Genomic DNA, 41,569 nt, shown 5'->3' with positions numbered 1-41,569 from the left:
AATCCGTTCGAGCCCCGCGAAACAATACACGATGATTCACCGTGACTATTTCTTGGGTTTCCCCCAGGACGGCCGCTCCGAGCCCTCGACTTCAGGTCCCGTTCGCTCGCCCGTCTCCCTGGCGGCTTGGAAAACATTACAGCCCCGTGTCCACAACGCCAAATCGGCCCGCCGCGACGTGGGTCACAGCGGGCCGATCATAAAGAAATCGCAGGTCAGAGCACTATTTGACGATCTCCACACCGGCGAACGTGCGCTTACCCTTTCGGAGGACGAGGAAGCGGCCGTGCAACAGTGCCGTTTCCGGAACCACCGCCTCACCGTCGGTGATCCGCTCGTTGTTCAGGTAGGCGCCGCCCTCGGAGATCGTGCGGCGTGACTCGTTGGCGCTGGCCACGAGACCCGCCTCCTTCAGCAGGGAACCCACGGTCGGCAGCTCACCGCGTACCGTCAAAAGACCCGCCTCGCCCAAAGCGGCGCGCAAGGTGTCCGCGGAGAGCTCCGCCAGGGATCCTCGCCCGAAGAGCGCCTGGCTGGCCGCGATGGCCTGACGCGCCTCCTCCGGCCCGTGCACGAGCGCGGTGATCTCCTCGGCCAGGGCCTTCTGTGCCAACCTCGCCTGCGGGCGCTCCGCCGTCGCCTTCTCCAACTCCTCGAGCTCCTCACGGCTCTTGAAGCTGAAGTAACGCAGGTATTGGTTGACGTCGCGGTCGTCGGCGTTGACCCAGAACTGGTAGAAGCTGTACGGCGTGGTCATGGCCGGGTCGAGCCACACCGCGCCGCCGGCGGTCTTGCCGAACTTGGTGCCGTCGGCCTTGAGCACCAGCGGGGTGACGAAGGCGTGCACCGGCCCGGCACCCCGGCGGCGCACGAAGTCGACGCCGGCGGTGATGTTGCCCCACTGGTCGGAGCCGCCGAACTGCAGCTTGCATCCGTTGCGCACGTGCAGCTGGTAGAAGTCGTTGGCCTGGAGCAGCTGGTAGCTGAACTCGGTGAAGCTGATGCCGCTCTCCAGGCGGTTGCGCACCACGTCCCGGGCCAGCATCTTGTTGACCGGGAAGTGCTTGCCGACGTCGCGGAGGAACTCGATGACGGAGAGCGGGCCGGTCCAGTCCAGGTTGTTGACCATGGTGGCGGCGCTGTCGCCCTCGTAGCTCATGAAGGGCGAGAGCTGCTCACGGATCCGCCCGACCCAGCCCTCGACGATCTCCGGCGGGTTGAGGCTGCGCTCGCTGGACTCGCGCGGGTCGCCGATCTGGCCGGTGGCGCCGCCGACGAGCAGCAGCGGCCTGTGTCCGGCCTGCTGGAAACGGCGAGCGGTCAGGACCTGCATGAGGTGACCGACGTGCAGCGAAGCGGCGGTCGGGTCGAAGCCCACATAGAACGTGATCGAGTCGCCGTCGAGTGCTTTGCGCAGCTCGTCGGGGTCGGTCGAGTCCTGGATGAGTCCGCGCCACTGCAGGTCGTCTACGAAAGTCACCCTCGGATTCTCCCGCACTCTCCCGTGCGGGTGACAGCGGGTTTCGGGGATGCTGGTCCGATGGCTCATCTGGGTGACACCGCTCCACCGTTCGAGATCTCGAAGAAGAAGGCCGAGGCCCGTCTGGAGGCGGCACAGCAGCGGCTGTTACGGCTGCGCCTGCTGCTCGGCGGCCAGCTCGGCGAGAAGCGGATCGGCCCGCCGCTGGCCGTGGTCTTCGAGGGGTGGGACGCCTCCGGCAAGGGTGGCGCCATCAAACGGCTCGTCGCGCCGATCGACCCGCGGCACGTCCGGGTGTCCCAGTTCGCCGCGCCGACCTACGACGAGAAGCGGCACCATTTCCTGCAGCGGTTCTGGTCGGTGCTGCCCGGCTGGGGCGGGATGACCGTGCTGGACCGGTCCTGGTACGGCCGGGTCCTGGTGGAACGGGTCGAGAAGTTCGCGACGGAGAAGCAGTGGCATCGCGCGTACCGGGAGATCACCGAGTTCGAGCGGACCCTGACCGCGGAGGGGATGATCCTGGTCAAGTTCTGGATGCACGTCTCCCCCGACGAGCAGCTCCGGCGTTTCCAGGACCGGGCGGACGACCCGTTGCGGTCGTGGAAGCTGACCGACGAGGACTGGCGCAACCGTGACAAGCGCGCGGAGTACGAAGCCGCGGTCGAAGACATGATCACCGAGACCGGCAAGAAGCGGGCCCCGTGGACGGTCGTGCCCGGCGACAGCAAGCCCTATGCCAGGCTCGCCGTCGTCGAGCACGTCTGCCATGTGGTGGAGTCCCAGCTACTCGAGAAGGGGTACGACCTCAAGCAGGCCGACTGAGCGCTACTTGAGGTAGGCGGCCAGGCCGATGCCCTGCTCGCGCAGTGCGGTGGCGATCAGCCCGGCGATCTGGGTGGCGCCCGCCGCCTCGAAGTGAGTGTGGTCGTTGCAGAAGAACGCGCCGACCGCGCCCGAGGTGTAGTCGCCGTTGTTCGGGCAGAGCTTGAGCTGGTTGTACAGGGCGACGCTGCGGGCGTGCAGGTCGATCACCGGCACGCCGCCCGAGGCGGCGACGTTCTTGGTCTCGGTGACGAAGCCGCGGTTGCCGACGGCGGTGCTGCCGCTGCAGGTGATCGCGGCGACCGGGGTGACCAGGACCGGGGTGGCACCGCGGGACTTGGCGGCGGCCACCATCACGCCGAGCAGTTCCTGGAAGCGGGCGGAGCCGACGTGCCGGGGGCAGTTGGTGTCGCCGTCGTTGATGCCGAACTGGATGAACAGGTAGTCGCCGCTCTTGATGCCGGTGGACGCGTCGAGCATGGCCGTCCACCGGGAGCTGTACGCCGTCGAGCTGAGCGCGCACTCCCCGGCGGCGTTCTTGGTGCTGGTGACGTTGCCCTCGTACATCCAGGTCTGGACGCTGCGCCCACCGACGGCGCTGTTCTGCACGGTGACGTCGGTGGTGAAGTACGGCGCGAAGCGGGCGCCCCAGCCGATCGGGCAGGCGCTGGCGTTGGCCATCGTCGAGTCGCCGGCCATCCACACCTTGACGGCGGCCGCCTTCGTCGAAGCGGAAGTCGACGCGGAAGCCGACACGGAAGTCGACGCGGCATCGGACGCGGTGTCACAGAGCGCGGCGGCCGACGAGAGGATCGGTGTCAGCCGGTCGGCGATGGCCAGGTGTCCCTTGTCGTTGGGGTGCACCGAGTCGCTGAGACCGTCCGAGGGCAGCCAGCCGGTGGTGTCGATGTACCTGACGTTCGCGTCGCCGGCGGCGTTGCGGGCCTGGACGGCGGCCTGGGTCTCGGCGGCGTACCGGCCGATGAACGTCCGCATGGCGAAGAGCGTGGCGTTCGGGTACTTGGCCCGGATCCTCGTGAGGAACGTGGTGTAGTCGGCCTGGAAGTCGGGGCCGGTGACCCCGTGGCTCTTGTCGTTGGTGCCCAGGTTGATCACGACCGCGCTCGCGGTGTAGCGGGAGAAGTCCCACGCGTCGGTGCCGGCCTGGCCGCCGCTGGACATCCAGTACCGGGTCTCGTGCGCCCAGCAGCCGTCGGTGGTCTCGGACAGGCACATCCCGCCGATGGCGATCTGGGTGTGGTCGGCGCCCAGTCGTTCGCCGGTCACGTATCCGTAGTCGGTCACCGCGAGCTGGCTGCTGGTGGTGCCGGCGGTGATCGAGTCGCCGACGAACTCGACGAGCTTGGTGCGGGCGGCCGGTTTGACCGTGGTCTTGCCGGAGTCGAGCGTCAGACCCTGGAAGACGGCGTCCCCGGTGTAGGAGCCGGCCACCTGGCGGTAGCTGACGATCAGCGTGTGGGTGCCGTTGGCGAGCGGCGTCGGTGTCAGGTTGATCGTGCCGGATCCGCTGAACTTCGTGTACGCCTTGCCGTCGATGGACGCCCACAGTTCGATGGTGTTGCGCTGCTTGAGCTTGACCGTGGTGCCGGTGAACCCGGTCCGCAGGTAGGCGCCGGCCCAGTAGGGCACGTAGGCGGAGGCGTTGGTCTTGTTCCACCGCCCGACGAAGCTGATGTTGGTGTCGCTGGGTGACCCGTCCCCGGCCGCGGCCCGTGCCGGTGACGGGGGCAGCAGGATCGCGGCCAGAAGGACGAGGACTGCGGTGAGGGATCGGCGCATGGGGAACCTCCGGGGGCGGGAGCGCTCCCAACAGAGTCATTTGTTAATCGACGTGTGTCAATACTGTAACGCGGAGGAACTATGGCGTTTTGTCCGCATTACTAGCTTTCCGGGCGATACTGTGCCGGTTATGACCATGAGCAGGCTTTCCCGCTACGCCGTCGCGGCGACGGTGCTCCTCGGCGGGCTCACGGCGACCGCCGTCGAGCCGGCCCTGGCCGCGCCGTCGGCTCCCCCGGCCCCGGCCGCGCCGTCGGCCCCTGTGGCCCTGGCCGTCGCGCTCGCCCGCAGCGGCGGGATCACCGGCGCCACCGCCGTCTTCGCCGTCGCCGGACGCGACACCCCGCACGCCCGCAAGGTGATGAAGGCCGCCTCGACGCCGGCGTTCCGCGCCCTCGGGCCGAAGTACCTGCCGGCCAAGCAGTGCTGCGACCGGTACCGCTACGAACTGGAGGTCGGATACGCCGACGGCTCCAAGAAGAAGGTCGTCACGATGACCGGCACGCCGGGCGCCCCGGCCGCGCTGCTGACCGTGATCGACCTGATGGAGCACATGCCCGCGCCCGAGGCCCCGACGCTCCCCGCGGGATTCCCGTTCAGCTGAGCGGAAAAGGGCCCCACCGGATGGTGGGGCCCTGAAAAAACAAGAAAATCAGCTCACCAGCTTGCGAGCCTCCGCGGCGTCCGGCGCGGCGACCGCCAGGCCGGCCAGCCGCTTGCAGTCGTCGTGACTGCGCCCTGCCAGCGACGCACGGACCGCCGGCAACGCCCGCGGCGACATGGACAGGCTGGTCACACCGAGACCGACGAGCACCGGGGCGAGCGCCGGATCGGCCGCCGCCTCCCCGCACACCCCGACCGGTTTGCCCGCCTGCCGCCCTGCCTCCCCGCAGATCCCGATGAGCTGCAGCAACGCCGGCTGCCACGGGTCGAGCAGGTCGGCCAGCGCACCGCACATCCGGTCCGCGGCGAAGGTGTACTGGCTCAGGTCGTTGGTGCCGATGCTGAGGAAGTCGACCACCTTCAACAGGTCCGCGGCCCGCAGCGCGGCGGCCGGCACCTCGATCATCACGCCGGCCTTGGGCAGGCCGGCGTCGTGCACCGCGGCCGCGAAGGCGGCGGCCTCGGTGACGGTGGAGACCATCGGCGCCATCACCCAGACATCCACGTCGATGCCCTCACGGGCCTCGGCGATGGCCGCGAGCTGCGTGGTGAGCACCTCCGGGCGCTGCCGCGCGATGCGCAGACCCCGGACACCCAGGGCCGGGTTGGGCTCACCCTCCTGGTTCAGGAACGGCAGCGGCTTGTCGGCACCCGCATCCAGCGTACGGATGACGACGCGCCGGCCGGCCATCGCGGCGAACACCTCGCGGTACGCCGTGACCTGCTCGGCGTGCGACGGCTCGTGGGCACGGTCGAGGAACAGCAACTCGGTACGGAACAGGCCGACACCCTCGGCGTGGGCCTCGTCCGCGGCCGGGACGTTCTTCGCCGAACCGACGTTGGCGAGGAGCTTCACGGCGTACCCGTCAGAGGTCTCGCCCGGGCCGGTCAGCGACGCCGCCGCGGCAGCCGACGTCTCCGCCGCCTTGATCGCGGCCTCGGCCGTCGCCTCGTCGACACCCACGCCGACCTGGCCGGTGGCGCCGTCGACGAGCACCAGCGTGCCGTCCGCGACGTCCAGGATCCCGGGGCAGGTGACCACCGCGGGCATGCCCAGCGCGCGGGCCAGGATCGCGGTGTGGCTGGTCGGTCCGCCGACCTCGGTCACCAGCGCGACCACCTGCCCGGGGTCGAGGTCGGCGGTGTCGGCCGGCGAGAGGTCACGGGCGGCCAGCACGTAGGGGTGCCCCGGCTGCGGCACGCCCGGCATGGGCAGCCCCAGCAGGCTCGCCACCGCACGGTCCCGCAGGTCGTCGAGGTCGGCGACCCGCTCGGCGAGATAGCCGCCGGCGGCCTCGAACATCTCCCGGAAGGCGGCGAAGGCGGCGTCGATCGCGTGTACCGCGTCCTTACCGTCCTCGATGTGCTCCCGGACGCCGTCCCGCAGTTCCTCGTCGTCGGCCATCAGGGCCTCGGCGCGCAGCACCTCGGCGACGGTCGCGTCGGTCGCCCGGTCGGCACGCCGGGTCAGTTCGGCGACCACCGCGGCGAGCGCGGCGACCGCCCGGCCCACCTCGGCCTCGACGTCGGCGACCGGGGCCGGCGGGGGCAGCGCCGGCACCGCCGCGATCCGCAGCAGCGGACCGGCGGCGACACCGGCACAGACGCCGATCCCGGAGAGGGCGGCCTGCTCAGGCATCGCTCGGCTCTTCGGCGTCGAGGTCCCGGGCGAGCAGCGCGGCGAGGCCGTCCAGGGCCTCGTCGGCGCCGTCACCGTCGGCCTCGAGGGTGACCTCGGTGCCCTTCTTGGCACCGAGGGCGAGCACCGACAGCATGCTCTTGGCGGGCACCGCCTTCTTGTCACCGACCCGGATGGTGACCTTGACCGGCGCGGCCGCGGCGGCCTCGACGAACAGCTTGGCGGGCCGGGCGTGCAGACCGCTGGAGGAACCGACGGCAACGGTGCGCGTAGGCATGGTTATCTCCCTATCCCCGATCAGGGCTCGATGGTGACCTTGATGGCCTCGCCGCGCTCGACGATGCCGAACGCCTCGATCGCCTGTTCCAGCGGAAGCCGGTGGGTGATCAGGTCGGCGACCGGCACGGCGCCGGTGGCGACCAGTTCCAGGGCCTGCTTGTTGTGGTCCGGGCTGGACCCGTTGGCGCCGATGATCATCAGCTCCCGGTAGTGCACCAGGTTGGAGTCGCAGGTGATGGTCGGCTTGTCCTTGGGAAGACCACCGAAGAAGCTGATCCGGCCCTGCCGGGCGGCCATCTGGATGGCCTGCTCCTGCGCCTTGCCCGAGGCGGCGGCGGTGATGATCACGTCGGCGCCGCGGCCGTCGGTCAGCTTCAGCACCTCCTCGATCGGGTCGACCTCACCGGCGCAGATCGCGGCGTCCGGCTTGACCAGGTTGGCGGCCATCTCCAGACGCTGGCGGCTCAGCTCGACCAGGAAGACCCGGGCGGCGCCGCGGGCCCGGGCCAGCCGGACGTGCAGGCAGCCGATCGGGCCGGATCCGATCACGACCACGTCGTCACCCTCGCCGACACGGGCCAGGTTCTGCGCGTTGAGGGCGCAGGCCAGCGGCTCGGCCACGGACGCCTCGGCGAACGAGACGCCGTCCGGGATCCGGTTGAGACCGTCGACCTTCAGGACCTCCTTGGGGACCACCATGTACTGGGCGAAGCCGCCCTCGAAGTGGTAGCCCATCGAGACCTGGTTCGGGCAGATCGTCATCCGGCCGCGCTTGCACTCGGCACACTCGCCGCACGGGATGGCGGCGATGACCTGGACGCGGTCGCCGGCGGACCAGCCCTCGACGCCCTCGCCGGTCTCGACGACCTCGCCGGCGATCTCGTGGCCCATGACCCGCGGCGGGTGGATGTGGTGGTGCCCGAACTTGGAGATCTTGACGTCCGTGCCGCAGGTCGAGCAGTTCCGGACGCGGATCTTCACCTCACCGGGACCGACGGTGGGTTCCGGCGCCTCCTCGAAGCGGACGTCGCCGGGGGCGTGGAAACGTACGACCTTCATGACTTGCTGTCCTCCTGGATCGACCCCAGTAGCCGTACTACGGTGTCGGTTTCGGTGGCCTCGCGCAGTTCGCGGGCCTGATCTTCGTCGAGCAGCACCTCGGCCAGCGCCGCGAGCAGCTCGACGTGGCCGTTGCCGGCGGCGGCGATGGCGACGCAGACCGTCACCTGTTCGCCGTCCCAGTCGACCCCTTCGGGGAAGCGCAGCACCGCGAGGGCGTCACGCTTCACCAGTTCCTTGCCGCCGAGGGTGCCGTGTGGAATGGCGACACCCTCGCCGACGTACGTGGAGATGGACTTCTCCCGGGCGAGCATCGTGTCGACGTAGCCGGGCTCGGCGGCGCCGATCTCGACGAGCGCCGCGCCGCAGCGGCGGATCGCCTCGTCCCGGTCGGCTGCCGTCTCGGACAGCCGGATGGCCCGCGGGTCCAGCAGCTCAGACATTGAGGTCGCTGCCGTTCTGGATGGCCTTGACCACCTTGGTGACCGCCGGGTCGCCCAGGAAGATCTGGAACGGCACGATCGGCGTGCTGGGGGCGACCGAACGGGCCCGGGCCGCCAGGCCGCTGTGGCAGATCACCACGTCGGCGTCGGCGGGGATCGAGTTCACCGGGGTGTGCTCCACGGTGACGCCACTCTTGCCGAGCTGCTTGCGCAGGGTGCTGGCGAGCATGACGCTGCTGCCCATGCCCGCGTCACAGGCGACGACGAGCTTCTTGATGTCTTTGCCGTTGATGGTGGCCATCGCCGGGCTCCGTTCGGTCTGGGGTTTCGTCCGGTTGGGGAGGGGGGGTTACGCGTTCTCTTTGCGGGTGTCCACGGGCTCAGCGGTCTCCGGCTCATCGGCGGAACGCTGCTGCGGGACGGTCGTGGTCTCGACCTCGGGAGTGGTCTCCTCGGCGACCGAGTCGTCGGTCTCGTCCGGCTCCTGGTCGGACTTGAGCTTGCCGAAGCCCAGCAGGGCGGAGGCGACACCGAAGGTGACCGCGGCGGCGACCAGGACACCGAGGAACATGCCGACGTGCGAACCCTTGGCGGTGACCGCGGCGAAGGCGAAGATGCTGCCCGGCGCCGGGGAGGCGACGGTGCCGGCACCGGTGATCATGAAGGTCGCGACGCCGGCCGAACCGCCGGCCATCAGGGCGAGGATCAGGCGGGGCTTCATCAGCACGTACGGGAAGTAGATCTCGTGGATGCCGCCGAAGAAGTGGATGATCATCGCCGCCGGGGTGGTCGGGCGCAGCGACTTCGGTCCGAAGAAGAAGTACGCGAGGAGCAGGCCCAGGCCGGGGCCGGGGTTCGACTCGATCATGAACAGGATCGACTTGCCGTTCTCCGCGACCTGCTGCACACCGAGCGGGCTGAAGACGCCGTGGTTGATGGCGTTGTTCAGGAAGAGCACCTTGGCCGGCTCGACGAGCACCGAGGCGAGCGGCATCAGGCTGTGGTCGAGCAGCCAGTCGACGCCGTTGCCGGCGACCTTGGTGAGCGCGTTGACGACCGGGCCGATGGCGAGCTTGCCGAGGATCGCGAAGCCACCACCGATGATGCCGGCCGAGAAGTTGTCCACCAGCATCTCGAAGCCGGGCTTGATCCTGCCGTCGATCGCGTTGTCGAAGAGGCGCAGAACGTACGCGGTCAGCGGGCCGATGATCATCGCGCCGAGGAACATCGGCACGTCCGCACCGACGATGACACCCATGGTGGCGGTGGCGCCGACGACCGCGCCGCGCTGCCCGTGCACCATCCGGCCGCCGGTGTAACCGATGAGCACCGGCAGCAGGTACTTGATCATCGGGTCGACGAGTTCGGCCAGGTTCTCGTTCGGAATCCAGCCGACCGGAATGAACAGAGCGGTGATCAGACCCCAGGCGATGATCGCGCCGATGTTCGGCATGACCATGCCCGCGAGGTGTCCACCGAGCTTCTGGACCCGGGCGCGGAACCCGGCTCCGGACACCTCGGGGGTGTATGAAGAGCTCATGAGGGGGTCTCCATTCGTTGGCGGGTTCGGGAGGAGCGCCGGCCCGCTAAGAAGGGTGAATGGGGTGATTTTGTGACTTTGTAACAAACGCCGGCGTGGATCCGCCGGTGGTCTAGTCGCGGCGCAGGCGCCGCAGAGGATCCGGATCGCGATCGATGCGGATGTGGGTGCGATCGAGGTCGCCCGGGCCCGGCATCCGGCTGCCCGGCAGGCTGACCGCCGCCGCACCCCAGGCCAGGCCCTCGATCAGCGCGGCCTCGCCGTTCGCGCCGGCGCCGAGGAAACCCGCGAGCATCGCGTCGCCGGCGCCGACCGTGCTGCGCGGCACGCTCACCGGCGCGGCGCCGATCAGCACGCCGGAGTCGTCGACGAGCACCGCACCCTCCGAGCCGAGGCTGGCCAGCACGGTCCCGGCGCCCGCCTCGCGGAGCTTGTCGCAGGCGGCCAGCACGTCGCCCAGGGTCACCAGCTCGGTGCCGACCGCCTCGGCCAGCTCCTCACGGTTGGGCTTGACCAGCGCGGCACCGGCGGCGACACCGGCACGCAGCGCGGGGCCGCTGCTGTCCACCGCGACCCGCACGCCGGCCGTGACCAGTCGCTCGCAGAGCCCGGTGAACGCCTCGATAGGCAGCCCCGGTGGCAGGCTGCCGCAGAGCACGACCCACTCGGCCGAGCCCGCGGCGGTCAGCACCGCTTCGCAGATCTGGGTGAACTCGGACTCGGAGAGCACCGGCCCGGCTTCGTTGATCTTGGTGACCGTGCCGTCCGGCTCGGCCAGGGTGATGTTGGACCGGGTCCGGCCGGCGATCGGCACGGCGAGCATGTCGACGCCCTCGGCCTTGAGCATGTCGACCAGCTGGTCGCCCTCGGCGCCGCCGGCCGGCACCACCGCGGTGGACCGCACGCCGTTGGCCAGCAGGGCCCGCGAGACGTTGACGCCCTTGCCGCCCGGATCGATGTGCGAGTCGCCGGCCCGCAGGACCTCGCCGCGGACCAGCACGTCGAGTTCGAGAGCCCGGTCGACGCTCGGGTTGAGAGTGACAGTGAGGATCATGCGCGCACCACCCGGACGCCGGTGACCTCGACCTCGGCGGCGAGCTCGCCGTCGAGACCGTTGTCGGTGATCAGCAGGTCCAGGTCGGCGAGACCGCCGAACCGGGCCAGATAGTCGTTACCGATCTTCGTGTGATCGGCGAGCAGCACCACCCGCCGGGCGGCGGTGATCATCGCCCGTTTGACCGCGGCCTCGGCCGGGTCGGGGGTCGTCATGCCGCGCTCCACCGAGCAACCGTTGGTGCCCATGAAGGCGACGTCGACATACATCTCGGAGAGCGGCTGCAGCGCCCAGTCGTCGACCGTGGCCATCGTCTTGCCCCGCACCCGGCCGCCGAGCAGCAGCACGGTCAGGTTCGGCTTGAGGCCCAGGGTGGCGGCCAGCACCGGCGAGTTCACCACCACGGTGAGCTCGCGGTCGGCCGGCAGCAGCTGGGCGAGGCGCGCCGTGGTGCTCCCCGCGTCGAGGATGATCGCGCCGTCCTCGGGGATCTCGGCGAGCGCCGCCTTGGCGATCCGCTCCTTCTCGCTTATCAACACGGCGTCGCGGGTCGCGAGGGCCGGCTCGAAACCGAGACGCTCCACCGGGATCGCACCGCCGTGCACCCGGCGCAGCACTCCGGCACGCTCGAGTCCGGTCAGGTCACGCCGGATCGTCTCGGCGGTGACACCGAAGGACTCGGCCAGCGTGACGACGTCCACCCGCCCTTCGGCACGGGCTCGCCGCACTATCTCCTGCTGGCGTTCCTCCGCGTACATCCGTGCTCACCGCCTGGCTCGTTTTGGCTTTGTCTTTGTTTACGCCCGCTTCTGCCCGAACGCAATATGTCAAAGAGATTTCAGTCTCCTTACGCGGCATCTTTTTCGCGGCCGCGAGGGACCAAACAGGTACCAGACGAGATACCGGACACACTGGCAGTAACAAGATGGACCAGGCGAATCAACAAAGATCCGCGGGTCATGCCCGGTTGTGTGGGTTTAGCTCTGCTCACTCACCGTGAGAAAGTCGCGCCAGAAGTCCCAACTCGGGGTGCAGCGCGCCGTCCTGCCCCAGGGCACGGAAGTCCGCCTCGACATCGGCACGGCTCAACCGGCCGGCCCGAACCGCCGCGAACCGGACGATCGACCACAAAAACACGTCCAGGTCGTCGAAGCGGGTGTCGCCCTCGAGGACCTCCTCCTCGTGGAACCAGACGGCCACCCGGCCATCGGTCAACACCACGTAGAGGTTGCCGCCGCCGTCCGCACCGATCGAGTACACCTCGTCATCGGTCACCGTGGTCTCGTAGTCGGCGTCGACGATCCCGCACCCGTTGGCGGCGAAGTCGAAGCCGTACGACCAGTCGGCGACATCGAGCACGTTCGGGAACCGCCCGGAACGCACCAGGGCGTCGAAAGCGGTCAGCGCGGCGGCAGACTCCGGCGGCAGACGGTCCAGGAACGGCGCGACCGGACGGACATCGCCCCCGGACAGGTCCGCCGGCTCACGGTCGGCGAACCAGTGGTCCAGGTCGGTGGCCAGGTCGCGGACCGCGTACCCGGCCACCTCATCACGTGTGATGGTCATCACCGGGATGTTACGGAGGGCGTCAACCCTGCGGCTTGTAAGCCGGCAGACCCAGAGTCTCCCGGATCGCCTGCTGAACGTCGTCGGCCGGCGGGCGCGCGTCCACGTCGTGCACGACCTCCTTGCGCCGGAACTGCTCCAGCACCGGACGGGTCTTCTCGTGGTAGTCGCGCAGGCGGGCCTCCAGCGCCTCCGGGGTGTCGTCCGCCCGGGTGATCAGCTCGTGCCCGCAGATGTCGCAGCGGCCCTCCTGGGAGGGCCGGTCGGCGATCAGGTTGTAGTCCATGCCGCAGCCGGGACAGAGCCGGCGGCTGAGCACCCGGCGGCGGACCTCGTCGTCGGGCAGCTCGAGATGGATCACCGCGTCGATGTCGTAGCTCTCCATGAAGAACTCGGCCTGCCGGCCGTTGCGCGGAAAGCCGTCGATGAGGAACCCGAAGTTCCAGTCGTGCTGCGTCAGGCGCTCGCGGACGACCTCCTCGACGATGTCGTCACCGACCAGGTCGCCGGCCGCCATGATCCGGCGGACCTGGGCGCCGAGCTTGGTCCGGTTCCGCACGTTCCACCGGAAGATGTCGCCCACGCTGATGTGCACCAGGTTGAGGTCACCGGCGAGCAGTTGGCTCTGGGTGCCCTTGCCACTGCCCTGAACCCCCATGATCACGTATTTGCGCATGTACGCCCTCCGAAGGCTCAGTCCACCGCGCCGATGCGCAGCGGCCCGGGCGCACGCCCGGTCAGGGTGGTCGGGTCGATGCTCCACGCGGCGGCCACCCGGAAGACGTCCCGTTCGACGAGCAGCACGCTCGTCTCGTCGTCGAGCTCCCCGGGCAGCCCCGCGTCACGTTCCGCCGGGTCGGGCTCGCCGAACCACGAGGTGACCTCGCCGGTCTGCCCCACGTATCCGAACGCCCGCAGCAGCTCACCGCCGGCCGCCCGGCGCCACCGGTGCAGCTCGGTGGTCCGGTGCGTGGCGAAGAACTGCACCTCGGTGTCCAGCTTCTCGGACAGGGCCACGACGTCCGGGTCGGCGCGCATCAGATGCCGGCCGACGGCCAGCACCCAGCCGTGGCCGAGAGCGCCGGGCAGCGGTGGAGTGACCGCCACCCGGTCGTCGGTCAGGTGCGCCAGGTCCAGGCCGTCGCGCCAGGGCGCCGATCCGAGATCGCGCAGGCCGAGCGCCGCGAGCACGGCGGCGGGCTCGCCGTCGCGTACGGCGAGCCACGCCTGCTTTCCCCCGAAACCGGCCATCACGTCGGAATCCATGTCCGCAACGCTATCCGGTGACGGTCATCCGACGGATCACGGCCAGCCGTAGTTGCGGCGCAGGATCGCGGCCACCCGGTCGAAACGCGGGCGGTCCAGGACCGCGCCCTCCCGGCGGATGCCGTCCTCCTCGATGTCCAGCACCCGGTCCAGCCGGACCCAGCTCGGACGGTTCTCCCGGTCCCACTCCCCCGGGCCGAGGGCCAGCCAGTGGCGCTGGCCGTCCCGGTCGCTCTGACTGGAGAGCATCAGGCCGAGCAGGCTGCCGGCGTCACGGCCGACGACCAGGACGGGACGGTCCTTGCCCTGGTCCGGGTCGTCCTCATAGGGGACCCAGGTCCAGACGATCTCACCGGGATCGGCGTCGCCGTCCAGATCGGGGGCGTAGGCGAGCTGGCGTCCCTGCTGCGGCGGGGGGACCGGGCGGGGAGCACGCCGCACGGGCTGGGGAGCCGCCGGCTTCGGGCCCGCCGGCTTCGGAGCCGGCCTTTCAGGAGCGGGGGGAGCGGTCTCGACCGGCTGCCGCTCCGGCGCGCCGGCGAGCCGCCGGAGGAAGGCCTTCAAGAATTCGAACACCGCTGAACCTTAAGCGGGCGGCCGCTCCGCCGCACAGGACCAAGATCGCACGATACGGTGCTCGATGTGACCCGCTACGGACCCATGTACGGCCCGGACTACACGTTCCTCGGCGTACCGGCGTGCGACTGGCAGGAGCCGGAGACGTACGCGGACGCCGACGTCGTCGTCATCGGCGCGCCCTTCGACGGCGGCACGTCGCACCGCCCCGGCGCCCGGTTCGGCCCACAGGTGATCAGGGGGACCGACTACCTGCCGCACGACGGATCCCGCCCGCACATGGCGATGCGGGTCGACGCCCTGCGCGACGACCTGACCGTCAAGGACGCCGGCGACCTGGAGGTGTTCAGCGGGGACGTCGAGCGCAGCTGCCGGACCATCGAGGAGGCCGTCGCGTTCGTCGCCGGTCACGGGGCGATCCCGCTGGTCCTGGGCGGCGACCACACCGTCACCTGGCCGGACGTCACCGGCGTGTCCCGCGCGCACCCGCCGCAACGGGTCTCGGTCATCCACTTCGACGCGCACGCCGACACCGGGCACATCGAGTTCGGCTCGCTGTACGGCCACGGCCAGCCGATGCGCCGCCTGATCGAGTCCGGTGCGGTCCGCGGCGACCGGTTCCTCCAGCTGGGACTGCGCGGCTACTGGCCGGGCCCGGACGTGCTGGACTGGATGGCCGACCAGCGGATGAACTCGTTCCACATGAGCGAGATCGTGGAACGCGGACTGGACGCGGTGCTGGACAGCGCGTTCACCATCGCCCTGGACGAGTGCGACGGGATCTTCCTGTCGGTGGACATCGACGTCTGCGACCCCGGGCACGCCCCGGGGACCGGCACGCCGGAGCCGGGCGGCCTGACCGCCCGGCAGCTACTCGACGCCGTCTCCCGAATCTGCCACGAGCTTCCGGTCGTCGGCATGGACATCGTCGAGGTGTCGCCGCCGTTCGACCACGCGGAGATCACCGCGATGCTCGGCAACCGGGTGGTGCTGGAGGCGCTGTCCGGAATCGCCCGCCGCCGCAAGGACGGCGAGGGCCCGCTGTGGCGGCGCTCCACCCCCCTGCTGCAGGGGCGTGGTGTACAGCGGGATCAGCCGACGAAGTCCTGAGTCATCCACGTGATGCCCTTCGTGTCGCGAACGATGCTCAGGCCGATCCTGGTGAAGTCGGCGTTGAGCAGGTTCTTGCGGTGACCGTCGTTCGGCGCCACCTCGGCCAGCATCGAGTCGGTGAGCCCGTTGGCGGCGTCGATCTTGGCGGCGTCACTGGCGCCGCTGGAGCCGAAGCCGATGTTCTCGCCGGCCGTGCTCCACGAGACGGCCTGCGCGGTGAACCGTTCCCCGATGCCGGACTCGCCGGAGCACTGGTGCTCCAGGCCGCAGCCGTCCATCATCAGCTCGGTGTGCATGGCCGCCGCCGTGGACAGCGCGGTGTCCAGCTTCAGGGCCTTGAGGCCCTCGTCCACGCGCGCCGCGTTGATGTGCGCGAGCACCTGCTCGGCGACGGTTCCCGAGGTGACCGGGGCGCTGTCGGCGTCCGCCTTCTTGGTCGGGCTGCTGGACGCCTTCGCCTTGGTGGTCGCCGTCTTCTTCACCGTCGGGGAGGCCTTCGCGGACGCCTTGGGACTGGCGGACGCGGACGCCGACGGGGTGACGGAAGCGGACACGCTCGGTGACGCAGAGATCGACGCCGAGGCGTCCAGATCGGTCAGCAGACCGTCGTCGCCGTACTCGCCGGGGGCCGTGGTGACGGCGATCGGCGCACTCACCGGGCTCGTCGTGGTGGCGTCGGTGGATCCGGAGGCCACGCCCGCCACCATGAAGCCCGCCCCGATCACCACAGCGGTCGAGCCGGCGACCAGCGTGTATCGGAATCGGGCGGCGGTGGAGAGCGGCACGGGGGATTCACCTCGGTGAGTCGGGCTGGGAACGGCGCCCGTTCACCATGCCCGAGACACCCGCCCCCAGCACGCCGGTAAAGGATTCCTTAAGACTCGCCACACAGAGTCATAAGGAGCCGGGATCAGAGGCCCTCCACCCGTCCACGCAGTGCGGCGTAGAGCTGACGGTCCGCCACCGTGCTGTAGAGGGTGCGATCAGAACCGGTCACCACCACCCAGGGGCAGCCCTTGTCATCTCCGGTCAGCTTCACCTCGGCGACCTTGCGCCGGGTGGCCACCTCGTAGACCGCCAGACGGTACCGCCCCTCCTTGAGGCTCAGCGTCTCCGGCTCCGGGTCGTCGATGTCGCACTTACGTAACTCGTCGCCGCCGCCGGTGAAGTCGAGACAGGCGACCAGCTGCACGTTCGCCGGCTGCGGCGCCCAGGCCGCACGGTCGGCCGCACCACCGGAGTACGCCGCCAGGTTCAGCGTGCGTGCCGTCCGATGGTCGAGGTCGAGGCGGTCCCGCGAGCTGATCACGATCGGGTGCGGCGCCGATCCGTGGTATTTCGGCGACTCCGGGTAGTACCACCGGTCACAGACCCGTTCCAGATCGTCGGCGGAACGCACCGGACGGTCACTGGCCTGCGGGCCGCTGGAAGTCGGTTCGGGACGGGGCGGCGGCGGGGGTGGCATCGCGGGTCGCACCGGGGCTGCCTCGGACAACTCGTTGAGCCGCACGAACAGGACCCCCGCCGTGCCGATCGAGGAGAGCAGAAGAACCGCGAGCACCATCGACAAGATCACCGTGCGGCGCTTCCACCACCGTTTTCCCCGCGCTTCCTCGGGGGTACGCGTGACGCGCTCGCCAGGTTCGTCAGAGGCGATCCGCGGCTCTGTCCCACGATGCCCTGCTGCCGGATCCATCGTCCGCCCCATCGTCCGGTACCGCGCCGAGACGATGAACTATATCGATAAGTTTGCCGGAACGCAGCCGGTCAGAACGCGTACGCGCCGAAACGTCCCCACGCCACGACCGCCGCCAGGATCAGCAGCACCACGTTCGGCGCGACCATCGGGAACTCCTTGCGGCGCACGTGCACCACGATCGCGCCGATCATGGTGATGACCAGGCCGGAGGCGGCGAGCGGCACCAGCACCGGCGCGATGTCGAGCAGGGCCGGCAGGATCAGCCCGATCGCGGCCAGCACCTCCACCACGCCGATCAGCTTGATCGAAGCGGCCGGCCAGTCGGCGGCCCAGCCCATCCCGGAGGCGACGAGCTTCTCCCTCGGTTGGGTCGCCTTCATCGCGCCGGCGGCCAGGAACGCGGCCGCGAGCAGGCCGGCGATCACCCAGAGAACGATGTTCATTATTGTCACGTCTTTCGGATTGACTTAAACAGTTGAGTGGACCGTAGGCTAGATTGACTCAAGCATGCAAGTCACTTCGGTTAAATGTCTGCGCTACCATGGGCGGCATGGAGACGCCCGAGCCGCAGTGGCTGACCCCCGGGGAGCGGGCCAGCTGGCTCGCGCTGACCAGCCTTTTCATGCGACTTCCGGTGGCGCTGGACGCCCAGTTGCAGCGCGACGCCGAGCTCAGCCACTTCGAGTACGGGATTCTCGCCGGGCTCTCCGAGGCGCCCGAACGGACCCTGCGGATGAGCGTCCTGGCGATGCTCGCCGAGGGCTCCCTGGCCCGGCTGTCACAGGCCGTCGCCCGGATGGAGAAACGCGGCTGGGTCCGGCGGCGACCCGACCCGACCGACGGTCGCTACACCCTCGCCACCCTCACCGACGAGGGCTGGGACAAGATCGCGGCGACGGCGCCCGGTCACGTGGACGAGGTACGCCGTCTCGTCTTCGACCCGCTGACCAAGGCCCAGGTGCGGCAGTTGCACGAGATCGCCCGGCGCATCATGCGCGCCGTCGACCCGGACGACACCTGCGGCGCGACGCGTGTCCCCTCGGCCGGGTCCCCGGCGGATTCTTCGGCCCGCCCCGCAGCCGGCTCCGCAGCCGAGGCCTCGATCGACGCCACGGCCGGCTCTCCAGTCGGCACTCCGGGCGGCACTCCGGGCGGCACTCCAGTCGGCTCTCCGGGCGGCACTCCGGGCGGCACTCCAGTCGGCACTCCGGGCGGCTCCACCGCGGAGAGCCGGTAAGCCGCGGCCCTGTCTCCGGTGCGCCGGCGGCCCCGTCCCGGCCGTCGGTGAGATCTCGCTTATTGCCCTGATCAGCGGAATGGATCACGATGGCCTGGTGGCGACCGACAAGGGTTCACAGCCACTGGCGCACTGCGTCGTGGCCAATGTTGCCGAGGAGACCGCACAGGGTGTCGGCGGGCTGGAAGTCCGAGCCGGCACCCGGCACTTCGCCCCCGGGGCGAAGGTTTGGGTGTTACCACCCCGCTGGGGTGACGGCGGCGAGAAACTCTTCGTCGTCGGCCGGCACCGCAGCACGGCCGGGCGGTCCATCCGCATCGTGCTGCCACGCCGGCATCTGACCTCTTTCCGTGTACGCACGATCTACAGTCCCGCCGTCCTCCGGGCCATCCTGCGCCCCGGGCGAGGACCCGCCCCGACCCCGCGACTCTGGACCGACGTCACGGAGGCGGAGGAGGCGGTGGCCCTGTGGAGTGTGCCGACGATGCCCGCCTACTTCGACGACGCCCCGGGCACCGCCGAGGTCACCGACCCGCCGCCGCCCGTGCTGAAACGCCGCAACCGCACGTACCACCTGGCACATTTCAACGCGTACCGGGCGCGATACTCGGCGCAGCCCCCGCCGGTGGAACACGGGGGCCATGATTCGCTTGACCGATGACATCGTGGCCCGCCAGTCCCGCCGCCGGCCCCACCCCACCTGCCACCGCTGATCCCGCCGCCGGCCCCACCCCGCCCGTCACCGCCGATCCCGCCGCCGGCCCCACCCCGCCCGTCACCGCTGATCCCGCCGCCGATCCCGCTGACGCCGAGCCCGCTGCCGCCGGTCTCGATCTGCCCGCTGCCGGTCACGCCGCCGACAGATCCGGGCTGCCCACGGACGGGTCCGCTCCGTCTGATGCCGCCTGGCTCACCCGGCCCGCGGCCGCCGTCGACGAGGCTGCCCGTCTGCTGCTCGGCTGGCGGATCACCGCGAACGGTGTGACCGTGCGGATCACCGAGGTGGAGGCGTACAGCGGACTGGGCGAGGACCCGGCGAGCCACGCGCACCGCGGCGTCACCCCGCGCAACCGGGTGATGTTCGGGCCGGCCGGGCACCTCTACGTCTATCAGATCTACGGCATGCATCTCTGCGCCAACGTGGTGTGCGGCGAGGACGGCCGGGCGGCGGCCGTCCTGCTACGCGCGGGCGAAGTGGTGGACGGGCGGGAGACGGCCCGGTCCCGGCGGCCGGCCGCCCGCAACGACGCCGACCTGGCAGCCGGTCCGGCGAAGCTGATGCAGGTGCTGGCACTGACCCGCGACGCCAACGGTTCGTACCTGCTCGACGGCTCCGGCCCGGCCATTCTCACCCCGCCGGTTCGGCAAGCCGGACAGAACAGCATCGGACCGAACGCCGGGAACGGGCCGATCAGCGCCGAACCGAACGGAGCCGGGCCGAACGGAGCCGGGCCGAGCAGAGCCGGGCCGAGCAGAGCGCGAGCGAACGGAACCGAACCGGACAGGGCCGGGACGGACGAAGCCGAGGTTGACGAGACCGGGGCACTCGAGATCGGGGTGGTCGTGGCTGGGCCGCGGGTCGGGGTCACCTCTGCTCACGACGTACCGTGGCGGTTCTGGTTCCGTGACGACCCGACGGTCAGCACCTATCGTCGGCACGTCCCCCGGAAAAGGCAGGCTCCCCGGAAAGCGTGAAGACGCCCAGACGACGGGTGGGGCGGGTCAAGGCCACGTAGAGGTCGTTGGCGCCGCGCGGGGACTCGGCGCGGATGATGTCGGGGTCGACCACCAGGACGGTGTCGAACTCGAGGCCCTTGGACCGGGTGACCGTGAGCAACGCCCCCTCGGCGTCGATCTCGCCCGCGGTCAGGGCGGGCAGGAGAGCCGCCAGCTCAGCCTGGCGGGCTTCCGGGGCGATCACCGCCAGGCGGCCGCCGTCCAGGGCGGCCATCTCCTCGGACACCCGGACGGCGAGGCGGTCGAGGTCGCCGGTCTCCTCCCAGGGTTCGACACCGGACTCACGGACCGGGCGGGGCGGGGTGATCCCAGGCAGCATCCGGTGCGTGTAACCGAGGATCTCGGCCGGAGTGCGGTAGCTGACGGTGAGTTCGGCCAGCCGCCAGCGGTCCGCGACGTAGCGGTGGAACACCTCCGACCACTGCTCCGGCGTGCCGAGCGCACCGGCCTGAGCCAGGTCACCGACCACCGTCATCGACCGGCTCGGACAGCGGCGCATCAGGAGACGCCACGCCATCGGTGAGAGTTCCTGCGCCTCGTCGACGATCACGTGGCCGAACACCCAGTTCCGGTCGGCGGCGGCCCGTTCCGCAGCGGACCGCCACTCCCGGTGTTCGAGCCGCTCGGCGAGCATGTCGGCCTCCATCACGTCCGCCACGTTCGGGATGGCGGCCTCGTCGTCGTCCTCCAGCTCGTACGACTTGGAACCGGCTGTCACGTCCAGCACCCCCTGCGCGTAGGCGAGCCGGGCCCGCAGGTCACGAGCCTCCCGGGCACGCTGCGCACGGTCGTCCTCGCCGAGGATCTCGGCCGCCTCGTCGAGCAGCGGAACGTCGGCGGGAGTCCAGCCACCACCGGGCGCACGCTGAAGCAGAACCCGCTCGGCAGCCGTGAATCCGGCGCCACCACCAGCCGCGGCGTCACCCGAGCCGGAACCGGAGTCTTCGGGGGCGGCGGCCTCCGTCAGGTCTGCGACGTCGGTGAGATCGGCGAAGAAGTCGTCGAGGAACCGTTCCGGGGTCAGCACCGGCCACAGTTCGTCGAGGACCCGCCGGACGGCCGGGTTGCCGGCCAGGTCGGCGCGGATGTCGGCACGATCGGCGGCGTCCAGCAGGTTCGGGCCGGGCAGGGCGTCGTCGTCGCCGAGCGGGTCGTCCCAGAACGGGTCGTCGCCGATCAGTGTGGCCACCTGCTCGGACAGGGCGTCCAGGACAGCCGCGTCGAAGACCGGGCGGGCCAGGTTGTGCAGCAGACCGGAGTCACGGGCACGAGCGCGGGCGGCCTCCACGGCGTACGGGGTGAGGCTCAGCGTGTGCCGGTCGGCGACGATCTCGACGGGGTGCTCGGGGACGCGTTGTCGTGCGCGTACCCCCGCCTGGAGGATCTCCACCATCGTCGCGCGACCTTTGATCTCGGCCGCCTCGGGCGGCTCCGGCCGACGGGCGGTGACACCGGGGAAGAGATCACCCTGGGTGGCGAGGAGGACGCCGGTCTCGGCGAGTGAGGGCAGGACCTGGGAGATGTAGCGGAGGAACGTGGCGTTCGGGCCCAGGACGAGTACGCCGCGGGCGCTCAGTTGCTCCCGGTAGGTGTAGAGCAGGTACGCGGCCCGGTGCAGCGCCACGGCGGTCTTGCCGGTGCCCGGGCCGCCCTGGACGACGAGGATCCCGCTCAGGCCGGCCCGGATCACCCGGTCCTGTTCGGCCTGGATGGTCTCGACGATGTCCCGCATGCGGCCGGTCCGGTTGGCGGTGAGCGCGTGCAGCAGGGCGGCCTCGCCGGTCAGCGCGGTGTCGGTGGCGCGGGCGTCGAGGATCTCGTCGTCGAGGGCGGTGACCTGGCGGAACCTGGTGCGGATGTGACGGCGGCGGGTGACGCCGTGCGGGGTGATCGCGGTGGCGACGTAGAAGGGGCGCGCGGCCGGTGCCCGCCAGTCGATCAGGAGCGGTTCACCGGTGTCGTGCATGCCGATCCGCCCGATGTGCAGCGTCTCCCCCACGCGGCCGTCGTCATCCTGGAGATCCACGCGGCCGTCGTCATCCTGGAGGCCCAGGCGATCGCCGTCATCCTGGAGATCCAGGCGGCCGAAGCAGAGGCCGTGTTCGACGGCGTCGAGGTGGGCCAGGCGTTCGGCGTAGTGGCCGGTCGTCGCGTCACGCTGGGAGAGTGCCTGCAGGGTCCCGCCGGATTCCAGGCGGGCGGTGGTGAGGGAACCGCGGGCCTGGACACGGAGTTCGTCCAGGTGGCGATAGAGGAGATCCAGATGGGCCTGTTCCTCACGGAGGTCAGCGGACGGATCGCTTGACAGATTTGACATAGCGCCCCCTTGGCCGTATTCTGACGGTGGGTTTTTCGGCTCACTAAACGTTCTTACGGTGAGCAATTGCCCACCGTAGCAGCATTTGACCGGGCGTGACCAGATGCCGCCCGCCCCACATCCTGCTCAACCCACCCCGCTCGGCCCAGCGCCGCTCGGCCCAGCGCCGCTCGGCCCAGCGCCGCTCGGCCCAGCGCCGCTCGGCCCAGCGCCGCTCAGCCCACTCCAGCTGGGCCCACCCCAGCGGGGCCCAGCGCCGCCGGACACCCCCTCAGCGAGTAGCCGACGACCCGGTCGCGCGGACCTCTACGCGAATGTCGTCGCTGTCCTTGAGGATGATGGTCCGGCCGTCGGTGGGGGTCCAGTGCTCGGAGAGCAGGATCCAGTGTTTGCCGTTGGCCACCAGGGCACGCAGGCCGGTGTAGCGGAAGCGGTACTCCGCGCGGGGCGACAACGCCTCGACCCGCACGTCGGCGCCGGCCAGCTGCAGATCACCCTTGCTGTACAGGGTGACGCTCGGACGGTTCCGCAAGGCTTCGGCGGTGGACCGGGCCAGGTCGGCCCCGGCGTGCTGGGCCTGCAGGGAACCCATCCAGAAGTAGCCGATCAGGATCACGCAGCCTACGGCGATCCGGCGGGGCAGGAACGGGAGACGGCCGGGGCGGTCGGTCACCCAGCAGGTCATGCCCAGCTCGGCGAGCACCGCTCCGGCGATCAGGGTCACTGCCGCCGGTGTCGGACGCAGGATCGCGCCGCCCACGGCGACGGTGAAACCGACGGCCACCGCCAGCACACCCAGACCGCCGAAGAGAGCGGTGAGTGGAATCCGGGCGCGAGGATGCCGCCTGGTCCAGGATTCGCCAGCACGCAGGGCCAGGTAGCCGGCCACGCAGGTCAGGACCAGGCCGACCGCCATGCCGAGGGCGAAGCTGTAGCCGCGGAGCTGATATTCGAGGCTGCCGTAGCCGACCAGTTGCGTGTCGATGCCGAAGTAGCCGAAGTACGCGCTGGTCCGGATCCAGGCGAAGAACAGCAGGAAGCCGCTCAGCAGGGCCAGCGGGGTCGCCAGCATCCCGAAGCTCTCCAGCAGACCCGGCGCCGGGGAGGGGGCCGGAGCCGGGAGAGCCGGAGTCGCGGCGGGCGATGCCGCGACAGGCGATGCCGCGGCGGACGGTGCCGCGGCGGACGATGCCGCGGCGGACGATGCCGCGGCGGACGATGCCGTAGCAGACGGTGCCGTGGACGACGGCTGAGTGCTCCGTCCCGCCGCACGGGCCGCCCCGGGCCCCGGATCGCGGGGCCCGGCGTTGCGCCGGCGCAGGCCACGGTCGACGGAGGAGCCGGAGGGCGCGGCTTCCCGGGCGGGAGGGGCAGGACGGGCGGGACGGGCGGCGCGACGGGTGGCGGGCACCCTAGCCGCCACCGCCGCCTCCCGCCGTGACCTGCGCGGACACCGTCGGGGTGGGGGCACCGGACGGGGGCAGGACCGTCGCCGTGGGCGGTCCCGGCGGTGGCAGGACCGTCGCTTCGGTGCTGGCGCTCGGGTTCGGGTTCGCCGGGGTCGGCACCGGCGGGTCGGTCAGCAGCGACGTCGGTGTCGGAACCGGCGGCTGCACGCCGGCGGTCGTCGGCGACGGGATCACGGTCGCCGTTACGCGGGGCGGTGCGGCGGTGGTCCGGGCCGGGGCCGGGGTGACGACGCCGCGCGCCGCGGTCACCCCGCCGTCCAGGACGGCCCGTTCCACCGCGGCCCGGCCCAGTCCCCGGCGCGCCGGTCCCTGCCCGGTGGAGCGGGCCGTGCCGCCCGCACCGGCGGTCACCGCGGCGGGTTCGCTGGTCGCGGGCAGCGCCAGGGGTGGGGTCGGGTCGAGTTCGATGCCGTCCGGCGGGCCGGCCGGGGTCACCACACCGGGAATGCCGTTGTTGCACGCGGCAACCAGAACTCCCGTCACCAGCAGGGGCAGCACCAGGCCCCGAAGCGGCAATACAGGCTTCATGGAACTATTATGCAGTTAACGACCAAAAGGGACAAGTTTCACTCGCGTCAGGTACGGCTCGTGCCCGCGGCCGGTCCGGCCATCCGCTGGGCGAGCCAGACCGGCAGCACCGAGAGCACGATCAGGACCGCGGCCACCACGTTCACCACCGGCGCCTGGTTCGGCCGGAACAGGTTGTTGAAGATCCAGATCGGCAGGGTGGTGACGCCCGGACCCGCCGTGAACGTGGTCACGATGATCTCGTCGAAGGAGAGCGCGAACGCCAGCAGCCCACCGGCCAGCAAGGCCGACCGCAGCAGCGGGAAGGTCACGTACACGAAAGTCCGGAAGGACCCGGCACCCAGATCGGCCGAGGCCTCCTCCAGGCTCGTCCCGGTACGCCGCAGCCGGGCCAGCACGTTGTTGTAGACGGTGACCACGCAGAACGTCGCGTGCCCCACCACCACCGAGAACAGCCCCTTGCCGATCCCCAGCTCGCCCATCACCGAACGCCACGCGCTGTCCAGTGCGATACCGGTGACGATGCCGGGCAACGCGATCGGCAGCACGATCAGCAGCGACAGGGTGTCCCGGCCGAAGAACGCGAAACGCTGCACCGCGAACGCCACCATCGTGCCGAGCACCAGGGCGATCGCGGTCGCGCCGAGAGCCGCCTGCACCGAGGTGACCAGCGCCTGACGGGCGCCCTCGTTGGCCCAGGCGGCCGACCACCAGCGGGTGGTCCAGTCGTGCGGCGGCCAGGCGAACGTCCGGTCGCCGTTGAACGAGTTGACCAGCACCAGCAGCAGCGGCACGTAGACGAAGGCCAGGCCGAGTGCCATGACGGCGCGCAACGCCCAGCGTGCCGGTACGGACAGCGTCACAACTCCTCCAGGGCACCGGACCGGCGGACCGCGACCAGGTAGATCACCATGATCAGGACGGGTATGCAGGCGATCGCGGCGGCGAACGGCAGATTGTTGGCGGCGCCGATGTTCGCGTACACGAGATTGCCGATCAGTTGGGTCTTGCCCCCGACGATCTGGACGGTGATGTAGTCGCCGAGCGACAGCGAGAAGGTGAAGATCGAGCCGGCGAAGATCGACGGCACGATGATCGGGAGCACCACGGCGCGGAACGTGCGGCCGGCGCGGGCACCCAGGTCGGCCGAGGCCTCCAGCAGGGAGTCCGGGAGGCGTTCCAGCCCGGCGTGGATCGGCAGGATCATGTACGGCAGCCACATGTACGCCAGCACCAGCACGGTGGCCGGCAGCCCGTACCCCGCGGTGACACCGAACAGCGACTCCAGTGGACCGCCGGGGGCCAGCAGGACACGCCAGGCGTACGCCTTGACCAGGTACGACGCCCACAGTGGGGTGAGGATCGCGATCACCAGCCAGGGCCGGGACCTCCGCGAGGCGACCTTGGCCATGAAGTACGCCATCGGCACGGCCAGCACCACGCAGATCACCGTCACCGACGCCGCCACACCGACGCTGCGCAGCGTGACGTTGCGGTAGACCTCCTCGGTCAGGATGGTCCGGAAGTTCGCGAGCGAGAACTCCCGGACCACGCCGCCGGTGAAGCCGTTCACCGTCCAGAACGCCGACACCAGCAGCACCGCGAGCGAGCCGAGGTACGCGACGACCAGCCAGAGCAGGGGTGCCGACAGCAGGGCCGCCAGGCGTAGGTAGCGGCGCACGTCAGCCCTTGATCGTCGTCCAGGCCTGCGTCCAGGCCGAGTAGTCCTTGCAGGTCACGTCGGTACGCCCGTCCACGCACCGGGCGAGGGGCGTGGTCCAGTACCAGACCTTGCCGAAGTAGGCCTCGTCGTCGGCGTGGAACGTCGCGCAGTGATCCTTGGCGACGGTCACCGCGCAGGCCAGCTTGTTCGCGGGCGCCTCGCCGAACCATTCGGCGACGCCGGCGTTGGCCTCCGGCGAGATGATGTGGTTCATCCACAGGTACGCGCAGTTCGGGTGGGCCGCCTTCGCCCCGATCATCCAGGTGTCGGACCAGCCGGTCGCGCCCTCGGTGGGCAGGATCGCCTCGACCGGCGCGCCGTCGGCCTTGGACAGGTTGGCGATGACCTGCCAGGTGGTGCCGAGCACGGAGTTGCCGGCCTTGAACGCCTGCACCTCCTTGGTGTAGTCCGACCAGTACTCGCCGATCAGCTCGTTCTGCTGTTTCAGCAGGTCGACGGCGGCCTGGAACTGGGTGTCGTCCAGGGCGTACGGGTTGGTGATGCCCAGGTCCGGCTTGGTCGCCATCAGGTACACCGCCGCGTCCGCGATGTAGATCGGCGAGTCGTACGCGGTGATCTTCCCCTTGTGCGGCGAGGCCGGGTCGAACACCGCACTCCACGAGGTGGGCGCCGGGGTGACCGTGTCGGTGCGGTACATCAGCAGGTTGGCGCCCCGGCCGTGCGGCACGCCGTAGGGCTGTCCGTCCACCGCGTTCCACTGCTTGTTCTTCAGGCCGTCGAAGACGTCTCGGTAGTTGGCGATCAGGTCGGTGTTGACCGGGGCCACGTCGCCGCCGTAGATCAGGCGCAGCGACGCGTCACCGGAGGCCGACACCAGGTCGTACTCGCCGGTCTTCATCAGCGTGACCATCTCGTCCGAGGTGCCGGCCACCTTGTTGTTGACCTGGCAGCCGGTCTCCTTCTCGAAACCGGTCACCCAGTCGACGGCCTTGTCCGTGGTGCCGTCCTCGACGTACCCGGCCCACGAGACGATGTTGACCACGCCCTCGCCCGCCCCGACGGACGCCAGCTTGTCGATCTTCGGCAGTTCCAGGCCGCCCGGCCCGCTGCCCCCGCTCGTGTCGTCGCCACCGCCACCGCAGGCGGCGAGCGTGAGCACGCCGGCCGCCAGCGCCGCGGTCATCCACCTAGTGCGCATCCGAGCCGTCCTTTCCACTGAAGGGGATCTCGATCACGTGCTCGTCGTGCCAGTCGAGGCGGACCCGTTGCCCTCGTTCGCGTCCGGGGCGCCGGTTCTGTTCGACCACCACCATCCGGGCGCCGGCGTCGAGGTCCACGAGGTAGCGGGTCACCGGTCCGGCGTAGATCACTTCCGCAACGACGCCCGGGACGCCCTCGGCGGATATGTCGACTTTTTCGGGACGGATGGCGAATGTTCCGTCACGCCCGACGAGCGCTCTGGCCAGCTCACCGGCGAACACATTGGACGTTCCGACGAAATCCGCCACGAACCGGGACGCCGGGCGCTCGTACACCTCCTCCGGCGTACCGACCTGCACGACCCGGCCGGCGTCGAAGACCGCCACCCGGTCACTCATGGTCAGCGCCTCGTCCTGGTCGTGGGTCACGAAGACGAACGTGATGCCCACCTCCCGCTGGATCGCCTTCAACTCGACCTGCATCTGCTCCCGCAACTTCAGATCGAGCGCACCCAGCGGTTCGTCAAGCAACAACACCTTCGGCCGGTTCACCAGCGCCCGGGCCAGAGCCACCCGCTGCCGCTGGCCACCGGACATCGCCGCCGGCTTCCGAGATTCAAAACCGTGCAGTTGTACGGAGTGCAGCGCCCGTACCGCCCGATCCCGGCGTTCGCGCCTGGGCACCCTGCGGACCTTCAGCCCGTACTCGACGTTCTCCACCACACTCAGATGCGGGAAGAGCGCGTAATCCTGGAAGACCGTGTTGACGTCCCGCTCGAACGGGGCCAGCCGGGACACGTCCCGGCCGGCCAGCGCGACCGTGCCGGCGGTGGGCAGTTCGAACCCGGCGATCATCCGCAGCACCGTGGTCTTGCCGGAACCCGACGGCCCCAGCATCGAGAAGAACTCGCCGTCGGCGATCTCCAGGTCGACACCGGCCACCGCGTCCACGGCGCCGAAGGACTTGCGCAGGCCGGTCAGCCTGATCGCCGGAACACTCATGGGGTCACCATCACGATTCGCCGCTCGGTCAACGCGTCCACCAGGCCGTCGTTCGAGGCGTACCCCGAAGGATTGCGGTTGATCTGGATCTCGTCGAAATCCAGGGCGTGCGCGGATCGCAGCGCCGCCGCCAGATCCGGGGTGAAGACACCGGCCCGCGGACGGACGGCAGCGCCGTTCACCTGCGCGATCGTCTCGTCGAGGTCGGTGAACCGGGTCACCGCGACCACCGGCCCGGACAACTGTGGACGGCCCGGCGCACCGGCCACCACCGCCGGCGTGAGAACTGATCCCTCCCGGACGCCGCCGGTCACCTCCGCACCCGCGTCACGGGCCGCGGCGAGGTGCCGCTCGGCCTCCGCGGTCGCTTCCGGCGAGATCATCGGGCCGATGTGGGTACGCGCGTCGAGCGGATCACCGGCCCGCAGCGACGCCACAGCCTCCCTCAACAGGTGCAGCACCCCGTCGTGGACCTCACGGTGGGCCAGCACCCAGCGACCGTGCAACCCGGCCCGCAGCAACTCCGCCACCACCCGGCCGGGATCGGCACCCGGACCGGCCAGCAACGGGACCGTCGCGTCCGGCTCGCACAGCACCCGCTTGCCGACCGCCGCCGCCCGGACCCGCTGACCCGCGGCGACACTCCCGGCGAACGCAACGACCGCCGGAACCGGATGCGAGACGAGCGGAACACCGGCGACCGGACCGGTGCCGGTGAGCACCGCGACGGCATCCGCCGGCAGCCCGGCCTCGACCAGCAGATCCACCAGGCGTACCGCCGAGACCGGCGTGGACGTCGCCGGTTTCAGCACCACCGGACAACCCGCGGCGATCGCCGGACCCAGCCGGCGGGCCACCGCACCGAGCGGGGAATCGTGCGAGGTGAGCACCGCGACCACCCCCACCGGGCGGCGCACGATCATGCCCAGCTGATCCGGCTCAGTGATCGGAACCGGTCGCCCGGCAGGTTTGCGAGCATCCGCGGCAGACTGCCGCAACGTCGCGACGGCCCGGGCCGCCTCGGCCCGGGACACCACGATCGGTGTGCCGGCCTCCCGGGTGACCGTGACGGCGAACTCCTCGGTCCGGTCGGCCAGCAGATCGGCGGCCCGTTCCAGAACCTCGGCGCGCTGACAATCCGTGCCGCCCGCCCGCGCCACGGCCTCCGCGACGTGCTCCGCGGAGAGGGCGGGCACCCGGGCGACCGGGGCGCCGTCGAACGGACTGCGCACCTCGATCCACTCGTCGGCGCCCACCGGGCGGCCGCCGATGCGCGCCGGGACTTGCAACACTTGTCGACCTCCCGCAACAGGCTTCCGGCCACCGTAGGGGTGGCGAGGGTCACTCGTAAATGGACAGTGGTCCAGTCCTTACGCGAAGTCGTTGTGCGGCCGTACAGTCCGGCCATGACGCTGCGTCTGTCCGACGTGCTCGCCGACCCGGACCTCGGGCTGCGGCTCGCCGACGGCGACCAGACCGCCCTGACCAGGCCGGTCCGCTGGGTCGCGGTGACCGAACTGGCCGACCCGCGCCCCTTCCTGGCCGGTGGGGAACTGGTCCTGACCACCGGACTCCGGCAGCGGTCCGCCCGGTCACAGCGCGAATTCGTCGCCCGCCTCGCCGACGGACGCGCCGCCGGCATCGGATTCGGCATCGGGCTCAGCCACGACCGCATCCCCGCCGGCACCCTGGCGGAGGCACGCAACCGCGGGCTGCCGGTGCTGGAGATCCCGTACTCGACGCCGTTCATCGCGGTCGACCGGTTCGTCGCCGACCGGATCCTGGAAGCACAATACGGACGGTTCGCGGACCTGCTCGACGAACACGACACCCTGGCCCGGTCGCTGCTCTCCGGGCGCGGACTGGGCGCGCTGATCGACTCGCTGCACCAGATCCTGGGAGCGCCGGCGATGGTGGTGGACCTCTACGGGGCGGTGCTGGCGACCGCCCCGGCCAGTGCGGCCTGGCCGGTCGAACAGATCCTGTTCGCGACCCGCTCCGGCACCTCCGGGCAGCCCACCATCCTGCCGATCACGGTGGAGGAGACCGTCGTCGCTCACCTGTGCTGCAGGCGGCCACGACGGTCGGCGGACGTTCTGCCGTACGCCGTCTCGCTCGTCGGTCTGGAACTGGCCCGGCGCCAGGCGGAACTCGCCGGGAAACGCCGGCTGGCCGGGCAGGTGATCGAGGATCTGGTCCGCGGCATCATCGGCGCCCCGGAAGCCGAACGACGGCTGCTGCCGTTCGGCATCCGCGGACCCGACGAACACGCGCTGCTGGTGGCGACAGCAGCCGGCGACAGCGGGCTGCTACGGAGTCCACCACTGGCCGGCGCCACCACCGCCGTGGTGGAGGACTGCCTGATCGCCGTGCTCGAACCCGGGCAGCACGCCCGGGAGGCGGCCCGGCTGATGCACGCCCACCTGAGCCGCAACGGCGACGAGGCCCGGGTGGGAATCGGCGGCTGGTACGCCGGGATGACAGGCCTACGGTGGAGCTACTACGAGGCGCACGAGGCGATGAACCGCGGACCCGGCATCAACGAACGCGAACAGATGAGCCTCTCCGGACTGCTGCTGGCCAGCGAGGACGTGCCGCTGCGCGACCTGGCCCGGGACGTGCTGCGCCCGTTGCGCGAGTTCGACGCGGCCCACGCGGGGGCGCTGGTCAGCACACTGCGCGCCTTCCTGGACGCCAACGGCTCGGTGGCGGCGGTCGCCGAACAACTGATCGTCCACCGCAACACGGTCCGCTACCGCCTGGAACAGATCGAGAGGCTGACCGGGCGCTCGCTGTCGGGCACAGCGGACCGGGTGCAGTTCTGGTTGGCGCTGGCAGCCGCGCGGCTGGAGAGTTGAAAAGCATGAATTCGACAGCTTCTCCTTCATCGTGACAGTGCAGGGCCGGAGGGCCGGAGGGCCGGAGGGCCGGAGGGCCGGAGGGCCGGAGGGCCGGAGTCGACATAGGACGAGGCTCCCGGTAAGCACGATGCCCCAAACCGGGAGCCTCGCTGTGCTGTCCCACCCCGCCGCTCCACTCGCGGCCTGAACCACCTCGCAACTGGGCGAGCCCGTCCGCCCAGCTCAGGCCGGGACTCACGCCGGACTCACCCAGGCCCACCGCAACCAGCGCCGGTCCCGATGGCGGCGCCTCGACCCCGGCCGGCAAGCCCCGCCCGCCCTGGCCCACCTGCGCAACGGCGACAACCTGACCCGCCTGGCCTGCGATTTCAAAAACGGCGTGACCTCCGCCCGGCGCTACGTCCGCAAGGTATCGACCCGCCCGGCGCTACCTCCGCCCGGCGCTACCTCCGCCCGGCGCTACCTCCGCCCGGCGCTACCTCCGCACGGCACCCACCCGCTCGCCGCCACCGACGACGTAACTGCGACGAACAGGATCCGGCTGCTCGCCTCCGTGATCCTCAACGGCACCCTCCTCCGATCGACCGGGCCACCGACCAGAAGCCCCACCACTCGGGAGAAACCGCCGCCACGGAATGAACGTACATGTCATAGCCGATGCGGCAGGCCGACCCAACGGGGTCCTGCACCACGCCGCACCCTGGCCGTCACCGATCTCAGCCGCTACGTCGTCGTCGAGAACCCGGCTCGCTCAGGATGAAAGAGGCTCGATGTCGAAAGGGCGACGTCAGGCGGGCCTCTCGGCAGGAGGCCGAGCGGGGCACCCGGGCCGGGACGTCGCCGTCAGGAACGTCCTGCGTCTTGGGGTTCATCCTGTGAGGCCCTCCCAGCGCAACCGGTTCTCCTCGCTCGGCACTCCTTCACCCACCCAGCGCAACCGGTTCTCCTCGCCCGGCACTCCTTCACCCACCCAGCACAACCAGCACCCCTCGCCCGGCACTCCTTCACCCACCCAGCACAACCAGCACCCCTCGCCCGCCTCCCGCTGGGTGCCTTTCATGGGATGGACCCCAAGGCCTGCGAGGTCCGTTGCGGTGACGTCCCGATCCGGGCGGATCGGTCACGCCGAGTGTGGGTCGGTGTGCCTGGCGTCACGCATCAAAGATTTCCACGATCATTTTGCACTTCTCGATTTTAGTGATCGACAAGTTGGCATGATCGAGTTTATTTGTGGGAACCTTTGGCGGGCGGGATGGGGCACAATTGTTCGCATGGGGCAGCTAGGCCTTTTCAACAGGGAGCAGCTGGCTGGAATGCGGGATCGGACCCGGTCTCGGCGCTATTCTCCGGCGGCTGAGGATTTTCGTCGTGAGCATGAGCGTCATCGGGCCTGGGGGTTGACTCAGCGGCACGGTGAGCGGCTTCGCCGGCTGCGGCTTGGCTTGCTGAACAGGGAGGATGGCCGTCTCGTTGTCAACCCTGGCCGCCGGGCGGATCAGGATGCTCGGGAGCGTGACACCTCCCTGGTTCCACGTTGTGGTGATTCCATTTCTCGGGACGACAGCGATTCACCATCCATTTTTTCGACTCTCCCTCCGCTCTCCCCTGGCTGCGATCCAGAGGACTCCCCGGCGGAGGGAATCCTTTTCCCATGCGCCGATTCGTCTGGCCTCGAACCTGAGGTTGATGTTTTTCCAGTTGTTTCGGCTTCAGCGGTTGCGACTCCAGTTGTTGCTACTTCAGCGGTTGCTACTTCAGTGATTGCGCCCTCAGTGATTGCCACTTCAGTGATTGCCACTTCAGTGATTGCCACTTCAGTGGTTGGCGAAGAACTGCCAGATTGTGGGGGTGGCTGCCAGGGCGGTGGAGGGTGGGTCGAGGTCCAGGAGGTCGATGGCTGCCTGGCTGGGGCCGGGAGCCCCGGGCCACTGGTGTCCGGCTCCGGCGATCGTGATCAGTTCGACGGTGCGGCCTCCGGGGCAGTCGGCGGTGAGCCGGGTGACCACTTCCTTGGCGCTCTCTTCTCCGGTGTCTCCACCTTTGGCGGGTGGTGGAGTGCTCGCTGTGGAGGTCGGGGCGGGGCAGTTGTCGGTGGCTCGCCAGGAGGCGATCAGGTCCGGGACTGCGGGGCCGTCGAGGTTGAGGGGGATGCGGCCGGTGCCGCCGTTGTGGCGTTTGCCGGGGCTGCCGTCGAAAGGGACGGAACGGTCGGCGGTGCCGTGGATGTGCAGGATGGAGAGCGGGGCTGGTCGGGGGCAGTCGCCGATCAGGGTGCCGGATACGGGGGCCGCCGCGGCGAAGAGGGTGGTGTCGCAGGCCAGGCGGTAGGCGAGCATCCCGCCGTTGGAGATGCCCGTGACATAGACGCGGGCCGGGTCCAGGGGTGCGCCCTGGGAGACCGCGGCGATGACGGATTTGACGAAGGCCACGTCGTCGACGTCGTCGCGGGCGGCGGGGCCGCAGCAGCCGGGGCCGACGTTCCAGGAGCGGCCCACGCCGTCGGGGTAGGCGACGAGGAAACCGCCGGTGTCGGCCTGGGCGTCCCAGCCGTAGGAGTTCTCGGCCTGTCGTCCGCTTCCGGCGCCGCCGTGCAGGACCAGCACCAGTGGGGCCGGGCGGGTCTCGGACAGGTTCTTCGGGCGGTACGTCCGATAGGTACGGTCGAGGTCGCCTACGCGCAGTTCGTGGGCCGTGCTGCCGACCGGGATCTGCCAGGCCGTCGGGGGCTGGGGCTGGGACGGGTCCGGGGTGGGATCCGTGGGTGCCGAGCAGCCGGAGACGAGCAGCGTTGCCGACATCAGCAGGGCGAGGGCCCGGGATGCAACGGGAGTGGGCATGGGGGCATCGTTCGCGCCGGATGTTCGGGTTCGGTTCGGATCGGGTTCGGCCGACAGCAGAGAAACGGGTCCGGCCGACAACTGAGAAACGGGACCGGCCGACTGCAGCGAAGCGGGACCGGCCGACAGCAGAGGATCGCGGCTTGGTGGCGTACCCGGGGTGTCGGTTCTTGTCTATTGGTTGAAGATCCAACCCGGTGTGGGACGGGTGCGGGCGACGCTTACCGTGAGTCGGTGGATGTCCGTCTCTGGTCTGTTGTCGCCGAGCCTGTGGCGCTGGCCGCCGCCGGGGTGGGTGCGGCGGCGCGGCAGGGTGGGCGGGCCGTGTTCGGGGTCGGCGCAGATGCCCTTGTGGTGATCGTCGACGGCGGGTTCCGGACCGCGGACGAGGTGTCCGTGTCGGGGCCGTTTCCCCGGCAGGTGGAGAAGCTGCTGATCGGGGACGGCGGGCGGGTTCCCGTGGTGGCGTTCGCGCGGCTGCCGGAGGGGTGCCTGGCGCTCGGCGGCGCGCGGGTGGTCCGGATGGGGCACCGGCGTGGCGTACTCCATGATCTCGGGCTTTATCTTGATGCGCCGCTCACCTACGACCTGCTGGATCGGGTACGCCCGACCGCGCCGCCACCGGCGCAACCCGACGTGGACTGGGTCGAGCTGTTGCCGGGCGAGCCGGAGGCGGCGCTGCAACAGTTCGTCGCCGGGTGGTACGGGGACCTGCCGGCCGCCGCCACGCCCGCGGGGGACGGGCCGGAGCCGCTGCGGGCGTTCTACCGGGCCGCCGCGGGGCGACCTGAGGTGTACGGGGTGTCCACCCGGATCTGGCCGGAACCGATCAGTTCGCCGGAGTTGCCGGAGGGGACGCTCGGTTTCGGGCAGGAGGGGGACGGGGTCTTCACCCTGCTCATGGAGGAGGGTGCGCGGAATCCGCCGGTCTACTACCACGGGCTCAGCGACCGGCCGCTTCGGGAACGGGAACGTCTCGCCGGGTATCTGCTGCTGTCCGCCCTGAGTCACGCGGCGATGGACTCGTCGCCCGGCGGCATGGCGTTCGTCGACAAGGCGCAGGTGAAACGGATCGTGGCGCCGCTGCGCAAGGTGCCGATGAAGCCGATGCGGTGGCCCAGCGCGCGGTCCCGGTTCTACGTCGGGCCGGGCATCGTGGTGCTGGTCGGTGACGACGACGCCGACTGGTACGAGGTGTACGTCGGCGCCCGGCACCGGTCGTTGCTGCGCCGTCTGCGCAAACTCGGCCTCGACTGGGAGGTGTTCGACGGCTGAGCCCGCAGTCCCCGGGGCGTTCGCCTCACCTCGGCGCCGGGACGGCCGATGCTGCGGCCATGTCCCTCCCGAAGCCGGAAGCAGCCGCCGGCCATCGCCGGTTCGACCTGCCGATGGTGGCTGTCCTGGTGCTCTGTGTGTTCCCGCTGAGCTGGTTCGCCGCCGGGGTGTCCCACCGTTGGGAACATCCGCTGATCGGCTGGCTGGCGTTGCCGCTGCTGCCGGCCCTCGGCTGGTACGAGTGCCGGCGGACGTCCCGGGACGCCCGGCTGGACCGGGACACCCGCCGCTTCTGGGCCGGGTTGTCCGTCGGCGCGGCGCTCCTCGTGCCCGCCTCGATCGGCAACATGGCCGACGTGTCCGGCGGGACGATCCCGGTGGAACTCAGCCCGTTCACGCTGATGATGTTCGGCGCGTCGACGGTGGTGGTGATGTGGACCCTGCTGCGGCTGCCCGCCTGGCAGCGCAGCTCCGGCGACTGGCTGCGGTTCGGCCTGGACACCGGCATCGTGCTGCTCACCGGGTCGGTGCTGATCTGGCATCTCTCGCCGGAGTCCGGGCATCCGGCCGAGGTGTCCCTGTCGGCGCTGATGGTCACGCTGGTGTCGGTGCTCTGCCTGATCCCGTTCGTCAAAATCGCGTTCGCCGGGGCCGGACAGTTGGACCGCCGTTCGCTCTGTCTGCTGGCGGCCGCGGTCGCCGCGTCCGGGACCGCCGGGGCCCTCGCGCCGGTCCTTCCCGGCACGCACCTGACCAGTGGCCTGCTGGCGTACCCGCTGACGCTTCTCGGGGTGGTCCTGGCCGCCCGCCGTCAGCGGCGGGCGGCTGCCGGGGGCGGGACCGTGCGTACCGCGCCGCGACGGTTCAGCCTGCTGCCCTACCTGGCCATCGCCGTGCTCTACGCCGCCCTGCTCAAGATCGAGATCCCGCGGGGTGGGGACGAGACGCTGATGGCGCTCGCCGTCACCGTCCTGACCGGGCTCGTCGTGCTGCGCCAGATCACCACACTGCGTACCAATGCGGCACTGCTCGACCGGCTGGATCACGAGGTCACCCACGACCCGCTCACCGGGATCGGCAACCGGCACGCGTACCTCGAGGAGGTCTCGGCCCGGCTGACCGCCGGCGAACCGGTGGTCGTGGCGCTTCTCGACCTGGACGATTTCAAGGACGTCAACGACCGGTTCGGGCACCACACCGGCGACGACCTGCTGCGCACCATCAGTGACCGGGTGCGGCGGCGGCTGCGCCCGCAGGACACCGTCGCCCGGCTCGGCGGCGACGAGTTCACCCTGCTGCTGCCCGGCATGGACGAGGCCGCCACCGAGGGACTGCTGCGCGGGCTGCTCGCCGCGGTGCAGGAGCCGGTGCTGGTGGACGGGCACGAGATGGCGCCCCGGGTCAGTGTCGGCGTCACCTCGGGTGTGCCCGGCGACTCCCCCATCGAGTTGCTGCGCCGGGCCGACGTCGCGATGTACGCCGCCAAGAGCACCGGCGGCGGCCGGCGCGCCTGGTTCGACCCGATCATGGACCAGATGGCCGACCTCGACGCCCGTCTCGCCGCGGACCTGCGGCAGGCCATCGCCCGCGACGAACTGTCCCTGGTCTACCAGCCGATCGTCGAGTTGCCCGGTGGCGGGCTGGCCGGGGTGGAGACGCTGGTCCGCTGGCGGCACCCGGAGCATGGCATGGTCTCGCCGGCGGTGTTCGTGCCGCTGGCCGAACGCAACGGCTACATCGTCGAGCTGGGCCGCTGGGTGCTGGAACACGCGGTCCGGCAGACCGCCCGGTGGCGTGCCGAGCACGGTGACACCGCCCCCGGCAAGGTCAGCGTGAACGTGTCCGCCCGGCAGCTCAGCGAGCCCGGTTTCCCGGAGGAGGTGGCGGCCCTGCTGGCGGCGGCCGAGCTGGACCCGGCGCTGCTGGTGGTGGAGGTGACCGAGACCGCGGTGATCGGCACCGGGATCGCGTTCGACGCGGTCCGGCGGCTGGACGCGATGGGTGTCCGGATCGCGCTCGACGACTTCGGCACCGGACACTCGTCGCTGAGTCTGCTGGTCGAGTGCCCGGTCAGCTGGCTGAAGGTGGACAAGTCGTTCGTCGACGGGGTGACCATGCAGAGCCCGCAGGCGGTGATCGTCGACGGCCTGATCGGGATCACCCGGGGCCTGCGCATGCACGCGGTCGCCGAGGGGGTGGAGACCGCGGACCAGGCGCGGCGTCTGCACGAGGCCGGTTACCGGTTCGCCCAGGGTTACCACTTCGCCCGTCCGATGCCCGCAGCCGATCTGACCGCGCTGCTGACCACGCAGGAAACGGTCAGCGTGTCACTCTCCTGACCGATGTGTCAGTCGGGGGAAGGTGCGCATGACGGTTCGGCAGAAGCTGCTGGGCGGATATCTGCTGGTGGCGCTCCTGGTGGCGGCCACCGCGCTGATCGCCTGGCACGCCGAGCAGGCGTCGGCTGAACGGGCCGCCGCCCAGGAGGCCGTGCAGCTGGCCCAGTCGGTGGCGCTGGACATCGCGCAGGGCTATCCGACCGCCGAGGCCAACGACATCCCGTCGCCGCTGTACTACACGCCGACCGCGCTGCAGCGTTATCTCGAGCGGATGCACACCGTGCAGCACCGTGACCTGCTGGTGGTCGACTACGCCGAGTACATCATCGCCGACGTCGACGCCACCACCGTCGGCTCGGTGTACCGCGGCGACACCGGGCACCAGGTGACCGCGACCATCGCCGACGGCACACCCCGGGTGTTCGTCGAGGGCGGGACCGTCAAGCAGGCGGTGGTGCCGCTGTACACCGCGGCCGGCATCACCCTGGGCGCGATCATCCTGGAGTACACCCCGCTGTACGAACAGATGGTCGGCGGCGCCCGGCACGCCCAGATGATCATCCTGGTCAGCGCGCTCGTCACCACCGGCCTGGTGCTGCTGCTCGGTTTCCTGGTCGGCGGTTCGGTGACCCGCCGGATCACCTCGCTGACCGGCGCGGTCGGTGTGATCCGCAGCGGCGACTACACGCACCGGGTGCCGCCGGACGGCCGCGACGAGATCGGCCGGCTGGCCCGGGCGTTCAACGCGATGGCCGAACAGCTGGACCGGTCGGCCCGGGAGATCCTGGCCAAGGAGTACACCGACAGCATCCTGGCCAACGCCGGCGAGGGGATCTGCGGCGTGGACGGCGCCGGGCGGATCGCGTTCGCCAACGAGGCGGCCGGGCGGATCACCGGCCTCGGCGTGCACGGGCTGCTGCAACGGGAGGCCACCATCCTGCTGCCGGAACCCGGCGAGACGCTCACGGTGGGCACCCGCGAGGCCCGGGTGCAGCGCCCCGACGGTACGGCGGTGCATGTCGAGTACACGGTCAGCGCCATCGAGAAGGACGGCCGGCCGATCGGCGCGGTGATCGTGCTGCGTGACGTCAGCCGGCAGCGGGCCCTCGAGTTCGACCTGCGGCATCAGGCCCTGCACGACGGGCTGACCGGTCTGCCCAACCGCAAGCTGCTGCTGGACCGGGTGGAGCACGCGCTGGTCCGGACCCGGTCGGCGGGTGAACGGATCGCGGTGCTCTACCTCGACCTGGACGGCTTCAAACGGGTCAATGAGAGCCTCGGGCACAACAACGGCGACGTGCTGCTGCGGACCGCGGCGGAACGGATCGCCGCGCTGGTCCGGCCGCAGGACACCGTGGCGCGGCTGGGCGGCGACGAGTTCGCCGTGCTGCTGGAGCCGGCCGACGCGGCGCTCGCCGAGGCGGTGGCCCGCGACTGCATGGACGTGCTGTCCCGCCCGTTCCTGCTGCACGGCCGGCAGGCGCAGCTCACCGTCAGCATCGGGACGGTGGTCGACGCGTCGGACGCGGCGGACGCCGACGAGGTGGTGCGCAACGCGGACGTGGCCATGTGCGCGGCGAAGGAGCAGGGACGCAACCGGTTCTGCGTGTTCGAGACCCGCATGCACGAGCAGTTGCTGCGCCGGCTGGATCAGGAGGCCCGGCTGCGGGCCGCGGTCGGGCGCGGCGAACTGCGGGTGCACCTGCAGCCGGTGGTGGACATGCCGGGCTCGCAGATGGTCGGTGTGGAGGCGCTGGTCCGCTGGCAGGACCCGCAGCGCGGGTTGCAGGCGCCGGGCTCGTTCATCCCGCTGGCCGAGGAGACCGGCATGATCGTGGACATCGACCGGTGGATCCTGATGGAGGCGTGCCGGGTGGTCCGCGGATGGCAGGAGGAGGATCCGCGGACCGCGCCCGCGTTCGTCAGTGTCAACCTGTCGGCCGCCAACCTGGAACAGCCGGACCTGGTCGATCAGGTGCGGCACGTACTGGCGCAGACCGGTCTCTCCCCGCACTGCCTGGTGCTGGAGCTGACCGAGACGGTGATGATGCGCGACATCGCGGTGACCTCGGAACGGCTCGGGGAGATGCGCGCGCTCGGCGTCCGGATCGCCATCGACGACTTCGGCACCGGGTACTCGTCGCTGGGTTATCTGCGGGACATCCCGGTCGACGTCCTCAAGATCGATCGGTCGTTCATCACCGGGCTGGTCGGCAACCTGCGCCAGCAGGAGCTGCTCACCGCGGTGCTGCAGCTGGGGCACACCCTCGGCCTGCGGGTGGTGGCCGAGGGTGTCGAGGACGCCGAGCAGTTCACCCTGCTCACGATGATGGGCTGCAAGTTCGCCCAGGGCTACTTCATGGGACGGCCGGAGCCGGCCGAGCAGTTGGCCGCCCGGCTCTCGGCCGCCACCGTGTGATCACTTCTCGACGAACACCGCCACGGTCCGGCCGGGGACGGAGAGGACCCCGTCGGTGACCGACGAGGTGCGAACCAGCGGATCCGCGGACGCCGCCTGCACCGGGTGCAGGGCGACCTTCCTGCCGGCCAGCGCCGGGACCCGTTCGGTGACCGTCGACGGCGTGGCGTTGAAGACCACGGTGATCGACTGCCACTGCCGGTCCAGGCCCCGGCCGTCCAGCCGCATGGTGATCACCCCGGGGGTGCCGGCGGCCGGGAACGACAGCCGTTTCTGCACCTCGGCGGCGGTCGGCAGGCCGAACACCGGCGACGACCGGCGGATCCGCAGCAACTCCTGGTAGCGGGCGTCGGCCGACCCGATCGTGGCGCAGTCCGGTTTCAGGGCCGGGTCGGCCAGCAGCGGGCGGGCGTACCCCCACTTCGTCTCGTTGTCCGCCCGCGGCGGCAGGCCCTTGCCGAACCCGTTGCCGGCCGCGCAGTCCCAGAGGATCTCGTTGAACCAGTCCCCCGAGTCGTAGGAGTTGCGGTCGAGCGACTTGGACCGCAGGCGCTCGCTGCCGGCGGTGACGAATCCGGCGCCCTGCCCGAGCGCGGTGGTCGCCAGCGCCACCGACTGGGCCCGGGACCGTTCGGCCGCGGTGGTGCCCTGCGGCAGCTTGTAGGCGAGGGCGTCGTAGAGGATCTCGTTGTCGTGGGCGTCCACATAGGTGATCGCCTCGCCGGGCGCCGCGGTGTACCCGGCCGGCACGCCGTTGTAGTCGACCTGATCGCCGCGGACGGTCCCGCCGGTCACCGAGGACGGGAAGCGGTAGCCGGCCAGGTTCCCGGACAGACCGACTTTGATCAGGTCCTGCTGGTGCAGCAGACGGGCCTGCTGCTCGGCCGCGGTGCCGTTCACCGGGTCGCCGTTGGGGGCGCCGGCCAGACCGGAGGCGAAGCCCTGCACCCGCGGATTCTCGTCGAACGGTCCCCCGCCCCGGACCGCGTCGCGCAGCCGGTCGTTGAAGGTGCCGATGCCACTGCCAGCCAGCTCGGTCTGGGACGCCTGGACGAAACGGGCGTTGTCCGCCACCTCTCCGAAGTTCCAGCCTTCCCCGTACACCAGGATGTCTCTGCCGTTGATCCCGTCACGGGCTAGGGTGAGCCTGTCCAGGGCCTTGCGCACCGCCAGGATGTTGCCCAACGGATGGTGGCCCATCAGGTCGAAACGGAAACCGTCCACCTTGTACGCCTTCGCCCAGGTGACGACCGAGTCGACGACCAGCTTGCCCATCATGGTGTTCTCCGGTGCGGTGTTCGCGCAGCAGGTCGAGTCCGCGACCGAGCCGTCGTCCAGCAGCCGGTGGTAATAACCGGGCACGATCTGGTCGAGCACCGATTTCTGGTCCGTCCCGGCCGCCGCGGTGTGGTTGTAGACGACGTCCATCACCACGCGCAGGCCGGCTTTGTTGATCCCGGTGACCATCGAGCGGAACTCACGGATGCGCTGGTCGGGGTCGACGGCGTAGCCGCCCTCCGGGACCGTGTAGTGCAGCGGGTCGTATCCCCAGTTGTATCCGTCGGTGGCCGCGACCTTCGCGATGCAGTCCTGCTGCTGATCGGAATCGGGCGGCAGCGCTGCCAGGGCACAGGGCGGACGCTGCTGATCGGCGCGCCGTTCCGGG

At 70.4% G+C, this 41,569-nt stretch carries 37 protein-coding genes and 1 pseudogene (1 of these 38 cut by a window edge); 11 read left to right on the top strand and 27 right to left on the bottom strand.

Annotated features, from left to right (window positions below; genetic code table 11):
* Positions 1 to 223: 223 nt before the first annotated feature.
* Positions 224 to 1,480 carry a tyrosine--tRNA ligase gene (gene tyrS / locus QSK32_RS39485; protein WP_285474794.1) on the bottom strand — a complete coding sequence of 419 codons (1,257 nt, stop codon included), beginning with the start codon at positions 1,478 to 1,480 and terminating at the stop codon, positions 224 to 226.
* Between the two features lie 60 nt (positions 1,481 to 1,540).
* On the opposite strand from tyrS, the gene QSK32_RS39480 reads away from it, so the two are divergent.
* Positions 1,541 to 2,302 carry a polyphosphate kinase 2 family protein gene (locus QSK32_RS39480; protein WP_045748111.1) on the top strand — a complete coding sequence of 254 codons (762 nt, stop codon included), beginning with the start codon at positions 1,541 to 1,543 and terminating at the stop codon, positions 2,300 to 2,302.
* 3 nt (positions 2,303 to 2,305) lie between these two features.
* Here the strand turns inward: QSK32_RS39480 and QSK32_RS39475 are convergent, their stop codons facing one another.
* On the bottom strand, positions 2,306 to 4,102 hold the full coding sequence (locus QSK32_RS39475; protein WP_285474793.1) for a GDSL-type esterase/lipase family protein: 1,797 nt from the start codon (positions 4,100 to 4,102) through the stop codon (positions 2,306 to 2,308).
* 130 nt (positions 4,103 to 4,232) lie between these two features.
* On the opposite strand from QSK32_RS39475, the gene QSK32_RS39470 reads away from it, so the two are divergent.
* Positions 4,233 to 4,706: a hypothetical protein gene (locus tag QSK32_RS39470; RefSeq protein WP_285474792.1), complete on the top strand. Its 474-nt coding sequence runs from the start codon at positions 4,233 to 4,235 to the stop codon at positions 4,704 to 4,706.
* Between the two features lie 48 nt (positions 4,707 to 4,754).
* Here the strand turns inward: QSK32_RS39470 and ptsP are convergent, their stop codons facing one another.
* From ptsP to QSK32_RS39410, 12 genes are all read right to left on the bottom strand, one after another.
* Positions 4,755 to 6,404: a phosphoenolpyruvate--protein phosphotransferase gene (ptsP, locus tag QSK32_RS39465; RefSeq protein WP_285474791.1), complete on the bottom strand. Its 1,650-nt coding sequence runs from the start codon at positions 6,402 to 6,404 to the stop codon at positions 4,755 to 4,757.
* On the bottom strand, positions 6,397 to 6,681 hold the full coding sequence (locus QSK32_RS39460; protein ID WP_045748107.1) for an HPr family phosphocarrier protein: 285 nt from the start codon (positions 6,679 to 6,681) through the stop codon (positions 6,397 to 6,399). The genes ptsP and QSK32_RS39460 overlap by 8 nt, the downstream gene beginning before the upstream one ends.
* Positions 6,682 to 6,701: 20 nt before the next feature.
* Positions 6,702 to 7,742 carry a zinc-dependent dehydrogenase gene (locus QSK32_RS39455; protein WP_045748106.1) on the bottom strand — a complete coding sequence of 347 codons (1,041 nt, stop codon included), beginning with the start codon at positions 7,740 to 7,742 and terminating at the stop codon, positions 6,702 to 6,704.
* Positions 7,739 to 8,185 carry a PTS mannitol transporter subunit IIA gene (locus tag QSK32_RS39450; protein WP_045748105.1) on the bottom strand — a complete coding sequence of 149 codons (447 nt, stop codon included), beginning with the start codon at positions 8,183 to 8,185 and terminating at the stop codon, positions 7,739 to 7,741. Before QSK32_RS39450 ends, QSK32_RS39455 begins: the two co-directional genes overlap by 4 nt.
* Positions 8,178 to 8,486 (bottom strand): PTS sugar transporter subunit IIBC family protein, encoded by a 309-nt coding sequence (locus QSK32_RS39445; protein WP_045748104.1) that lies wholly within the window; start codon positions 8,484 to 8,486, stop codon positions 8,178 to 8,180. Before QSK32_RS39445 ends, QSK32_RS39450 begins: the two co-directional genes overlap by 8 nt.
* 48 nt (positions 8,487 to 8,534) lie before the next feature.
* Positions 8,535 to 9,725: a mannitol-specific PTS transporter subunit IIC gene (gene mtlA / locus QSK32_RS39440; protein ID WP_285474790.1), complete on the bottom strand. Its 1,191-nt coding sequence runs from the start codon at positions 9,723 to 9,725 to the stop codon at positions 8,535 to 8,537.
* Between the two features lie 112 nt (positions 9,726 to 9,837).
* Entirely contained in the window at positions 9,838 to 10,779 is a 942-nt protein-coding gene (pfkB, locus tag QSK32_RS39435; protein WP_285474789.1) for a 1-phosphofructokinase, read from the bottom strand.
* Positions 10,776 to 11,537 (bottom strand): DeoR/GlpR family DNA-binding transcription regulator, encoded by a 762-nt coding sequence (locus QSK32_RS39430; protein ID WP_045748102.1) that lies wholly within the window; start codon positions 11,535 to 11,537, stop codon positions 10,776 to 10,778. The genes pfkB and QSK32_RS39430 overlap by 4 nt, the downstream gene beginning before the upstream one ends.
* A gap of 229 nt (positions 11,538 to 11,766) precedes the next feature.
* Positions 11,767 to 12,345, bottom strand: coding sequence for a hypothetical protein (locus QSK32_RS39425; RefSeq protein WP_285474788.1), 579 nt, complete (start codon positions 12,343 to 12,345; stop codon positions 11,767 to 11,769).
* A gap of 22 nt (positions 12,346 to 12,367) precedes the next feature.
* On the bottom strand, positions 12,368 to 13,021 hold the full coding sequence (locus tag QSK32_RS39420; protein ID WP_045748100.1) for an adenylate kinase family protein: 654 nt from the start codon (positions 13,019 to 13,021) through the stop codon (positions 12,368 to 12,370).
* Positions 13,022 to 13,038: 17 nt separating this feature from the next.
* A complete protein-coding gene (locus QSK32_RS39415; RefSeq protein ID WP_045748099.1) occupies positions 13,039 to 13,611 on the bottom strand; it encodes a hypothetical protein in 573 nt (190 codons plus the stop codon).
* Between the two features lie 36 nt (positions 13,612 to 13,647).
* A complete protein-coding gene (locus QSK32_RS39410) occupies positions 13,648 to 14,187 on the bottom strand; it encodes a type II toxin-antitoxin system PemK/MazF family toxin (protein WP_285474787.1) in 540 nt (179 codons plus the stop codon).
* Between the two features lie 66 nt (positions 14,188 to 14,253).
* On the opposite strand from QSK32_RS39410, the gene speB reads away from it, so the two are divergent.
* A complete protein-coding gene (gene speB / locus QSK32_RS39405; RefSeq protein ID WP_285474786.1) occupies positions 14,254 to 15,297 on the top strand; it encodes an agmatinase in 1,044 nt (347 codons plus the stop codon).
* Here the strand turns inward: speB and QSK32_RS39400 are convergent.
* From QSK32_RS39400 to QSK32_RS39390, 3 genes are all read right to left on the bottom strand, one after another.
* Positions 15,279 to 16,085: a CAP domain-containing protein gene (locus QSK32_RS39400; RefSeq protein ID WP_285474785.1), complete on the bottom strand. Its 807-nt coding sequence runs from the start codon at positions 16,083 to 16,085 to the stop codon at positions 15,279 to 15,281. The genes speB and QSK32_RS39400 overlap by 19 nt on opposite strands.
* Positions 16,086 to 16,210: 125 nt before the next feature.
* Complete coding sequence (locus QSK32_RS39395) at positions 16,211 to 16,864, bottom strand: hypothetical protein (protein WP_052721233.1); 654 nt, start codon at positions 16,862 to 16,864, stop codon at positions 16,211 to 16,213.
* 203 nt (positions 16,865 to 17,067) lie between these two features.
* Positions 17,068 to 17,442, bottom strand: a complete 375-nt coding sequence (locus tag QSK32_RS39390) for a DoxX family protein (protein WP_045748096.1) — start codon at positions 17,440 to 17,442, stop codon at positions 17,068 to 17,070.
* A 107-nt stretch (positions 17,443 to 17,549) separates the two neighbouring features.
* On the opposite strand from QSK32_RS39390, the gene QSK32_RS39385 reads away from it, so the two are divergent.
* The 3 genes from QSK32_RS39385 (at position 17,550) to QSK32_RS39375 (ending at position 19,931) form a co-directional block, all read left to right on the top strand.
* A complete protein-coding gene (locus QSK32_RS39385) occupies positions 17,550 to 18,236 on the top strand; it encodes a MarR family winged helix-turn-helix transcriptional regulator (protein WP_353051013.1) in 687 nt (228 codons plus the stop codon).
* Between the two features lie 97 nt (positions 18,237 to 18,333).
* On the top strand, positions 18,334 to 18,897 hold the full coding sequence (locus tag QSK32_RS39380) for a hypothetical protein (RefSeq protein WP_285474784.1): 564 nt from the start codon (positions 18,334 to 18,336) through the stop codon (positions 18,895 to 18,897).
* A gap of 209 nt (positions 18,898 to 19,106) precedes the next feature.
* Complete coding sequence (locus QSK32_RS39375; protein ID WP_285474798.1) at positions 19,107 to 19,931, top strand: DNA-3-methyladenine glycosylase; 825 nt, start codon at positions 19,107 to 19,109, stop codon at positions 19,929 to 19,931.
* On the opposite strand, the gene QSK32_RS39370 is transcribed toward QSK32_RS39375, so the two are convergent.
* The 8 genes from QSK32_RS39370 to QSK32_RS39335 all read right to left on the bottom strand — a co-directional run bounded on the left by QSK32_RS39370 (position 19,876) and on the right by QSK32_RS39335 (position 29,464).
* The gene (locus QSK32_RS39370) at positions 19,876 to 22,290 is read right to left on the bottom strand and encodes a HelD family protein (RefSeq protein WP_285474783.1); all 2,415 of its coding nucleotides are present in this window, start codon (positions 22,288 to 22,290) and stop codon (positions 19,876 to 19,878) included. The genes QSK32_RS39375 and QSK32_RS39370 overlap by 56 nt on opposite strands.
* Before the next feature lie 271 nt (positions 22,291 to 22,561).
* Positions 22,562 to 23,362: a hypothetical protein gene (locus tag QSK32_RS39365; RefSeq protein WP_285474782.1), complete on the bottom strand. Its 801-nt coding sequence runs from the start codon at positions 23,360 to 23,362 to the stop codon at positions 22,562 to 22,564.
* 340 nt (positions 23,363 to 23,702) lie between these two features.
* Positions 23,703 to 24,287, bottom strand: a complete 585-nt coding sequence (locus QSK32_RS39360) for a hypothetical protein (RefSeq protein WP_285474781.1) — start codon at positions 24,285 to 24,287, stop codon at positions 23,703 to 23,705.
* A gap of 47 nt (positions 24,288 to 24,334) precedes the next feature.
* Positions 24,335 to 25,150 (bottom strand): ABC transporter permease, encoded by an 816-nt coding sequence (locus tag QSK32_RS39355; RefSeq protein ID WP_045743127.1) that lies wholly within the window; start codon positions 25,148 to 25,150, stop codon positions 24,335 to 24,337.
* Positions 25,147 to 25,968, bottom strand: a complete 822-nt coding sequence (locus QSK32_RS39350) for an ABC transporter permease (RefSeq protein WP_045743128.1) — start codon at positions 25,966 to 25,968, stop codon at positions 25,147 to 25,149. Before QSK32_RS39350 ends, QSK32_RS39355 begins: the two co-directional genes overlap by 4 nt.
* Position 25,969: 1 nt before the next feature.
* The gene (locus QSK32_RS39345) at positions 25,970 to 27,169 is read right to left on the bottom strand and encodes an ABC transporter substrate-binding protein (RefSeq protein ID WP_045743129.1); all 1,200 of its coding nucleotides are present in this window, start codon (positions 27,167 to 27,169) and stop codon (positions 25,970 to 25,972) included.
* Positions 27,159 to 28,172, bottom strand: a complete 1,014-nt coding sequence (locus QSK32_RS39340) for an ABC transporter ATP-binding protein (protein WP_285474780.1) — start codon at positions 28,170 to 28,172, stop codon at positions 27,159 to 27,161. Before QSK32_RS39340 ends, QSK32_RS39345 begins: the two co-directional genes overlap by 11 nt.
* Positions 28,169 to 29,464, bottom strand: coding sequence for an aldehyde dehydrogenase family protein (locus tag QSK32_RS39335; RefSeq protein ID WP_285474779.1), 1,296 nt, complete (start codon positions 29,462 to 29,464; stop codon positions 28,169 to 28,171). The genes QSK32_RS39340 and QSK32_RS39335 overlap by 4 nt, the downstream gene beginning before the upstream one ends.
* A gap of 114 nt (positions 29,465 to 29,578) precedes the next feature.
* On the opposite strand from QSK32_RS39335, the gene QSK32_RS39330 reads away from it, so the two are divergent.
* The gene (locus QSK32_RS39330; protein ID WP_285474778.1) at positions 29,579 to 31,030 is read left to right on the top strand and encodes a PucR family transcriptional regulator; all 1,452 of its coding nucleotides are present in this window, start codon (positions 29,579 to 29,581) and stop codon (positions 31,028 to 31,030) included.
* A 202-nt stretch (positions 31,031 to 31,232) separates the two neighbouring features.
* Positions 31,233 to 31,704, top strand: a pseudogene (locus QSK32_RS39325) (hypothetical protein); the annotation flags it as partial.
* 1,143 nt (positions 31,705 to 32,847) lie between these two features.
* Here QSK32_RS39325 and QSK32_RS39320 read toward each other — a convergent pair.
* Positions 32,848 to 33,870, bottom strand: coding sequence for an extracellular catalytic domain type 1 short-chain-length polyhydroxyalkanoate depolymerase (locus QSK32_RS39320; RefSeq protein ID WP_285474777.1), 1,023 nt, complete (start codon positions 33,868 to 33,870; stop codon positions 32,848 to 32,850).
* A 234-nt stretch (positions 33,871 to 34,104) separates the two neighbouring features.
* Between QSK32_RS39320 and QSK32_RS39315 the strand changes: the two genes are divergently transcribed.
* The 3 genes from QSK32_RS39315 to QSK32_RS39305 are packed head-to-tail and all read left to right on the top strand — an operon-like array spanning position 34,105 to position 39,903.
* Positions 34,105 to 35,145, top strand: coding sequence for a hypothetical protein (locus QSK32_RS39315; RefSeq protein WP_285474776.1), 1,041 nt, complete (start codon positions 34,105 to 34,107; stop codon positions 35,143 to 35,145).
* A gap of 59 nt (positions 35,146 to 35,204) precedes the next feature.
* Positions 35,205 to 37,484 carry a putative bifunctional diguanylate cyclase/phosphodiesterase gene (locus QSK32_RS39310; RefSeq protein WP_285474775.1) on the top strand — a complete coding sequence of 760 codons (2,280 nt, stop codon included), beginning with the start codon at positions 35,205 to 35,207 and terminating at the stop codon, positions 37,482 to 37,484.
* 28 nt (positions 37,485 to 37,512) lie between these two features.
* Complete coding sequence (locus QSK32_RS39305; protein WP_045743136.1) at positions 37,513 to 39,903, top strand: bifunctional diguanylate cyclase/phosphodiesterase; 2,391 nt, start codon at positions 37,513 to 37,515, stop codon at positions 39,901 to 39,903.
* Here QSK32_RS39305 and pulA read toward each other — a convergent pair whose 3' ends face one another.
* Positions 39,904 to 41,569, bottom strand: the final stretch of a protein-coding gene (gene pulA, locus QSK32_RS39300; RefSeq protein ID WP_285474774.1) for a pullulanase-type alpha-1,6-glucosidase. It continues 3,587 nt past the right edge of the window; only the last 1,666 of its 5,253 coding nucleotides appear in the window; the start codon falls outside the window, past its right edge — the gene reads right to left on this strand; the stop codon is at positions 39,904 to 39,906.

Origin of the sequence: Actinoplanes sp. NBRC 101535 (genome assembly GCF_030269225.1) — a bacterium.
GTDB lineage: Bacteria > Actinomycetota > Actinomycetes > Mycobacteriales > Micromonosporaceae > Actinoplanes > Actinoplanes rectilineatus.
The sequence above is the reverse complement of the archived record's forward strand: the minus strand, read 5'-3'. Positions and strand labels throughout refer to the sequence as shown.

Excerpts from the sequence above, each read along its gene's own strand:
- QSK32_RS39480 (WP_045748111.1), top strand. The coding sequence starts at position 1,541 with ATGGCTCATCTGGGTGACACCGCTCCACCGTTCGAGATCTCGAAGAAG.
- QSK32_RS39475 (WP_285474793.1), bottom strand. The coding sequence starts at position 4,102 with ATGCGCCGATCCCTCACCGCAGTCCTCGTCCTTCTGGCCGCGATCCTG.
- QSK32_RS39470 (WP_285474792.1), top strand. The coding sequence starts at position 4,233 with ATGACCATGAGCAGGCTTTCCCGCTACGCCGTCGCGGCGACGGTGCTC.
- ptsP (WP_285474791.1), bottom strand. The coding sequence starts at position 6,404 with ATGCCTGAGCAGGCCGCCCTCTCCGGGATCGGCGTCTGTGCCGGTGTC.
- QSK32_RS39460 (WP_045748107.1), bottom strand. The coding sequence starts at position 6,681 with ATGCCTACGCGCACCGTTGCCGTCGGTTCCTCCAGCGGTCTGCACGCC.
- QSK32_RS39455 (WP_045748106.1), bottom strand. The coding sequence starts at position 7,742 with ATGAAGGTCGTACGTTTCCACGCCCCCGGCGACGTCCGCTTCGAGGAG.
- QSK32_RS39450 (WP_045748105.1), bottom strand. The coding sequence starts at position 8,185 with ATGTCTGAGCTGCTGGACCCGCGGGCCATCCGGCTGTCCGAGACGGCA.
- QSK32_RS39445 (WP_045748104.1), bottom strand. The coding sequence starts at position 8,486 with ATGGCCACCATCAACGGCAAAGACATCAAGAAGCTCGTCGTCGCCTGT.
- mtlA (WP_285474790.1), bottom strand. The coding sequence starts at position 9,725 with ATGAGCTCTTCATACACCCCCGAGGTGTCCGGAGCCGGGTTCCGCGCC.
- pfkB (WP_285474789.1), bottom strand. The coding sequence starts at position 10,779 with ATGATCCTCACTGTCACTCTCAACCCGAGCGTCGACCGGGCTCTCGAA.
- QSK32_RS39430 (WP_045748102.1), bottom strand. The coding sequence starts at position 11,537 with ATGTACGCGGAGGAACGCCAGCAGGAGATAGTGCGGCGAGCCCGTGCC.
- QSK32_RS39425 (WP_285474788.1), bottom strand. The coding sequence starts at position 12,345 with ATGACCATCACACGTGATGAGGTGGCCGGGTACGCGGTCCGCGACCTG.
- QSK32_RS39420 (WP_045748100.1), bottom strand. The coding sequence starts at position 13,021 with ATGCGCAAATACGTGATCATGGGGGTTCAGGGCAGTGGCAAGGGCACC.
- QSK32_RS39415 (WP_045748099.1), bottom strand. The coding sequence starts at position 13,611 with ATGGATTCCGACGTGATGGCCGGTTTCGGGGGAAAGCAGGCGTGGCTC.
- QSK32_RS39395 (WP_052721233.1), bottom strand. The coding sequence starts at position 16,864 with ATGGTGCTCGCGGTTCTTCTGCTCTCCTCGATCGGCACGGCGGGGGTC.
- QSK32_RS39390 (WP_045748096.1), bottom strand. The coding sequence starts at position 17,442 with ATGAACATCGTTCTCTGGGTGATCGCCGGCCTGCTCGCGGCCGCGTTC.
- QSK32_RS39385 (WP_353051013.1), top strand. The coding sequence starts at position 17,550 with ATGGAGACGCCCGAGCCGCAGTGGCTGACCCCCGGGGAGCGGGCCAGC.
- QSK32_RS39370 (WP_285474783.1), bottom strand. The coding sequence starts at position 22,290 with ATGTCAAATCTGTCAAGCGATCCGTCCGCTGACCTCCGTGAGGAACAG.
- QSK32_RS39365 (WP_285474782.1), bottom strand. The coding sequence starts at position 23,362 with ATGCTGGCGACCCCGCTGGCCCTGCTGAGCGGCTTCCTGCTGTTCTTC.
- QSK32_RS39360 (WP_285474781.1), bottom strand. The coding sequence starts at position 24,287 with ATGAAGCCTGTATTGCCGCTTCGGGGCCTGGTGCTGCCCCTGCTGGTG.
- QSK32_RS39345 (WP_045743129.1), bottom strand. The coding sequence starts at position 27,169 with ATGCGCACTAGGTGGATGACCGCGGCGCTGGCGGCCGGCGTGCTCACG.
- QSK32_RS39340 (WP_285474780.1), bottom strand. The coding sequence starts at position 28,172 with ATGAGTGTTCCGGCGATCAGGCTGACCGGCCTGCGCAAGTCCTTCGGC.
- QSK32_RS39330 (WP_285474778.1), top strand. The coding sequence starts at position 29,579 with ATGACGCTGCGTCTGTCCGACGTGCTCGCCGACCCGGACCTCGGGCTG.
- QSK32_RS39320 (WP_285474777.1), bottom strand. The coding sequence starts at position 33,870 with ATGCCCACTCCCGTTGCATCCCGGGCCCTCGCCCTGCTGATGTCGGCA.
- QSK32_RS39310 (WP_285474775.1), top strand. The coding sequence starts at position 35,205 with ATGTCCCTCCCGAAGCCGGAAGCAGCCGCCGGCCATCGCCGGTTCGAC.
- QSK32_RS39305 (WP_045743136.1), top strand. The coding sequence starts at position 37,513 with ATGACGGTTCGGCAGAAGCTGCTGGGCGGATATCTGCTGGTGGCGCTC.